Origin of the sequence: Lysinibacillus sp. JNUCC-52, from assembly GCF_015999545.1 — a bacterium.
GTDB lineage: Bacteria > Bacillota > Bacilli > Bacillales_A > Planococcaceae > Lysinibacillus.
In genome coordinates, this window is the sequence record NZ_CP065546.1 from 459,060 (window position 1) to 516,730 (window position 57,671).

A 57,671-nucleotide genomic window follows, 5' to 3' on the forward strand; every position below is an offset into this window, starting at 1 on the left:
TTGATCTATTCCCCCGCCTGCAATGATTGTCCCAATTAGTAAAATAACCGTACCAATTACCATTATCGAACCTTGTACTGTATCTGTTAAAGCGACCGCACGGAAGCCCCCAATAATGACATAAATTAATACCGATGCAGCAAAAATAAAGAGTGCCGCTGTATAATTTAAACCCGTTAAAGATTCAATTAAGCGTGCTCCACCAACCCACTGTGCCATCATTGCAGAAAATAAAAAGACAATAATACTAATTGCAGATAAAATTACAATGACATGGCTTTTATAGCGTTCCCGTAAAAAATCAATTAATGTTATTGCCTGATAACGGCGAGCAATAATTGCAAATTTCTTTCCTAATATCATTAATACAAAATAACCAGCTGGTAGTTGTGCCATCGCTAGGAGTACCCATCCAAGTCCTTTATTATAAGCGACCCCTGGTCCACCAATAAAGCTGCTTGCGCTTCCGTACGTGGCAATCATAGTCATTGCTAGGATAAAGCCACCCATTTCACGACCACCAAGAAAATATTCCTGTAAAAACGAGTTCGATGAACGGACATGTTTATTGGCCCATATACCAATACCAAAAATAATAATTAAAAAGATGAAGAGTGGAAAAATAACTTGCCAGTGCACTATTTATCCACCTCCCCATCTTCAAAAGGTACTTCTTTGAAAAAGAATTTTAAGACGAGCCAGATTAACACAATCATAAAAGCTGTTCCAGCGATACAACTATAGAAAAACCATGCTGGGAAACCCCAAACATATGTATATTTTGTTGGATCCCCCGAGCCTAGGCCATATGCAAAGCCGTACCAAATAGCAAAGTTGACAAGTACAAGTCCTATGCCGATGAGCGCCTCACGATGTGCAATTTTAAAGCGTTGATCTTTCAATATAGAATCCCCCTAACCTACTCTATTTTACTGGTATGTAGGTATTATGGGAAGCATTGTGAACGATTTCGGTGGTTTTATCGGCGATTTTACACATCCTATCGGCGATACCTCATATTTCATCCATCTTTAAGAGCTTTTCAATTGCATGTGAAGTGCCTTTTTGTCGATTTTCCCGACGATTGTTTTTGGTAACTCATCGATAATAATAATTTTTTTCGGAATTTTATAGTGTCCTAACTCATTTCGACAAAGAGCCTTCACTTCAGCGATTAGCGTATCAGATTGCTGTTGGCAAACAACAAATGCCGTTACAATTTCACCCCAATAATTGTCTGGCACACCGATGACAGCTGCTTCTTTTACAAGCGGATGACGTAATAAACATTGCTCCACCTCTTGTGGGTAAATATTTTCACCGCCACTAATAATCATTTCTTTCCGACGACCGACAATATAAAAATAACCATCCTCATCCATTGTGGCTAAATCACCTGTTTTTAACCAGCCATCACAAATGGTATTGTCCGTTTCCTGCTGATTATTCCAATAAAATCTAAACATATGCCTACCTCTGACAAAGAGCTCACCTACTTCATGTGCAGTGCAATTCTTCCCATCTTTATTAATAATTTTTGCCTCAATAAATTGCATGCTTTTACCTACTGCCCCTTTTTTCGCATAGGCTTCTTCGCGTGAGATATAAAAATTATTTGGTCCAGCCTCTGTTAGTCCATAGCCTTCTTTAAAATATAGTCCCTTTTTAAAAAAAGCATCGTATATAGGGAGTGGACACGGTGCCCCGCCAGATAAGAACACTTTTACAGATGGAAAACTACTTTTCTGAAAATAATCTGTTGTAATCATCGCCTGATACATTGTTGGCACAAATAAAGAAATGGTTGTTTTATAGTGATTAATTGCTCTAAGTGCTGTTTCCGCTTCGAACTTATCTCCAATAACAACCGTTCCTCCTGCCATCAGCAACGGGATAGATAGCGCATTTAGCCCACCTGTATGGAACATCGGCATATAGTTTAACGTACAGTCTTCTTCACTTAACCCCCAACTAATAATTGTATTAATTGCATTCCAATTAACAGAATTAAAGGATAGAACTACTCCCTTTGCTTTACCAGTAGTGCCTCCAGTATAAATCATTAGCCATGGATCATTTACATCCATTTCTATCTTGCTAGGAACAGACGCTGATTGCGGTACTTGTTGGATGGGATACATATTTTTTAGTTGGATAGGACAACGAACATCCTGATCATAAAGAAGCATGGAAGGTGTAGCATCCGCAACGATTTCGCTAAGTTCATTCGTATTGAGGCGCCAATTTAAAGGGACATAGATGAGTCCCCGTAAACCACAAGCAAATAATATGGCAAATAGCTGTATGTTATTTCTAGCAAAAATCGCTACACGACTACCTGTCTGTAATCCTTGCTTTTCAAAAAAACTGCTCCATTTTGCAATTTCATATGTTAACTGCTGATATGTCCATTGTTCCTTTGTTTCAAGGTTTACTAATGCTAAACGATGCGGTGTTAAAGATGCACGGTTTAAAATCCAAGCTTGCTCTGCAAACATCTTAACGCCTCCTTTATTACATCATAATAGCGCCATCCACATGGAGCGTATGGCCATGGACATAGGAAGCCTCTTCAGATGCTAAAAACAAATAAGCATTCGCGATATCTCTCGGTGTTCCTAATCTTTGTAGTGGCACAATCGACCGCATTTTTTCAAGCACTGTTTCAGGCATCTTTTTAACCATATCTGTCTCCGTAAAGCCTGGTGCGACAGCATTTACGTTAATCCCTTTACGCCCAAGCTCTTTTGCCCAAGTTTTTGTCATCCCTACAATCGCAGCCTTTGTTGCCGCATAATTTGTTTGACCTACATTTCCATATACTCCGCTTACAGAGGAAGTATTAATAATTTTGCCATATCCAGCAGCAATCATATGGGGACTAACTTCTTGCGTGCAGTGGAAGACACCCGACAAATTTACATCAAGTACTTGCTGAAATTGATCTTCTGTCATTTTTGTCAACATTGCATCCCGTGTTATACCTGCGTTATTGACTAAAATGTCAATACGACCAGCGTGCACAATTACCGTTTCCACAAGTTTTTTCACACTGTCTCGATTAGCGACATCAACCTGTACAAACGTGGCATTTTCACCTAGTTGATTGGCTGCAGTATTCCCTGCATTATCATCAAAATCAGCAATAAAAACAATAGCTCCTTCTTCAATAAACCGTTCTGCAGCGGCATATCCGATGCCATTAGCAGCACCCGTAATGATTGCTACTTTATTGTGTAAGCGCATTATGTTTCCCTCCAGTTTGTAAAAATGTTTCAATTTCAAATGTAAGTTGCTGCAAATCATCAATTAGCGGAGAATGACCACAATTTTTCAAGCGAACAAATTGTGCATGTTTAGGTAAATCGAGCATTGTTTCATCATTCATTTGCTCTGTTATAACTAAATCTCGTTCTCCTCTTAACACTAAAATAGGAATGTTAATTTGTTGTACTTCATTCGTTCCTTTTGCTACTTCATTATCGATAGCACTCACATTAAATATATTTAATGAGTGGTATACTTCAGCTAAATTTCTTTGCGTCAACATGTCTTCTATATATTCATCATAGTGATCTGCTTCTGGCTTGTTCTCTGTATAAATCAATGCATCCCAAATTGTTTTTAAGCCTTGCGCATTTTTGCTATCATAGAAACCTTGTACTGTCTTAGTTTTAGATGTATCTACGAGCACTTCTTCATACGTGGCGGCCCTTTTGAATGAAGCATGATTTCCCGTTCCTAAATCACTGTAAAATGGATAGCCTCTAGTCGAAGCGGAAGCTAGTAAAATCAGCCGTTGACAATAACCAGGATAGTTCGCGACAAACTGCATACATACTGCGCCACCTGTAGACCAACCAATCATATCAAAGTGCTTTAAGGAAATCGCATCAACAAATAGCTTAATATCATCACTAAAATCTTTAATGGCAGTGATTGATTGATGATAAGATGAACCTCCAAAACCGCGTAAATCTAGGGCGTAAATCGTGTATTTTGCATCTAAATTTTCCAACAGCATATCCCAATGCTTAGAGGAGGTCATATTGCCATGAATCAATAATAAAATACGGTTACCCCCGTCGCGTTTACGATAAGCTATTGTTTCCCCATTTAATAGTTGAACTGTTTGTAACATTGCGCATCCTCCCTATCCCCAACGAATTGTTATTGCTCCCCAGACATAGCCTATACCAGCGCTAACAAGTGTTACAATGTCTCCATCTTCTATACGTTTTTCTTCTAATGCTAGCTGTAAAGATAAAATTTGATCGATTTGTCCAATGTGACCGTAGTTTTCTAAATAGATGGATTGTTCCTCTTGTAAGCCAAGTTCTGACAATATATACATGTGTGCAGACTTCTTCATATGAAGCATTGCTAGGTAGCGAATATTTTCTTCTCCTAATCCACTTTTCGCTAAAGATGATCGAATGACCTTTAAAAAATTATTTAATGATTTTTGTTCTAGTCTTTCCTTCATACCAACTGGATCTAATACGTCTAATTGATATAGGTTGTTTGCTAAATGCTCAGCAGTAATTGGCTTTTTTGTTCCACCAACAGGGACTACCACATCCTCTGAAAAAGAACCATCCGTTATAATATCTGCCTCTAACAGATGGTTTCTGTCATAATTCTTTTGTAAAACAATCGCACCACCACCCGCTCCCAAATTATACATAAAGCGTGTTCTTGGATTGCTGTAGTCTATAAAATCAACATTACGATAGCCCCCTGCTAGCAACACAGTCTGAATGGCGTCATCCGATTCCATTAAGCTTTTTGCTATTTTAAGTGCCATAATCGTCGTACCACATCGTAATTGCACGTCAAATGCCCAAGCATTGACTGCGCCAAGTTCCTCTTGCATTTTGATGGATGCTGTCCATAGCGGATATTCTTTATGTTCCTCCCCTATATAAATCACAACATCAATTGTTTTCGGCTCAATACCAGCCTTTTGGATGGCTTCCTGAGCAGCCCATATACCCATTTGCACAGTATGATCCTGTTCAGCAGGAATTGGCTTTTCCTGAATGCCCAACTTGTGGCGGATAATGTGCTCGGGAATTGACGATAGTTTGGCTATTTCATTTGCTGTCATTTTCGTTTGTGGGATATAGATACCTGTACTGACAATGCCTACAGTCATTCAAATCGCTCCTTCTCATGCGATAGTGCCGATGGTGTTTTACGTTTTTCTTTATGTTTTCCTCTCCATTTCCATACAATAAGCCGAATCGATCCGATAATTCCCTTTGGAAAGAACAATACAGCTAAAATATAGAGAATCCCAAAGAATATTATCCATCGTTCAAATATCGGATAATCCCTCGCTAACCCCGAAAGTGCATGTTGTGCATACTCAATGACCGCTGCCCCAAGCAGTGGTCCGACTAATGTGCCTACTCCGCCAATAATCGTCATTAACAATGCATCCAATGTTATGTCCATCGTCATCACACTTGTATTCACAAAGCGGAGAGACAGTGCATAAAGAGACCCCGCTAAACTTGCTACAGTCCCTGCCACAATGGATGCGATGACTTTATAATGTAAAGTGTGAAAACCTAATGATTTTGTTCGTTGCTCATTTTCTCGCACTGCAATTAATATACGTCCTGTTGGCGACTGAACAAATCGATAAAGTGCAATAAAAATGACAACCAAACATGCTAATACAAAAAAATAAAATGTAATTCGATCTTTAAAAATTTCTGGTGCTCTAAACGTAAATCCGTCATTGCCATATGTAATGGAACGCCATTTTTCAGCAACAACTAAAAACAGTCCAGAAAAAGCGAGTGTAAGCATAGCAAAAAAGTGACTTTTTAAACGCAATGTTAGCAATCCAACTAGGAAGCTTACAATTCCCGCTAAAAACATTCCGATCACAATCGACAATAAAAAGATGGAAAGCGTCGTATCGACTTGTTTTAGCATAACGGCTGTTGTATAAGCACCAATTCCAAAGAACATCGCATGCCCAAATGACACGATGCCCGTATAGCCGAGCAAAATATCGTAGCTCATTGCTAAAATACCAAAGATAAAAATTTGAGTTAATAAAATAATGAGCGTCCTCGAGTCATTAACGAAAGGAAGAAGAACGAGAATAGCTAGCATCAACACAAAACTTAGGTGTTTCCACGTCAGTTTCTTCATCATGTCGATCTCTCCTTTCCGATTGTAAATAAGCCTTGAGGTCGGAAAATTAACACGATTGCCATTAAAATCATATTGACAGCAAGCGATAACACAGGCACATAATACGCCATAAAGCTACCCGCAAGACCTACTAGAATAGCAGCAAGCAGTGAACCAGAAAAGCTTCCCATTCCCCCAATGACAACAACGATAAAGCCTAAAATTGCATATTCCATCCCCATCTCTGCATAAATAACACCTGAATAGGGGGCCATTAACATACCACTTAATGCTGCCAAAGCTGCACCTACCATAAAGACGTATAAAAATACTTGTTTAATATGAATACCAAGCGCCTGGACCATTTCTTTATCCTGTACTCCTGCTCGTACAATCAATCCGATCTTTGTACGTTTTAGCATGTATTGGAATATGCCGAAAATAACAAAACCAACTAAAATGATAAATAATCGATATTTTATTATGATGACGTCACCTATCTCCCAGCTCCCCGCTAAATAGCTAGGCGTTTTCACCGACACACCATTTGGTCCAAAAACGACTTTAATCATCTCTTGTAAAACAAGCATTAGTCCTAAAGTTATTAAAATTTGTTGAATATGATTGCCGTATACTGGTGTAATAATAAACTTCTCCGTCAGCAAGCCTAAAATAGCACCTGCGGCGATTGCTCCTATAATGCCAATGAAAAAGCTTTCTGTGTACATATACGTAAATATTCCAGCATACGCACCCCACACAAACAATCCACCGTGAGCAAAATTTAACACATCCATCAGCCCAAAAATTAACGTCAATCCTGCTGCAAGCAAAAAGATTAACATGCCTGTAGCCAACCCGTTAATGACTAAATTTACGATTAGCTCCAATGAAACACACCTCCTTTATCCGATTCCTAGATACTTACGTTTTAATTCTTCATTGTGGATAAGATCTTTCATGTTTCCTGAATGAACTGTTCGACCATCGTCTATTAATGTGTACGTATCACCAATACGACTCGCCATAATAAAGTTTTGCTCCACAAGGACAATAGACGTTTGCTTTTTCATTTCCACGATTGCCTCCATTACTTTCTCTACAACAATCGGCGCAAGTCCTTTTGACGGCTCATCAATTAAAATTAATTTACTGTCATTAAGAAATGCCCTTGCCATTGACAGCATTTGTTTTTGACCACCTGAAAGATGACCACCAGCCTTTTTCCAAAATTTCTTTAAATCTGGAAATAGCTCGAGTACATATTGCTGCCGCTCCATTGCTGCATTGTCCTCCTTGCGCATCGCCACTTTCATATTTTCCTCTACCGTTAAATCTGCGAAAATCCCTTGATTTTCTGGTACATAGCCAATACCTAATTTAGCCACTTTGTAAGTGGGACTTTTTTTTATCGACTTCATGCGAAAATTGACTTCGCCTTTAGAAGCGGGTGTTAACCCCATAATTGTTTTTAAAGTAGTTGTTTTCCCTGCACCATTTCTCCCTAGTAGGACACTGACCTGTCCTTCAACAGCCTCAAAATTGACACCTTGCAAAATGTGGTATTGACCGATATGTGTATGAACGTCATTTAATTTCAGTAAGGTGTTCATCGTACAACCCTCCTAAATAGGCATTTTGAACAGTTTCATTTTGCATAATGGCTTCAGGTGTTCCATCTGCGAGAAGCTGCCCATTAAATAACACCATAATGGAGTCTGACAAATCTAAAATCATATCCATCTTGTGTTCAATAAGCAAAATCGTTTTATCACCTTTATTTTTTATCGTTCGGATTACTTCTAAAATGGCTGGTACCTCTTCTAACGACATACCAGCAGTAGGTTCATCCAGCAGTAAAATTTCAGTGTCTAGAGCAAGTAACATGGCAATTTCTAACTTTCTTTTTTCACCATGTGACAGCATTGTCGTCAGTGCATCTCTTTTATTTTCAAGCAAAACAAGCGACAATAGTTCATCCGCTTTTTCTAAAATAGCTTTGTAACTTTTATAATGACGAAACAGTTGATAGCGTATTTTTTCTTTTGATTGCACTGCTAGACGAACGTTCTCTAAAACAGTTAAATTCGGAAAAACATTTGTAATTTGAAATGAGCGTCCTAGCCCCATACGCGTCCTTTCCACCGATGATTTTTGCGCAAGTGATTGCCCTTTGAAAAACACATCACCTGTAGTGGGCTTTAACTCACCGCTTATTAAATTAAAGAATGTTGTTTTTCCTGCACCATTTGGTCCAATAATTGACTTCAAATGTTTTTCAGGCATCGTAAAGTTCACTTGATCGACTGCGGTATGGCCACCAAAACGGATTGTTAAGTTTTCTGTTCGTAAAATAGGCTCCATTTCAATCTCCTTTCTAGTGCTTCTATCACTCTTCATCTATTCTCAACAGAAATGAGATGAAGAGAGACAGAACGACGTATACTTCTGTCTCTCAATTGTTTGGAAAAGTCTAGTTCATAACAGGTGGTGCAGTTTCCTCAGGGCTTAGTTCACGAATGAGTACTGGCACTGGGTAATCGATACCCTCTTGTTGTTCTAAACGAATAGAATACATTGACTGTAAAGCTTGGTGATCTTCTTCCCGAAAAGTCATCTTCCCTTTTGGTGTTTCAAATGACATACCTTCCATAATGCCAATTAGTTTCTTTGCATCTACGTCCCCTTGTGATTTTTTCAATGCTTCTACAATTGAAATAGCAGCAGACATCCCACCTGGAGTAAATAAATCAGGTACTTCATTAAATCGTTTTTGATGCTCATCAACTAACCATTTATTCACTTCATTTTGCGGTAACGTATGATAGTAAACCGAGAATCCTTCCATGCCTATTAGCGGGTTCATAAACTTCAGGGCAATAATATCAGGCGCTCCTGTAGAAATTTTTATGCCTTTTTCTTGAATTTTAAGATCGGCAATTTGATTCCAAGGAGAGTTTGCCCCAGCCCATACGACAAATAAGTAATCTGGCTTTGCATCAATTACCTTTTGTAAATTAGAGGTAAAGTCAGTAGCAGCAGGGTCTGCATACTCCTCTAACACGATTTCTGCACCTAGTTCCTCTGCAGCTGTTTTAAATGCTTTCACACCATCCCAACCGAATGAATAATCTGGCGCAAACGTCGCAATTTTCACACCTTTGCCTGCGATGGCAGCTGCTGCTGCGTATGCATCCTGTGATGAGTTACGCCCTGTGCGGAATATATAGTCATTAAATTCCGAACCTGTAATACTATCTGCTACCGCTGGTTCAACGACCATAATTTTTTCGTATTCTTCCGCGAGTGGTAATACAGCGAGCGTATCACCTGAGCTAGATGAGCCAACTAAGAAATCTACCTTATCATCCTCCAAAAGCTTTGTAGCCTTCTGTACGGCTACCTCAGGTTTTGTTTCTGTATCTTCATATACAATTTCAATTTTTTTACCGTTTACCTCCATGCTACCGTTTGTTGCATATTCGATGCCTAAATCAAATCCACGTTGTGTTTGCTTCCCATAGGATTCGAGGGCACCTGTCAGGGATGCAAGAACACCGATTTTAATTGTACCCCCCCCAGCATCCCCCTCAGAGCCTTTGCCCTCATCATTTGAAGCAGGATCATCTGCTGAAATATCTTTTGCCCCTTCTCCATTACAAGCCACCATCATCAATGATAAAACGGCTAACAGTAACAATAACCAAACCTTTTTCATCCCAAAACCCCTTTCAAAATGAGTTGTAAAGAAAGCGCTTTCGTTGCTATGCACTTACTATATAAAAGTCCAGTTACAAATCAGTTACAAATTTTCTTTTGCATAAGTAAGGAAATACAAAAAGAGTTCGGTACAAGACCGAACTCAAGTGAAAAGTTTTTTACTCCTACAAGAAAAAAGAGCGATTTGATTCGTTTACTCGATCTAGCCACTCGCTCATAAGTGTAAGAAAAATATTGGATTGTTCAATTTGTAGGTTATGACCTGCTCGATCTAAAATCGAGAAGGTCGCTCTTGGGAATAAATCTAACACATCAAAAGCATCTTTATAGCCTACAACGACATCTTGTTTGCCTAATAAAAAGAGACTTGGTTGATGAAACATAATATTTTCTAGATGAAAAGAAAAGCCATAGCTTTGTTGAATCTTTTCTAGAAAATGTACATCTGCTATTTGGCAACCAGCTAATACTTCATTTGAATAGCGTTGCCAGTTATATTCATCAAGAACAACTTGGTTTGAACTAAAATCGTCTACTTCTTGTTTCGTTAATGTTGCTAGAAATTGCTGGTCTGCCGCTATAATCGAATGTGCAGGTACTGTGCGTTCTTGCTTTTCAGGTACAATCATCGGACAAATAAAGGCAGCACCTAAAATACGATCCCTCTGATTTTGCATAACACCTCTTGTTAAATAACCACCATACGATTCCCCAACTATGACATACGGTTGATTGGGCAGCAATGTATTGATAAACGCTAGTACAGTCTCCAACATATCATCTGAATTACTTATGTTTTCATAGTTTTTTGTCTTGCCCATGCCTGGAAGGTCCATATATATACGACTCCAGCCATCTCTTTCTTTAAAGATCGGCTCCATACATCCTTTCATAAGCCGATGATCTGGAGAAAATCCATGTAACATAATAATGGGTATTCCTTCCCCAATCACTTCATAATAAATATTCGCATGCGTACCTTTGCAAAATGGCATATTTGCTCCTCCAATATTTCAACATATCTGTGTGCTAATTCATTATTAAATCGAATACAGCCATTGTCGGCTCCATAGGTGATGTATTGAGTTCTTTTTGTAAATTGTGCACACATTTTTCATACCATTTTAATGCAAGTGATCTGTTCCCTAATTGATAATAACTATACATTAAAAGACGGTATCCTTCCTCCCAAAGTACATCTTCTTGAACAATCTTTTCTGCATAAAAAATAGCTTGTTTAAACTGCTGTAGTCGTGTTGCATTTTGAGCTAATCGTTCAAGTACTTCAATATATAAAGTTTGCAACTTGTCACGATCTTGCGTCAGCCAATCAATTTGCTTTTTTTCAGCATACAAAACATCTTTGTAACTATCGGCAGCAATTTGCAACCACTCATTTGATAATAGTGGATCAAATTCTTCCATTCCTAATGCATAATAGTAATGAAAACGTTCGACATCGATATGCAAAAATTGAATATGCTGTAGTTGATACATATTGTTTTTACGATGAATAAAAAAGCTATCTTGACGAGCATTGCGCTTCGGTTCTAGCACTTTTAATAACGTGTTTAATACTACTTTAAAGTCACGATCTAATGTTTCTACTGAACGGTCAGGCCATAGTGCCTGTGCAATTTCCTCTTTAGGCATATACCTTTGGCGATGGCAATATAAATATACAAAAAGTTCCTTCGATTTTTCTCTCTGCCATTCTTTATCTCCTAGTTTGCGATAGTTTCTTATTAAATTTAAACTACCAAATAAATTAATTTGAATTTCTTCTGTATGATAAACAACGTTCCCTTCCATTTGGAAATAATTTCGCAACGCTTGAATCGCTGGATTATCTTCCTTCCAGCTCTTGCTATACTGTAATAGCTCGTAAAAAATCGTTAAATTCGTTGGACCGAGAATCGTTTTTCTTTGAAAAAAATATTCGTAGCCATTATCAATACAATGACTAGCAAAAAGTTTAAAATAATGTGTAAATGCGACAGCATTATTCTCTTTGAAGGCGATGACAGATTGGTAGAAAAAAACATGCATCTCCCCATATCGATCGCCACAATCGAGAAATAGCTTATGTGCTTTTAATAATATTTGGCTTGCCTCTTGCCATTCATTACATGAAATCATTACCTTCACTTCAGCAAGTAAAATAAGTGCTGTCATCCAAGCGTCTTGTACTTGTTCAGTTTCTTGTAGACCTAGTGCTAAGTATTTTCGAGCAGATACATAATCCCCAAGTGCATGTTTGGCAATCGCCAGTCCCATATACGGTTCAGCCTTTACACGTGAAATATTAATGGTATTCATTAGTGCAATGGCTTTCTCATAAGCAACACAAGCGACTTCATAATTAGGATAATCTAATAACAGCAAAGCATGAGCCTTTCGATTATAGCCAACAGCCTCGATAAAAATGGACTTTTCACGCATACCCCTCCGAATACCGTGCTGTGCCGTATACCAAGCTTCTACGCCTTGACCTAATAAAGCAAAAACGAAAGATGCTAAGAGCTCACTTTCCCTATGAGTGGCAACCAATTGCGGAGGCATTTCCAATCTTTTAATCAATAGATTTTTTGCCTCCACTAATTGCCCTGTCCTTAACATAATCCGCACATCAACATTTGCTCTATATAAAACCGCTTCATTTAAATTAACTTCTTCTATAAATTGTTTTGCCTTATGCGCTTTCCCTAAATTCACTAAATTTTCAGTATACTGTCGTTGTAATTCTATATGTTCTTCCTTGCTTAATGCCGCATTTGGCGCTAATTGTAATGCTTGTTTTAAATAGGGTTCTGCTAAAGCAGGCTGAATTGTATCAAGATAAATGTGGGCTAACCCAGCCTGTGCCTTTGTCATAAAGAGTGCATCGTTGTTCCTCTTAGCAAGCTGCTCACTCATTTCGTATGCATTTTTTGCCTTTTCATAATAGGCACGATAACGGTGGCACTCCCCCTCAAAAAAATACAAACGATAAAATTTTATTTTTACATCAGCTGAAAAACGGTGAATTTTCTCTAACAGCCATTCAAACTGACCAGCTTTTACTATACTCTCCGCATGATTTTGTAGAAGCTCACCACTGAAATGTGCGTCATTTGATTTAAATGCATGGTGTAAAATGGCATGAATGTTGTTGTTATTGACATAATATAAAGCTGCCTTTTTATGTAAATTTACATAGTTTGTAGGGAATTGCTGCCACTTCATTTCTAAAAATCGGCTAAATAAAGCATGAAAACGAAAAGAGCCATTTTCAGCAACTGGTTGAATAAACAGATGCTTTTGCAATAACAGTTTTAACGTTTCTGCCGTTTCTCTATTATAAAAGTCAGTAATTAATTCTACAGAGAAAGTTGGAAAAATGGCCAATTTGAGTAGTACATCTTGCTCGTAGTTACTCATCTTTAAAAATACTTCTTCTGATAAGTAGGTAAAAAGATCATTTGAATGGATCGTTAACCAGTAATCTAATGCTTCATTGTTCCATTGCTCAGCTAGCAATGCAATGCTAATTGCCCATCCTTCTGTAATATTTAATACTTTTGATATTTCATCTTCCGTAAGATGGATTGCAGCATAATCTTCAAAGAAAACAGCAATTTCTTCATCTGTAAATGCTAAATCGGCCTCTGTAATAAAATGCGCTTTCATATGCATTTTTAGTTTTCTAATTATATCCCAATTCGGTAATGTTCTAGAGGCAAAGATAAAATGGATATTTGGAGGTGAAAATTCAATGATTCTTTCCATTACATAGTTAATATGAAACTCATGGTCTACTAAATGATAATCATCAATAACAACCAAAAAGGAATCTTGAATCTCACATAAACTATTAACAAATAGCTTATACCACCGATTTAGTTCTTCGATTTTTGGAAAGCGTGATAGCTGATGCCATTTGTTAAATTGTTCACCAAACTGTGGTACTATTCGCTTTATACTATGAAGTAAATGTCTTAGAAAGGGTAATATATTATCGTCCTCATCTGAAACACTATACCAAGAAAATTTACTAGATTCCGCATGTAAAAATTGTGCAAGAATTGTAGTCTTTCCGTATCCAGCACCACTATGAATAAATGTACAAGTATGTCCAAGACCTTTCTTTAGTTTTTTCATTAGTGACGCTCTACGTATACAATGATTAGACGGACTAGGTGGAATACACTTTGAATGAATAATTATATCTGCTGTCATTACTTACACTTACCTCCCCCTAATTACGGTTATACGGGTAGTGACATAAATTTTATGCCATTGTTTTCGAAAGTTAAATTATTGACAGTTTACCATATACTATATGTAGTTTTACATTATTCCAATGAATTATGTGGGACAAAAGAAAAAAGAGTTAGATTGACTGCACAATGGGCAATCCCTCAATAATACCAATTATATCCTTACATCTTATTCTGTATATAGTTAGTATTCTATCGAACAAAAATAATCCCGATTATCATGATCGATAATCGGGATTTTAGCTTTAATTATAGTAAATCCTTACGTAATTGCGCAGCTGATTTTGGAGATAACAGACCGAATGGAATATCGAGTACTGTTTTTGCCCCTTTGTCGCCTGCTTGGCTTAATCGGTGTGCTGCACGAGCATACGCTACAAGGACACTTGAAGTGAAGTTTGGATTACTTTCAAGTTTTAAGGAGAATTCTAGAATTTGTTTATCGTCAGCGCCACTTTCTCCACTGCGAATAACGAAACCACCATGTGGCATACCTGTATGATTAGCATTAAATTCTTCTTCAGAAATAAAGTTTACAGTTGTGTTATACTCATCGAAATAATTTGGCATTGTCACAATTTCTTGTTCCACTTTTGCCGAATCTGCACCATCTTCAAGCACTACCCAACATTCACGTGCATGTTTTTCACGTGTAGTAAGTTCTGGATTTTCGCCATTTCGAACACGTTCCACTGCATCTTTGATTGGTAATGTATATTGAACAGCATTTTTAACCCCTTCAATACGACGTACTGCATCTGAGTGGCCTTGACTTAAGCCATCGCCCCAGAATGTGTACGTTGTGCCTACTGGTAATACAGCCTCTCCTAACACACGATTTAAAGAAAATAAACCTGGATCCCAACCTACTGAAATTACAGATACTTTACGAGATTTTTGTGCTGCAGCGTTTACCGCTTCGTAAAACTCTGGAATTTTCGCATGAGTATCAAAACTGTCAATTGTATTAAACCATTGCGCAAAATGTGGTCCTTGTTCAGGTAAATCAGTTGCAGAACCACCACATAAAATCATTACATCAATGTCATCTTGGAATTTTTCAGCATCATCTACTAAATATACGTTTGCGTTACTTGCAACGCTCACTGTTGAAGGATCACGACGTGTGAAAACTGCTACTAATTCCATATCTGGATTTTGCGAAATAGCGAATTCTACACCGCGCCCTAAATTTCCATAACCGACAATACCTACTCGAATTGCACTCATTAAAATTCCTCCTCACGTTAACGTGACAATGTGAAAACATTCACGTTAAATCTAATTACAATAATACTTTGAGTTAGAAAAATTCACAATAGTTTGAGTACGTGTTTTTGTCTTGAAATTATACAAATTTTCTATGATTTCTATACATTAATGGCATGAATACGGTTACAAAATATTAAAAAATATGACGAACCTTTAAGCTTTCGTAAAAGGCTTGTAAATTAAGACTTTTTGCAATAAAGGTCTTGTACAATATAAATAACAATAAAGGGGGCATGTTGAATGAAAGGTAATGGTTATTCACTATGTAAAACAGTGGTTTTTTTAAATCCCAAAGATAACGCAATTTTCGTTTCACCATTGAGGGTTTTAGATGCAAGGTTTTCTACAAGTAAGCACCTCAGCAATGAACGAGCAATGCAAAAAAACCCTTGTCCTGTCAATATGCCTCTATCAATTCCAATAAATGCGCGTGATATTAGCGAAACACATAGTAATTACCATAGTGAGAAGCAAATAGCACGCTGGTTTATTAAAAAAAGTGAGTACAATGAAAGCACCTTTTAATGAATTTCTTGCGCTAATCGAGAAAGCCGTTTTTCATCGACTATATGATAGCCATTTTTTTGCTTTTCCAAAATATGATCCTCACAAAATTGAGCAAGTACATATAATAAATGACGATATGATACCCCCAAATACTCACATATTTCCGTATGTTTTTCTTTATAAATTCCATTGTCAGATGATAGCTTGATAAAAGCCGCTAATCGATTTTCAAGTGGATAAGCCTGATTTTGCGTGTATTTTGATGTCATATTGGAAGCCTTCTCCCCGAGAAATACACATAATCGACGTAAAAATGGCGCATCTGCCAGCAACAAATCTTTACATCCCTGTGTTGCAATCGATAAACAAATGGTTTCTGTAACAGTTTGAATCCCTTTTGTATATCTCGCCTCATTTAGCAATTCAATTTCCCCCATAAAGCATGGTGCTTGAATATATTCAATCAAAGAAACCTTACCATTTTTATGCGTCACATATAGTTTTGCTTTGCCTTCCATCATATAGTACATCGTATCTGGAAAGCATCCTTCTTTGAAAATCCATTCTCCCTTTTCAAATTTACATATTTCAATAAATGGATGATAGTCAAAAGAGAAAAAATCATCAATATTAAATTTTTTTATATAGTAAGAACGTTCTTCACCTGTAAGTTTTTGCATTTTTTCTGAACTCCTATTCAAAAATATGAGATATCTCACATTATTGTAGCGAGGAACATGCTATTATTCAACATAGTTAAATGGAGGTACCAAATTTTATGAACAATCAACGTTGGCTTTCTCAAAGTTTCTTTACATTCTTTTTTACATGGGGCATTTTTTTACCATATTGGACAGGGTGGTTAGTCGATGCAAAACACATTACCGTATCTCAAGCTAGTGTCGTTATGGGCTGTGGTCTTTTAGCTCGAGCAACGTCCAATCTATTTTTCTTTCCCACCCTTGCAAAATACGTACACAATAAGCGCTTAACGACAATTTTAGCAATTGGCGCATTGCTAACGGCTTTACTTTACATTCCAAGTACTAGCTTTTCCTCACTTCTTTTTGTAACGATCTTATTTAGTATTTTTTATCCTGCTCTATTACCTGCCGTAGAAAGCAGTGCGGCAACACTTGTGCAACATGGCAACGTCCATTACGGTAAAAGTCGCTCTTACGGTTCATTCGGCTTCGTAATTGCTGTACTTATTATTAGTATGTTAACGGGTGTTTTTGGTAAACAAGTTATTTTCTGGAGTATGATTCTAGGCATAATTGGTATGTTATTAATGCAACAATTGGCCACACCAAAAGAATTACTCATTGTTCCAACGAAGGAACAACGAGCGCAATCACTTTCAATGAAAACATTATGGACTCTTAAAGGTTTCCCTATTGTGTTATTTATCGTGATTTTATTACAAGGTGCACATGCTTCCTACTATAGCTATGGCTATATTTATTTAGAAGATTTACACGTGGATCCATTCTATATGGGGATGATTATTAACATCGCAGTTATTTGTGAAATTTTATATTTTATGAAGGCTGATACGCTGTTTAAAAAATGGCGCTCTTCTTCTTTATTATTGCTAGCGGCTAGTGGCTCATCATTACGTTGGTTACTTATCTTCCTATTTCCAAACGTTTGGGTATTTATCGGCTCGCAAATATTACATTCTCTATCATTTGCGCTTGCGCACTATGCCTTTATCGGTTATTTAACGAAAAACTTACCGAAAGAGCAAATTCCAAATGCACAAGGTATCTATTCAGCACTGGCAATGGGTTTAAGTACCGCCATTCTTACATTTTTAGGTGGCTATTTATACGAAATTTCCCCTGGTCTTGCCTTTGCCGCGATGTTGATTTGTACTGTGCCAGCAATCGGGATATTGCTAGCTACTCGAAATAAATTCCATTATTAAAAAGCAAGCAGGTGATGAAAGACTATGTATCTTTCTCCACCTGCTTTTCTATATGCTTATCTTGGATAATAAGAAAATCCAGGATATTTGACTACTGGCCATTTTTCCTTTCGTAATGCATTGAGAAGTTCAGGACCAACCTGTAAATTGCTTTTTACTAATTCAGATGGTGTAAGCGCCATCCATTGATTTAATGAAACATCCTGGAATCGATCACTTTTAAATATTTCAAGGAACCATAACGTTTCAGTCCCCGTATTCTCAATATAGTGACCATTTGCAAACGGCACGTAGCCGACATCTCCCGCTCGATAATCAAAGGTTCTAGCTGTACCGTTTCCTGCAAACACGGTCATACGCCCTGTTCCTTGAAGGTAATATTGCCATTCATCATTATTCGGATGCCAATGTAGCTCCCTCATCGCACCAGGCTCAATCTCGACGAGTGCCGCGGCAATAGCTTTGGAAATCGGAAAATTCGTGGAATCGACAATTCTCACACTGCCACCAGGTGTTTTAATTGGCGTTTGAGCAAGCAGACGATGTTTAAATGATAGAGGAACCTTACCATAGGGAGATTGTACTTGCTGGGTTTCAATAGGTCCAGGGACTATATCTTGATAAATGTAAACTTGTTCTTTTGGTATATGATTAAAAGCACTCATCGGAACACCAAAATTAGACGACAACACATCTTTCGGCGTATGCGCAAACCAGTCAGATATAGATAATGTGTTTAGATCTGAAAAATGCCCATCGTCAAACACTAGTAGAAATTCACAGCCATCTTCAAGCCCTTGAATGGAATGAGGTATACCTGGCGGGAAATACCATAAATCGCCTGGTCCAACATCGGCAATAAAATTATGCCCATTTTGATCGACGGCAGTAATGCGAGCATGACCAAGAAGCATGTAGGACCATTCCGCCTGTTGATGCCAATGAAGTTCACGCACGCCACCAGGTGTCAAACTCATATTGACGCCTTCCAATGTAGTGGCGATTGGCAAATCTCGCACAGTAATTTCTCTAGACCATCCACCATTATTTAACGTCATATGTGTATCAGAAAAGGAAAATTTCAAGTTCGGTAAAAGACCTGCATCTGTTATTGGTGGAACTAGCATATCTGGATTTTCTAAATCCCGCATAATATCTCGCGGCCCTTTATCCACCCCGCCCGCACCATCATTGCGAATAGGCTGCGGAACATAATAATAGCCCTCTGGCTTGTTATCCAACTATTCACCTCTTCATCAAGTAGTCGTTATATAAAATGTATGATGCATCATTTGTTTTATTCTTTTAATGTAAGGTTCAGCACTTGTAATGAGTCCATCATTAAAATAGCCCCACTTTCACCTAAGCTGGTAAAAGTGGAGCTGCAAAAGTTCTTTCTTTTGTGATGATATTTGACCCTATATGTATTTGCATTTTAATAGATTACTCATTCATTCTATGATGAGAAAAGCCTCTAACCAAGAAAAGAATACCTACGATAAAGAAAATTAAACTGAAAAGAAATAACACGTAGCCCGAATCAAAAAATGAATGATAGAAAGATTCCTTACTTGCATACGATAAATTTGAGACTAGGATAGCCGTCACAATATATTGTGTTGAAATGAAAATTGCTGCGATAAGTAAAAACAGTGAACCTACAATTTTGTCTTCCATAATACACTCCCCTTTAATTTATAAAAAAGTTAATATTATCCTTATTAAATACGATATAAACGGAATTTTCAATAAAAGTTGAAATTTCTCTGATTTTTCTTAAAATTAATTATATAACAACCATTAAACGGGAGGAATATATATGAAATTTCAGCTTTTAACCGCTTAATAGTTTTAAATTTTTATCATCGCTTTCCTTATCGCCTCAGCTATTCAATTAACTAAAAGGCATCATAATGCCAACACCACTATTCCATATGGAAGTAAATTAATGAAAGGAGAAGAGAAATAGGATGTTTTCGAAAAAAAAGTCGATTGTAACGATTGTTTCAATGTCTTTAATTTCAAATTTAGTTATTTTGCCATTTAACCTTAGTGAAGCTAAAGCTGTGGAAAATAAAACTATAGAAGATGCTACTGACAATGTCATATTTTCTGAACAACAGCTTGAAGAAGCTCAGATTATAACAGATCATGTATCTTTCGAAAGAAAAAATGGTGTTGGTGTTTTTACACTTTCTAATATCGCAGAGATGGAGATAAAATTACAAAACATTAATTCTATTATTACTGCTGAGGAGATTAATTTAGCAATTGCTGACATAAATACTAAATTAGCTGAAGAAAACGGAAATGGTGAAACGACAGAATTACTAGTTAAATCTAGAAATCTTATTCAATATGGAACTGCGAATGCACCACGTATCGTAAAAAGATCATGTAGTAAATGGTTAGGAGGCTTAGGTCTTGCCCATGCTGCAGCTGTTTCAGGAGCTGGTGTATTATTAGGTATTTCAGGACCAGTAGGTTGGACAGTTGGGACTGGTATTGCTGCGGCTTACTATTTGGGGTCACTTGCATGTCCAAACTAAAAATTTTTTTGAAAACATACCTACTTTCTGTTAATTTTTCAACTATCTTTCTATTTACGTGTCTAACCATGTATCATATCACACAAACCATCTACCCTACTGTCATACTTTTTATTCTAATGGTGTTAAACATATTTACCTTTGAATATTTTTTGAGTCGTAAATACCATACTCCACAAAAAAGAGCTATTCCAGCGACATTCTATTTTATAGTAACTGGCATTCTATCCTACTTAGGTTTTTTGCACATAATGGATAAGTAATTGTAGATACTGGCCAATTAATATATCAGAAAAAAGCGTTTTGCTTCTTTTTTACAAGATACAAAACGCTTTTTTATATCCCTCAATATACATGTGAGATTTTTTAGTACAATTTTTTCACATGAGACTTTGCCACTTGAACCATCATTTCTATCCCATATTGCAATTCTTCTCGTGATGCATAAGCATATGAAAGTCGGATATGCTGGTTATCTTGCGCATCATAAATATAGCCAGGATTGATAAGAACATTCAACTGCAATAACTTCATAAAAAATGCTTTATCTACAAGCGGAGCATTAAATTTTAGCCATATATAAAAACCTCCTTTTGGTTGTTGCCAACTCGCAATGTCCTTCAATTTTTCATGTAATAAGTTCTCAACAAAATTTGCCCGCTGCAAAAGCTCATGGCGTAAGCCTTCAATATGGCGTTCATATTTACCTGATTGCAGCCAGTGCAACACAATTTCCTGTGAAATGGCACTAGAACCATAGTCAGTTTGCATTTTTATATCTGCTAATCGTTCAATTACTGTTGTTGGTCCGATTAACCAGCCAATGCGTAGTCCTGGGCTGAGTGTTTTTGAAACACTGCCAATGTATAAAACTTGTCCACTATCATCCATTGATTTAATCGCTGAAGATTCCTCTTGAAAAAGTAATTCATGATAGACATCATCCTCAATAATAGGGATACGCGATTGTTTGCATGCCTCGTAGAGTTGCCTTTTTTCTTGCGAAGTCCACACTTCTCCAGTTGGATTATTTAATGTAGGTACCGCATAAAAAACAGCCTGTCTTTTTCTTTTCTTGTGCATTAATGATTGGGCGAGTTGTTCATCACGATCGATTGCCATCATTTGCATGCCGACAGATTGGAATGGATGAACTGAATTTAAATAGGACGTTTTTTCTTGAAATACAATGGAACCTTGCTCTAGTAGACCGACCGCAATGAGCTGCAATGCTTGTAATGCACCTGAAACGATACAAACATTTTCAGGTTCAGCCTGTATGCCTCTTTTTTGTACATATTGGCAAATGGCTTCCCGCAATTGCATGTTACCTTGCGGAGATGAATACCCTAAAGCTTTCGGCTGTAGCGATAGTTCCTTCATCGATGCCTCCATTTCACTCGTTGGCAAAAGGCTTGGTGCAAGCTCCCCTGTACCTAAGCGAATAATATCATCTCGTTGCTCGTATTCATTGATCAATTGAATCGTATGGTAATTTGGTTTGTGAAGACTCGATTCAATGAATATTTGCCAATTTGGTTGTCTTTGCTTAACTAATGAATGCCAGGAAGCATTTGCAACATAAATACCTGAACCTACCGTCGTTTCAAGTATGCCTATAGCTTTTAGTTCCTCTAATGCCTGCTGAACAGTACTTCTGTTAACCCCTAATTGCATTGCAAGTTGTCTTTGCGTTGGTAGCTTCGTTCCTGCAACCCAATCCCCTCGCTCAATGCGCTCTGTTGCCCATGCTACAATTTGTTGCTGTAAAGTCCTATCCCCATGTCTGGTTGGTTGCCAATTCATATTTTCACCTCATAAATTGGGTGGGTGAAATACCATCCAATTGGTCGTTTTCTTATAGTTATATCATAGGTAGAATGTGTATTGGAAGGAGGGATTGTCATTGGAGGCATTTCTACATGGGATGCTATTAGCATTCGGACTTATTTTACCTCTAGGTGTGCAAAACGTCTTCGTTTTTACACAAGGAGCTACACAACAACGTTTAATGCTTGCCTTACCAGCTGCTATTACGGCAGCTCTTTGCGATACTTTATTGATTTTGCTTGCTGTTTTTGGGTTATCCGTTATTGTTTTGCAATTTGAATGGCTACGTATCGCTTTAATGTGCGTTGGTATCGTGTTTCTGTTATACATCGGCTATAGTATTTGGCGCTCGACAGCAACCACTAGCGAAAAGAGCGAAGCAATGCCCGTCAAAAAACAAATTGTATTTGCGCTGTCTGTTTCGTTATTAAATCCACATGCTATTTTAGATACAATCGGCGTGATTGGCACAAGCGCATTAAAATATAATGGCACAGAACAAATACTCTTTACTACTGCATGTGTGCTCATTTCGTGGTTATGGTTTTTCGGTCTTACACTAGCTGGTGCTTCTTTTAAAAAGCTCGATAGCTCTGGCAAGCTGATGAACATCTTCAATAAATGCTCAGCAATCTTTATTTGGGCAACCGCTATTTATTTACTGAGTGCTTTACTTTAATTGAGTTACATAATTTAGATTACATTGATAAATCAACGTTTTGGGTTTTATGTATTATATTTTAATAAGCTTATCTTTAAATATCGTTATTCATATTTGCAATGATGGTTGCTCCAAGTCGCTTTTTATAATTTTTTAATTTTCATTAAGACCACCCGATATGGAGTGGTCTTAATGTTTCAAAATCATTAATTTATAGTAATCTTTCTATATTTTTTAAATTTTTAAGTTCCAATCTAAGTAATTAAGATTTTAGTATTGGTTCGATTTTAGTACTTACTTCTACTTTACTTTTTTATACTTACAGACACTCTTAATTTGTGCTAAAGATTATAATGTCATTCGATATTTCTTTTAACTGAATACTTATTATAAATTTTTAAAATAATCACCATCTATCAACTCTGTTACTTTTGGTAATCTTTGAATTCTAGCGTTTATTAAATAGTAAATGCTTAATAAAATGAGACCCATGCCAAATGTCGAAATAACATAACTAGTTGGAAGATAAGTTGCTAAAATCCCCCCCACTAATGATCCAATTGGCATAGAAATACTAACAAAACTTTCAACTGCCGTATTCACTCTACCCAACATATTTTCAGAAGGAAGGCTTTGAAATAAAGTTGTAAATAAAACATTGATAGCTCCTATAAATGAATAAGATAGGATTAATAAAAAATACATCAATGTAATGTTTCCTTGTGATGAAAAAACCATTACTATCCATGCTACCCCAGAAGCGAAAAAGCCAACAGACATTACTTTTCCTAATGTGAAAATTTCTTGTACTTTTTCTATAAAAAACGCCCCAATAACTGATCCAACACCTAACGAAGCAATAATAAGTCCATAAGTTGAACTTCCTCCTAGAGAAGCTGCGAAAGATGGTAAAGATACTAAAATAATAGAAAATAAGAAATTGATTAATATCAATGGTAACAATAAATCAAATATTAAAGGCAACTTAATAAAATGAATACCACCAACAAAATCTTTTTTGTACTGTAGCCATTCATCATTTATAGATGATTTTTCTTTCTTTCTATACGTTATTTTTAAAAAAAGTATGCATATTATCGGAATTGTAAAGGCTATTAAATTAATCCCATACAAAATGATGATTGTAAATAATGATATAAGAATCCCTGCAATACCACTAAAAAGTAAATCGAGTCCTTGATATGCTATCGACATAATCGAATTTGCTTTAATAAGTTTATGCTTAGGTACAACTCTAGGGATAATAACACTTTCTAAAGGATACGTGATTTCTGAAAAGACAGTGGTTGTAAAGATTATTAACAAAAATATCCATATACTAAATGAATCTGTAATTAACATAGCAAGTAAAACGAGTATTAATAAAGCTTGCATTAAACTGGAAAATATATATAACTTTTTAGGGTTATTATTATCAATAATTGGACCCAAAAATAGATTTAAAATAGAAGGTATAGTAAACATGAAGCCTGCAATACCAACATAAATGGACGATTTTGTAACTTCAAATACTAGCCACATAGATAATATGTAAAAAATGCTATCTCCGATATTCGTAAATATTCTTCCTAAAAATAAGCTGATAAAATTCTTATTTTTAAGCACTTTACTTCACCTCAGATTTTATCCTTTCTTACTATTTAATAGATCAAAGTTATTAAAATTCACTAATTTATTAATGCATTCTATTAAAAGAAAATGTTTGACTCCTCTTAATTTCCCTGGAGCTACTTTAATGATTAGCTTTTGATGATCTTCTACTGATTTAATAAACTGTAAACAAATGTTTCTAAACCCAAAGCTATTTCTTAATGGAATAGTAAGTTTGTAATCCTCTACGAAATTTCTTATATATTCTAGAAAATTCAAATAATCTTCTTCTTTTTCAGTTTTAAGTTTTATAAAAATGAAAGGACATTTATGCAAAGAACACACTTTTTTGTCTATATTAGGATAGATTATCTCCGAAATAATTGAACCATTACATTTTAAATTTAAATTACGAAAAAAATGATCGGTATTTTCATGAATTTAATTTGTATAGTTGATGCTATTAATAAAAAAATCATTATCTATCAAACAATATTCGTATAAAGATAGATTTGTACCAGTTATTCCTCTCTGAGCTTGCATAAAAGTAAATAATTTTTCACGAATATGGTCCAATTTTTTCGGAAAATAAAATGAAACAAGTCCTACATTGGTAAATTCAAAGCCCTCCTGATGCAGTTTTAAACAAGATTTTATATTTACTACAATTAAACTTTCGATTGACTTACCCAAGTTCAATAGATCATTTATTGGAAATGCTTCTCCCATCAAGGTAGTATCTAAAATTAAAAAAATAACTTTTTTTGGGGGCTTATTAGTTTTAATATACTCAAATATATAAAATACATCGGTTTTTTCAAGATTAAAATTATATCTAACGGGTTCTACAAATAATGCATCAATTTTAGTCAAATCTAATTGAGATATTTTATTTTCATTTTGAAGATAAGATATATGAAAATAGCTATTACTCATATCGTGTGTTAAATAAATACTTTCAAAATATCCACCAATGAATCCACTAAAAATTTTTCTTTTGTTTTTAAAAATTTTTGATAATGTATTTAATATGCATAGGTAACCAGCCATAGCACTAGAGTAAATTAAACTAAAACCAGTGTAATAAGGGAAATTTCTATGCAATTGATTCTCAAAAGATGGAACTTGAATAGTTCTCTCATAACCGTATTCTATTTTTCTATTTGAATTAGTTTGAATTTTTTCATCTTCTGGAGGAGATTTAAATATATCCTTAGATTTTAAAAATGATTTTTCTTGCCAACTACTCCTTAACTTTAACTGAAGCTTTTCAATTTCAATTTCATTTAGTGCCAAATCTTTCAAGTTGTTTTTTGACGAAATCACATTTGTTACTGATAAACCCATTTTTCTAGCAAGTAACTTTAAATCGTTTTGCTCTTTTAGTAGCTGAAAGTCAATCTCTTGAATATTCATAATGATCACCAATTAATGTTAGTTTATTATTTTTATAGCTATATTCATTTGGATACGGAATTCTATGCAAATTTTTATGATTATTCTTTGAATAAGCTCCTACAGGATAAAAGATAACTTTATCATTTATTTTTAATTCTGGAAAAAATAATCTACTTGCAAAATAATCATTCTCAAAGCAGGTATTTCCCCATAAATTTTGTATTATTTTTGCGCGTTTTGAATTAGTACTTATTGGACGTGGCAAAAACCATGGGAATAAATTATAAGCAGAACAATCTAGAATAATTTCATTTTTTGTATTTGAATTATCCGCTGCGATTACTGATGTTATTAAAAATCCACACAAACTAGTAATAGCTCTCCCAGGTTCTAAAATTATTTCAAACCTATTTGTATATTTATTTTCAATCAATTTATTTATAAAATTTTTTATCTCTCCTTTTAATAGTAAATTTGTTATCCCACCCCCCATATTAATAGTTGTTACTTCACTTAAAATTTCATGTTGCATTATCTCATTTAGTTGCTCTAAAATTGCGAATAAATCTAATGGATTTTTTTCGCCAAAATGTATATGAATATTTTTTATAGATATATTGTTCTCTACAATGAATTTTTGAAATTGCTTGTTATGAATATCTATTCCAAATCTGCTGTATCGTGTATTTTTTACTGGAACTCTTATGCCTACTTCTTTATTTTTAACAAACTCATTACAGTTGGTAAGTTGAGAAATGGAATTAAAATCGAATAAACCATTATTTTCATAAATGTATTGAATTTCTGTAGATTTAAAGCTTGGACCAGTAGCTGAAATATTTTTATATCCTGCTTCTATACCTGCTTTAAATTCATAAATGGAAGCAACATCTATTCCATCAATACGATTTTTCAAAAAAACTAATAAATCTTTATTTGAATTTGCTTTTATAGAGTAAAATAACTTTATATTTTTGGGAATTTGCGCTCTTAAACAGGTTATAACTGTATCAAGTAAATTGTAATTATAAACAATGGCAGGAGTATTAAGTTCGTATAATGCTTTAATAAATAATCTATCATTTATTAATTGAGACTTAATATTATTTAACATGAATTCACCTCAAAAAAATTATATATTCATCTAATTTCTGATTATTATAAATATATTTTTTCGAGAAATTGCTACTCTAAATAAACACAATTTAAACTATTAAGCTAACATTCATTAAAACAATATGTATATAGTATGAAGTGGAGGGCATTTAAACCTCCACTTCATTTACAAACAGAAGAAATCAAAATATTAGCACACTTTATCAGGAATCAACATAAATGGAGCTAATTCTTCATCTTCCCCTTCAAGAGTCAGAGAACTCTCAATTAAAGATAAATCTAAAGAAAACTCCTTTTCTTCTACTTGTTGTAAATTCTCTTTACATTTCTCCATAAACATCACATCCTTTTCGAAATATTTTGAAACAATTTTATTTTAGCCTGTTCGCTTAAATTTTTCAATTCTAAATTCTAATTTTTCTAATAATTTATAATTGTACATATCATCAGTTTTATAGTTATTATCACACTAAAAAGATATAAATTTAATAATTAAATTATTACAAACCTATTGATTTTTATATAATGACATTCTATATTTTTAATAATAAAATTTTTCAGTTTATTATTACTTTTATGGAGGACGCTATGAAGAAGGTTACTTTAGGTATCACAGGGACAATTGGAGCTAATGATATTATTAATCACATATTATATTTAAAAAAATACTTTCATGTTGATATAATCCTAACCCAAGAAGCAAAAAAATTTGTACCTGAGCAAAGCCTAATTTTCTACGCTGATAACGTTTATTCGGAAATGTATGACCAAAAAGGCTCTATTCCTCATGTTAACCTTGGGAAAGAGGCAGATATTTTCATCATTCTACCTGCATCTGCAAACACAATTTCAAAAATTTCTTCTGGTATTGCTGATAACCTTTTAACTGCCTCTATACTTAATTTTACAGGGCCATTACTTATTGCACCTAACATGAATCAAAATATGTGGAAAAACCCTATCATTCAAGACAACGTAAACTATCTAAAAGAAAAAGGACACATTTTTATTAATCAATCTCACGAGGCATATATAGCTTGTGAAAGAATTTACGAAACCGTTGAAGTTGCTCTTCCTAAGCCGCATGAATTAATAAAAATTATTAAGTCCTTATATGAAAACAAAATCTTAGAATAAATATTTTTTCCCGAGTGATTAATATCTTTTTTCTTAATCTAGTTTCTGAGCCTTACTATATGAATAATCTTTGAAAATTAATTTTTTGCCGTGGTTCAAAGGACATTTATCAAATTGTCCCTTTAAAATTATAGGTTAAAACTTTGATTTCATGGGTTTTGTTATAAGCGAAGGAGATAAACAGAGGGTATTAGGGAAAGTTATATAGTTACCATTTTTTCACTAGTAAAAATTTACGAAAACTCCTGCTCCGAATAGCACAATTTGTAAGACGCAACAAACTGCGCGACAGCGAAGGTTGCGGCTTACATTGTGCTCGTGAAAAGCAAAGTGGATTTTTACGATAAAGAATGGGTTACGAAACAGCCTTATATAATTAGAAAATAAAAGTAATCTCCATTTCCCTATCAAACAATTTCGCCTGAATCACAATTCTCTCCAGCTTGCACTACTCCAAACATAATGTCAGTTAGCAGGACATTTGCTTTTAATAGCGATGCATATTAATGAATAATAGCATTCGCTTAGCTAGAAATAAGAGACACCACTGCAAAGTAAAGACATATACTTGCAAGTATGCTCTATCCCCAAGAAGCGTCCATTTCAAGCGTTAAGATTGTTAGGTTTAGCTAAGTGGTGAGTAGTATACAAAGTAAAGATGACAAGCCAGTAATCATTCGCCTAGGGGGGCTAATATGTTTAAAAATCATAATTTTGTTTTACTGTTTTTCTCTCGTTTTTTTAGTGTATTTGCGGATGCTATGTTATTTATAATTCTATTATCTTTATTAGGTAGCTTTGGTATTAACGCTATCGGACTTTCAATTTTCTTTATATTTTCTACACTCCCAGCAATTATATTTTCTTTGCCAGCTGGGGCAATTATTGAAAGAAAATATCTTCAAAAGGTCATGAGTTTTACTGATATAATACGATTTGTTTTAGTTGGATGTCTAGCAATAATTAACGCGATTCATTTAACACCTACTATAATTTATATATTTATCTTTGCCATTGTCCTGTGTAATGTATTTTACATCCCGGCCAATTCGTCTCTATTGCCCAAAATTGTTAAGACGGAATATTTAGCGAATGCAAATAGCTATATCCAAATCACAATGCTCTTTGCAAAAATAGGTTCTTATAGCGTCGGGGCCTGGTTGATTAAAAGTGGATTGAGTTATTCTAGTTTGCTACTTATCATAGGCTCATTTTACATTATTTCGATGACTATGATTTTAGCAGTAAAGCCATATCACAAAAATTTATCAAACAACGAACCGAAAACTATCATACAAGACGTAAAAGCTGGATTAGCTTATATTAAAGTAAATAAATTATATAGTAAGCTGTTTCAAATATTTGGTGCTGCATGGTTAGTTGGTTCATCAGTGGATCTTTATTTAATATCGTATTTAGTGGAAATATTGGAACGACCACATGAAGATTTATATATAATTACCACATATAGTTTGATTGGAATTGGTTTAGGATCTTTAATATCACCTTACTTATACAAACGAATTAATCCTAAAATAGGGCTTTATGCTTCAAGTCTATTCTTTGGTATTATTATCGCTTTATTTTCATTGAAATTACCACTATCGGTATTGTTAATAGGATTACTTATCGGTGGATTTGCACAAGGTTTATTTTTAATTTTTTTAAATACGTATTTACAAAGCAATGTAGAAGAGAAATATCTTTCACGAGTATACAGCTTATACCATTTCGTTTACACTGGAGTAAGCTTGCCAGGATATCTACTTTTCGGATACTTTATTGATCGTATCGGCATAATTAATACAGGTTTTATTATTGCAGCCTATTTAATACTAATTGCTTTAGTAACGATTTTCTACTTACCCTCTTTACGAGATAAAAAGGAAATCTTAGAAGAAAGACATTCTTAAAAAATCCAGCTATCTGTTTTTTATTGATAGCTGGATTTATATTTTTATTCGTTAATAAGCTTTTTTACATATGAATGTAAGTATTCTTCATAATTTAGAGCATGATTCAAAGATTCAACCTTATGTAATATATCTATTGATTCTTGAGCAAGTTCAAGACCTTGTTTATATTTTGTATGCATTTTGAATAAACCGAAGTAAAAATTTAGAATTGTTTTTTCTAAAATAAAGATTTCAGGTATATTTTGATTCTTTAATTCATATAAATAGGCTTCTGTTTCTTTCAACTTATTATGCTCAAGACATGTTCTAATAGTATTAAAATAGACATCAAATAAATTACGCTTGTAACTTAACATGTTTTTGAAATACATACTCTTTTTTATGACTTCTGAGGATAGCATAATTACAGTATCTATAGCTAATAAATGTAATGTATTACCATAAAGAATTATTTCATATTCTCCCCAGACTTCTACTTGCCATAAATAATCAACGAGTATTTCTAAATTTTCTTGTTTAACTTTGTTGTTAGTAAGGTCCGAAATAATTGCTTCGATCATGATACTGTTTAATTTATATGACAATACATTAGTTAATTCGAATTTAAAAATTTCATCATTTCTTAACTTATTTAAAAACTTTAAATCTCCACGTAAATAAGCTTCCTTCATGTTTATAATTAATTCTTCAAAATGCCCTACTTTAAATTCATTATGGATATAGATAAATTCTTCAAAACTTACATTAATTCGATTAAGTAACAATAATAACTTAGAAACAGTTATGCCCGTTTCATCTCTTTCAAATTTAGATAAATGAGAAACAGACATTATATCTTTTGCTGTATTATTAAGACTATAACCTTTGTGTAACCGTAACTTGCGAAAAGTATGACCTAAGTTATCCATAAAAATCACCTTTATCATATTTTAAAATAGAAATTATTGTTCAAATTGCCTCCCATTTTGTTCTTTATAAATTTCATCTTATATTGCTAGAATAAGTTCTGATTTTGCGTTTCAATATATCCCTTAATTAAAATTTTCAGAAAAAAGATGATATTATTTTTATAACCTTTATTTTCTTTTTTTCGTTAACTACATTTAGGGTAAGGTGGTGTTATCTTGAAAAAAGACATAATAAAAGTGGTATTAGTTTTTAGTATTGGTTCGATTTTAGTACTATTAGTTCCTTTTCTATTTTAGTATTTCTGTTTGACAAAGACGAAAAAACAAGAAGCATATTATTTCATGCTTCTAAGTAAACTTGACAGGCAAAATGCCACTTCTAGAGCAAAATTATAAACAATCCCAAACAATTTAACATTTGAGAAATTCTATCTTAAATTATAATTCTAAAATGCCATCAACCATTTTAAGTAAACGATCATTTATTCTATGCGTCACCATTATAATTGTTAAATCACTTCTGCTAAATAGAAAATATTCTATTTTTGCGGCAGTTTCAGTGTCCAGATTGGCCGTAATTTCGTCTAAAAGTAGTATGTTATTATTTCTCAATAAAGCCCTAGACAATGCAATTCTCTGAATTTGACCTCCAGATATTTTTTTTCCTTTTTCACCAAGGTTAGTGTCTAATCCATCTTTCGTCTCTTTTATCCAATTTATTAATTCCATATTTTCTAATACTTCTAATAACTCTTTATCCGTAAATTCATCATCTAATAATAGATTTTCACGTACTGAAGCATTAAATATATATGGTTTTTGATCAACAATCATAAGGATATCTTGAATTTGTCTACTTGTTAAATCAGAAACTTCTTCACCAAATATTTTTATTGAACCTTGATAATTTTTCAATTTTCCACTAATTATATCTAATAGAGTCGATTTTCCAGTACCACTGCCACCTATAATTAAATATTTTTTTCCATTTTCAAAAGTATAGGTGATATTTTTAATAATTTGTTTATTCATATAGTTAAATGAAAGGTTAGAGAGTTCAATAACTTTTTCTGTTTCGTATGTAAAATTTGTCTTTAATATTGGATCCTGGGTTATTTCGATTTGATTAAATTTTTCTAGGATTGGTTTAGAGCTTTTAATATTTGCAATCCAAGGACTAATATTTGCAACTGAATTAAATAAAGATGTAGAAATAGCACTAATAGCCGCGATTGAACCAATTGATATTTCTTGAATATAAGCTAAGTATCCTGCTAAAGCATACATAGAAACATTACATAGTATATTTCCTATTCCACTAACCAACGAAACTTTAGCTATTGATTTGCTGTAATTATAGTTAGCTATGCTTAAAATATATGATTGGTTCATAAATTTTTTCAAGAGTAAGTGTAATTTTTGAAAAATATACATTGTATCATATCCCGATAAATAATCTGATATATATTTTACAAACTTCTCGTTTTTTATTGTAATTGTCTTACTTTCATAATCAATTTTCTTTTTAAATATTCTAGGTATTTGCAACAATATTGCTACTTCAAAAAAAATAGCTAGGGCAATTGACCAATGAATGAAAAATAAAGAAATGCCTGCCACTAAAGCGCTAATGGAAGAAGTTAGTAATTTATAAAAAGGTTCTGTCGCTAATTTTTCAAATTGGTTGATATCATTTACTAGCCACGAAGTGTATGTCCCAATATCCCTTTTGTGGAACTCATCGTAATCAGCAGAGACCAATTTACTCATTATTTGCTGACGTAATTCTAAATTTATTTTTTGCTTAATCTCATTAACTTTAATAGATTGAAGAAAAGAAAATAATAAAAAACATGTATATGCAATTAATAACCCGAAAATTCCTACAGAAAAGTTATGAAAATCAAAAATAATTAATGAATCAATAATTCGAGCTTGAATAAAACTGGAAATGGATAAACTTATTGATATTAAAAATAATAAAGTTATTACAAATAAGTTTTGTTTTAGAAATAATTTAAAAAATTTTATACATATTTTTTCTCCTTTTAAATAATGTTTGGTTTATGTTTAAAATCTAACCTTTTGTCTAATTTTATCTTTCTAGTGAACATAACGAAATATATAGAAAATGAATATTTGAAATATAAAAAGCTATTTTCTCAGTGGTAAGTCACGAGAAAATAGCTTTTTATAAATCTAAGTACTATGTTCCTGTATACTCAGGATATGGACTTACCATATGCTCTTCTGAAAAGCTTGATAGTTCTTCTAATAACTCTACATAAGTTTTAAAAACATCAGCTTTTTTCATATGATTTCACCCACTTTCATTTAGATATATAATTATTTTATATTTCAAAAAAATTCTTTTGTCAATATAAATATCCTAAAAAATCAACACTATCTTGATTCCATTTTTTCTTTCCCGTCTGTTTTACCATAATTCTATCAATATCACGGGTACGAGTGCCTAAGGATTTAAGCTTCCTATCATGAATTGCATGCCAAGTAAAAGTATTACTAACTTTTATGAAGCCTATTTTTTCATACCATTCTTCAATTTCAGTTCCTAATAAAACAAAATCAACAGAATTGGTTTCAGCAAACTTAAGAACTTTTCTTACTAACTTTGTTCCTAATCCTTTATTTCTATATATTTTATTAACACATAAATCAATAATACCTAATACATTAATAACTTCATCACCTAGTTTCATTGCTCTATAATCTAGTCCAACTTGAGCTAGTACTTTTTCATTATCATTACATATAATAAATCTAAAATGAGGGATTTGCTTAAAATAAATCCTATTTTCAGGATATATTTCGAATGATTCTATTAGTAATTTGTGTAATTGTTCATATGTTGATTGATCTAAATTATAATCATATACATGTTTAATAATCATTAGTCCTCCAAATTTATATATGTCCTATGGGCTAACATGCTGATTTTTTCATTAAATAATTTATCAGCGTAGATTAGCGGTTCTCTCATTTCTGCGACAATAAACTTTACTTTATCAGTTTGAATAGAATTAATATTATCATATAAATTTTTTAAGGCTTCTTGGGAATCATCACTTATGCTAATTACATTTTTAAGATCTGATAATTTTGTTTTATTAGTTGTTTGTTCTCTAACTAGCCAAATGTAGTCTTCATTTGTATAGTGGTATTTGTTTTCTTCTAATTGGCTTGTAGTAGTCAGTAAAAATTTAACATTTTCTGCTAATGAATAATTTATTTCTGATTGTTCATCACTTATAGTTTTCTTTAGAATGGATTCAATATTATCTTTAGATATGATTCCATGCCTGATAATTTTATAGTTTTCACAAGATGACATATCTAAAATAGTTGATTCGATTCCGATACTTGGTTTTCCTCCATCCAAAAAGAATATGTCTGTTTGCGGAAAATAACGCTTAGTTTTCTCAATATTGGTGGAAGCTAATAGACCTGAAATATTTGCAGAAGTACCTGATATAGGGGCACCAAAATTTTCAATAACTTTCAAAGTCAAACTGTTATCAGGCATTCTAAACCCTATGTTCTTTTCCTCACTAATTGATTTTAAAATAAATGTTATTGGACCTGGCCAAAAATATTCCATTAGAAGCCTAGTATCTTCTGAAATATAAGCTAATTTACTTACCATATCAATACTAGAGACATTTAAAACAAGAGGCTTATGTATAGGTCTATTTTTGATTTTATAAAGTTTTTTTAACCCTTCAATATTTTGAGAATCCACTCCAATTCCGTAAACTGTTTCTGTAGGATAAATTAATAAATCTCCTTTTTTCAACGCAGATACAGATTTTTCAATAAGGGCTTCCTCGTTCATCCTATATTCACCCCGTATATATAATCTTGATTTACATTTAGTTTTGTAAGGTAATCTCGAACAAGATTTAAAGAACTTTTATGAGGTTTAAAATGTCCGGATTTATTATTAATTAAAGCACCTGCTATTTTATTATGCTTATCTTTAATTATTCCAATCTCCCCTGCTGCCTTTACCCTATCAGTCTTAAATTCTAATAATAAAGGATGTATCAATAATGTTTTTTTATGTGAAGTATTTATATAAGATCTCTTTACAATTAATTCTGCTGTCGATACAGGAACATCCATAATTCTAAATCTATCATATTGGTCAATGATATAAATATACCATTTATTTGAAGATAAGCTATTTAACTTATTCTTTGAATCTATGTTAATAATTAATTTTTTTATAGATTCATTTGATTCTTCAAAATCAAATTCGGATATGTAAAACCCGTCTACACTCGGTAATCTATCTCTTAATGATTCTGGCAAAGTTCTAGCATAATGAAGGCTCACTTCATTAATTAAATCATTAATTAATTCTTTGTTCTCATAATGACTTATTAAGGATCGAATTAGATGTAATTTTGTAATTAAAACAGCATTACTATGGGGGCCATATTCAATACTTACTTTATCGATAATTGACAGCAGGTCATTTTTCACTTCTAAATTCATAACCAATTCCTCCTAATCAATTTTTTATAATGTTTATATTTAGTATATGATTAAGAAGCTATATCAAGATTAAAGATATATTTTATTGTGTTGTGCACCGTCCATCTTTGGGCTGTCCCACATCAGAGGCAGAGTGAAATATACATGGAAATTGTGAGCAAATAATCCGGTGGGTAGATTTCACTGGATATTTTACCTTACATACTACTTTTCACTCTATTTTAAAACATTTTTAGATGATGTCATCTAGAATAACATTCTCTTTATATTCCTTACTTATATTTTCTACTCTTATTAATTTTAAAGACATTCTACTCACCCTCTTTGAAAATAAATCTTATTTTTACAATTAGTATAAAATGCCTTTTGCAATATGAAAAGTGTATATTTTTTGAATATTTCGTGAACGGAAATGATATTAGTTGTAGGAGGAGACATCTTGAAAACGATTAATTATTAAAATCCTAAAGTGGCAAGCTATCTATGTATGGGTGGAATATTTATAGTCTTAGGTTTTTCTCAAGGTTTAATCTTCTTTCTAATAGGGCAATTTTATGCGTTATTATTTCGAATAAAAATAATAAGAAAAGCCGATTAAAAGATTTTAGTGCATCCTTTAATTGACTTTTCTTAAACTATATATAATTAGAAAATAAACGTAATCTCCATTTCCCTATCAAAAAATTCATCTGAATCACATTTTCACCTGATTGCACTTCCCGAATAAAATGTCATGTAACAATACACTTGCTTTTAATAAAGCCATATACTGTTGGATGATTTTCTTCGTTTCGGCATCTGCGGAAATTGAAATCGAAATATCTTGTTCAACAGGTAATTGCCATTTCTTTCGAGTATCTTGAATTGTACGTATTAACTCTCTTATTTGCCCTTCCTGAAGTAAGTCGTCCGTTAAATGTGTATCAAGTAAAACACGGCAACCATTCTCTTCTGCCAATACATAATGATCCTTAACGACAGATTCTTTTACAACATGTGCTCTTAACAAAGTACTTTTTTGATTATCTAAGACTATTTCAATCTCACCTTTTAACTGTAGTGTATTTTTCTCAGCTTCACTTAATTGCATGACATAATCCTTTACTTTGTGTACATGTGGACCAAATGCTGCACCTGCTGTTTTAAAGTTGAGTTTATAATGAATTGTTTCATAAGATGAAAAATCATGTGTCCAAATACACGCTTTAATATTTAATTCATCTTGAATTATGTCGTTATACTGCTTATAGTTCTCCACTGCACCAGCTACTGATATCACCATTTCCTTTAATGGCTGTTTTACTTTGATGCCTTCTCCATTACGAATACTTCGGCCGAGTTCAACGACAGCAAGGACATTTGCCATCTCTTGTTCCAGTTGAAGGTCAAGTAATGATGCATCGGACTTTGGATAGTTTTGTAAATGTACACTTTCCCCACATAAACGTCTATACACATCATCCGCAATAAAGGGCGTAAATGGCGCTAGCAATTTACTAACAGTTGTCAATACCTCATACAGTGTGCTGAAGGCACCAGGCATACAAAAAAACCCGTCCCTTACTTGGGACGGGGTTAACCGCGAATACCACCCTAATTCTATTGAAAACCGCTCAATAGCACTCAGCAACGTACAATCATACGTGTTCTTTTTAACGGTAGACACCCGAATTAGCTTACTCATTTCAGCTAATCTTCTCAGAGAGGATCTTCATGAAACATTTGCACACCGACTTCCACCAAAATGTCGGCTCTCTGTAGAACAAAATGTAACACTACTCTTTCTCATCAACGAATTTGTATGCTTTTATTGTCACTCATCTTAACAAACTGCCATTTACTTGTCAATATTCAGACATTCTACGACGCTTTGATGAAGTGCCGTATATTGAGGACTATCAGCAGTTTGAATATAAAAACTTTTTAATAATGTTTTCCAGTTAAATCGTACTATTCGATAGTGCTGTACATCAAGCTGTTCCTTTTGAGCAGCTAACGTTGCCATCGTTTCATTTAATAATGCGATAACTTCTTGCTGCTGCAAACCTTGTTTTAGCATTGTAAAAATAGGTACTAATAGCCTTTCATCCTCATCATGAATGAATGCATAATTTGTTTGCAACATCATATTCCATAAAGGACGTAAAATATCCATAAAAGAAGATTTCTTGAATTTCGGGCTTTTCACTAATTCATCTACTGCGTCTGACGCATGTGCCACACTATGAGCCCACCCTTTTACAGGTATATAACCTCTTACATCTTTTTCAGTCAATAAATAAGTGCTGAACCTATTTGTAAGTTCATCGATTTTGTGCACTTCTATAAAATCAGCTTCATTATCTTTTGCTAATATTAGTGCGATTAGTAACAAAGTAAACGTTCTAGTAAAAACTGAATCTGAATTATCTTCTCCAATGCCTTCACATAATAAAACAGTTAAACAGTAGCCCAACATATCGCTTAATATGGCATAATCTAATAAATTTTGTTCTAAAATCATTGTATAAAAGGAACCATAGATTAATCCGTCTCGCAGTTCGCTATCTACTGAACCAATATGTGCAAGCATTGACTGAATGAGTATTTGTTGATCTGCTTGTTGCCAGGCATTACTGTCATTTAGGAATGCTTGAAGTTCACGTTTCAAATCAACTTCACTTAATAATTTTTCATGTAATATCATATGTAGTCATTTCTCCTTTTGTTTTCAACTACTTTAATCTTGATTTAAATGCCATAATTTTTCCAATGAGATGTCCGCTAATTGATAGCCATACTTGTCAACTAGCAAACGATCAATAGCGTGCCAACTCCGCTAATGGTTCAATATGCCCGTCTTGTACATCGCTTTCTGAATAAACGCTAACGGATACAAAATTTGTTCGTTGCTCGTCTTCATCCATGATAAAATCAGCTATCTCCAATTCTTCAACTGTGGCTTTTCTTCTTTCATCCACGATAACCAAGCTGTAATGGACTCGTTGAATACGTATTGTCCAGACTTCCAAATCTGTTAACCTTAATGTCCGTTCGAAATAATCAATCAATGATATAGCTCCTTTTTCATTTTTATACAGTAACTTACAATAAGTGTACCTTAATCCAAATAAAAAAACAGCTTATACTTGTAAGCTGTTTTTAAGGGGTGCAATTCTATTTCAATTTTCAACTATATAGAATGCTAACTTCTTATTGATATTCCTCCACTATTTTTATCCCTAAAATATCTTTATAATCTATAAAAGATTTAGAACCATCATTCCCTAATGCCTGACTATATTCCACTTCCACTTTATCTCCAATTGTTAGAGTTTTAGGAACATCTACTAGAGGGAACCATGTACCATTTTTATGTTTTTGTACAAGTTCGTCTACTGATAATTGACCGATATCATTTTTAATGACGCCTGAGACCACTAAAAATTCATTTTCTTTGATTGCTAAGACTCTTCCACTTCTTACTGGAGTCATTTGACTTTCCTTCTTAGGGATTTTATATTTCTCTCGTAAGATGGTAATGTCTTTATCATAATGCTGCTTTAAAAAATCCATTGCTTCTTGCTCGACAAGCCATCCCCTTACTTGGTCACTAGTATCTTTATAATCGGTATTACTTACTTCCATTAGTAAATTGACTGTGGCCATTTTATAAGCAATTGGCTTGGCATATATAGCAATAAACTCTTCTACTGAGATTTGCAGTTTTTGTAGCCGTTCATCCATTGTTGGCATTGTATCATAATTAAATTCATTCATAATCAATTCTAGTTCTTGATGTACTTGCTCTTGTGAAGGTACTATCTTCTTTGATTTCGCATAGGCAAAGTTCGATTCAAGATATAAAAAATTATCAAAACTTGCTCGATAGAGACGCTCTTTCCCATTCATATAAGAATCCTTTTGTAGCTGTAGTTCAAGAATTTTTTCATCTAATACTGGAGGAATAATTGAAGCTTGTTGTTGATAATCTTTGTATTGATTAAATATAAAAAGTCCTAAACATATGCTCAAAATCATTGTCAGCACACCATATTGCCAACTCTTTGAAGCTTGTTTTTCATTACGTTGTTCTATGTGCTGAACAACGTTGGTCATTACACGTTTTTTACTTTCTGTTAAATCCCTTACTACCCGAATATCGACTTTACTCATGCAAAAGCACCTCCCATTCAACCTGTTGTAGTATCGGTTTTAGTAACTCTCGCCCACGTCGTAGCCTCGTTTTAATAGTACTTTCAGGAATATTTAACAGCTTCGCTATCTCCAGCACAGACATTTCTTCAAAATAAAAATGGATGATAACCTCACGTTGCTTTAATGGTAGAGTTAGGATAGCATTTTCAATTAACGTTTTTTCATCTTGCTGAACAAGCATATCTCTTCTCTTGATTGTCTGTTGATTAAAAATCTTTTGTTGCACCTGAATTTTCCGATATGTCCAACTCCTTAAATAATCTTTACTCCTGTTAATGACAAGTGTCGATAAAAAAGCCTTTAACTCACCACGTTCATCGTATTTTTGTTGGTTATTATAAAACTTTATAAAAACATCCTGTACGATATCTTCGGCACTTTGTAGATCTCTTACATAATAATAAGCAAGACGAATAAGTCGTTCTGTATGTAGCTCCATTATTTCTTCCAGTTCGTTTACTAGCAACGTATCGCCTCCCTTCTCTACCCTATAAACGGTGCTCAAGATACAAAGGTTTGTTTTTTGGGAATTTATTATAGTTTTTCATCAAAAAATGGAAGAATCATTGTTTTTTCATGTGAAGAGAGCACAATATTTGTTGATGGCGTACCGTAAGGCATTGCGTCATCAATAAACTGTTCTAACGTTTCAACTGAGTATGTGGCAAGTTTGACAATATAGCTAATTTCGCCAGCTACCCGATAGCATTCAAGGACATCAGGATGTGTATTGCAAAAATTGGAAAGACTTTTGCAATCGATTGACTTAAACAAAATAATAGCCTGAATAGAGCGATCCATTTTTTTTAAGTTCACCTTCGTTGTATAGCCTTCAATACTCCCTTGCTCTTCTAGTTTTTTCACTCGTTCTATTACAGCTGGCGACGATAAATGAACGATTGTCGCTAACTCTTTCATTGAAATTTTTGCATTCATCTGTAATTGACGTAAAATTTCAGTATCAATTGTATCCATGCGAATCCACCTTTTTTTATAAATTGATTTCTTCATAATTCCTTTGAATATTAGGAAAACACTATTAATTACATTATATAGCGTATGTAATTAAATCACTTCCTTTATTACAATTAAAAATATAAAGGAGGCTAGCTAAGATGAAAAAAATATTATTACTTTTAGCAAATGGCTTTGAGGCTGTAGAAGCGAGTGTCTTTACAGATGTGCTAGGCTGGAATAAATGGGAGGGCGATGGCACAACGGAAGTCGTAACAGTAGGTTTACATAAACAGCTCCAATGCACATGGAATTTTTTGGTCACACCAGAAAAGTTGCTACATGAAATTGAACTAGAAGACTTTGATGCATTAGCAATTCCAGGAGGCTTTGAGGAAGCGGGATTTTATGAGGATGCTTTTAGTGATGAATTTCAGCAAGTCATTTCACACTTTAACGAACATCAAAAGCCAATCGCCACTATATGTGTAGCTTCACTAGCATTAGGGCATTGTGGCATTTTACAAAATAAACAGGCGACAACTTACAATCATCCAACTAGTAAACGATTAGAGCAGCTCCGTTCGTATAAAGTAGATATTGTCAATGAACGGATAGTGCAAACAGATTACATTATTACATCATCGAATCCAGGGACTGCTTTTGATGTGGCATTTGGCTTACTTGAAATGCTAACAACTTCTGAGAATACACTGAGAGTAAAAGATTTAATGGGATTTAACTAATAGTAGTATTTATAAAATAGGGTCATCTTTTTTTTCGTCCGTTCATTCTACGAAAAAAATTGGAGATGATCCTATTTTTTAAATTCAATAGTAATATCGAAAGGTATCTAAACATAATTTATTTTAAAACGTAACGATTATCATTTATCAATTTATCGTCGATATTGTTAAGTCAAATTTTCAGGAGGCAAATGTGAATCGTCAACTTAGCAAATATTTTTTTAATGCTCGTTTTTTCCTATTGCTGATGATTGGTCTATTTCTAACCCCTACTATCTTTCCAAGCATTTCATTTTTAGTTTCTGTCGGTCCCGCACTATTAAATCTAAATACTATATTTTTGAGTATCTTAATCGAAGCATTACCGTTTGTGCTAATTGGGGTTCTGATTGCTGGGTTTATTCAAATTTTTATTACTGAACAACATATCCAAAAGTGCATACCAAAAAATAAATTTTTAGCCATTGTTATGAGCTGTGTAATTGGAGCTCTTTTCCCTGCTTGTGAATGCGGAATAGTTCCGATTGTTAAAAGACTTGTTTCCAAAGGGGTACCTATTCATGCGGCAATGGGTTTTATGCTAACGGGACCCCTTATTAATCCTATTGTCATTATTTCTACATATATGGCTTTTGGTAATGATTTAAAAATCGCTGGGTTGCGCATGTTATTAGGCTTTGTCATAGCCATTATAGTCGCTTTCATTATTAGTCTAATTTTTATCGGAACACAGTTTAAAAATGATATACGAATCGATCATCCACAGCATCGTGCAGAAAAAATATCATTCATCAAAAAGTGTACAAACATGGTTAACCATTCTATTGATGAGTTTTTTGATATGGGCAAATATTTAATAATTGGGGCATTTTTAGCAGCTTTTGTTCAAACCTTTGTATCTACTAAAACGCTTGTGGAAATTGGTAATAATATTACATCTTCTATGTTAGTAATGATGCTGTTAGCGTATATTCTTTCTTTATGTTCCGAAGCGGATGCATTTATAGGAGCCTCCTTCAGCTCTATTTTTCCAACTCCATCTGTACTTGCCTTCTTAATTTTTGGACCTATGATTGATTTTAAAAACACGATTATGATGTTGGGAGTATTTCGATTTAAATTTGTACTATCAGTATTAACTATTGTGTTTTTTGTAGTCTTTATAATAATATGGCTTATCGCACCTTATATTTAGGAGGTCAATAATGAAATTTCACTTCCAACAAGCGGTAAAAGCCGCTATTTTGCTCGCCTTTTCTGTTATGATTATCAAATTGCTTGCAACTGGGGAAATTACGAAATTAATCAATCCGAAATATGAAAACTTAAGTAAAATTGTAGCTATTATCTTTTTCGTTTTATTTATAGTTCAAATAAAAAGGATTTTTACTTCTACAAATAATAGCCATCACAAAGATTCGTTATGCGAGTGTTGTTCACATCATACGGCTGATCCGCCTTTTAATTGGAAAAGAATAATATCTTATCTAGTTTTAGTTACTCCATTGCTAACTGGATTTATTTTGCCAACGAAATTTTTGGATGCATCCATAGCCCAGAAAAAAGGTGCTACTATTATGATGGCAAAACAATCTCAGACAGCAAGAAATGAAGAGGAAGGCACGCTAAATCAATCAAATAGTAATATGTTGTTAGAAGATCATCCAATTGATCCAAAACTATTAGAAGAAAAACAAGAAATGTCAAAAAAGGACTATGACAAATTAAAACAACAACTTGTACAGAATCCAATAGTCGACATGACAAATTATATATTTTCTGTTTATTACGAGGATATTAATATTAACTTATTAAAATATCAAGGTAAAACGATAAAACTAAGTGGCTTTGTGTTAAAGGAAAAAGATTTTCTAGAGAATCAGTTAGTCATTTCGAGATTCTTCATTACACATTGTGTTGCCGATGCCAGCATTATCGGGTTTTTAACAGAAATGCCCGAAGCTGCAAATTTAGAAGAAGATACATGGATTGAAGCAGAAGGTAAGATCGATATTGGGGAGTATAATGGCGTTGAGCTTCCTATTATTAAAGTTGAAAAGTGGGAAAAAATACAGGAACCTGTTGAGCCTTATATATATCCAATTGACATTCTCATTAGCAAATAACAAAAAAACCGACCTCCTAAGAGATCGGTTTTCATGAAATAATTATTCAGCAGCTTTCGCGCGAAGAACCATTTGTAGGATACCACCGTGACGGTAGTAGTCTACTTCTACTTCTGAGTCGAAACGAGCTAAAGCTTGGAAAGTTTTAACTGTACCGTCTTCAGATTTAGCAGTAACTGTTAAGATATCACGTGGTTTTACGTTGTCAGTAATGTTTACAGAGATTTCTTCTTTACCAGTTAAACCTAGAGAATCAGCAGATTCACCGTTTAAGTATTGTAAAGGAAGAACACCCATCATTACTAAGTTAGAACGGTGGATACGCTCGTAAGATTGTGCGATAACAGTTTTCACGCCAAGAAGGAATGTACCTTTCGCAGCCCAGTCACGAGAAGAACCCATACCGTAGTCGTTACCAGCAAGTACTACTAAGCCAGTACCTTGTTCTTGGTATTTCATACATGCGTCATAGATGTACTCTACATCGCCTGTTGGCCAGTAAGTAGTGAATCCACCTTCTGTACCAGGAGCAACTTGGTTACGGATACGAATGTTTGCAAATGTACCACGCATCATAACTTCGTGGTTACCACGACGAGAACCGTATGAGTTGAAGTCACGGATTGCAACACCGTTTTCGATTAAATATTTACCTGCAGGTGTATCTTTACCGATTGCACCAGCTGGAGAAATATGGTCAGTTGTAATTGAGTCACCGAACTTCGCCATAATGCGTAAGCCGTCTAAGCCTTTAATAGCTTCTGGCTCTTTTGCAAGACCTTGGAAGAATGGTGGGTTTTGAATGTAAGTTGATTTGTCATCAAATGTGTATAGAGACTCAGTTGATGTTTCAATTGCATTCCATTTTTCGTTAGCTGTGAATACAGTTTCGTATTCTTTTTGGAATAATTCACGGTTAACTACAGTACCTAATACTGCGTTAACTTCTTCAGTTGAAGGCCAGATATCAGCGAAGAATACTTCGTTACCATCTTTGTCTTTACCGAATGAATCTTTTTGTAGGTCGATATCCACAGTACCAGCAAGTGCATAAGCAACAACAAGTGGTGGTGAAGCTAAGTAGTTAGCTTTTACAAGTGGGTGTACACGGCCTTCGAAGTTACGGTTACCAGAAAGAACAGACGTTACGAATAAGTCGTTGTCTTTGATAGCGTCTTCGATTTCAGGAAGTAATGGACCTGAGTTACCGATACATGTTGTACAGCCGTAACCTACAGTGTTGAAACCGATTTGGTCAAGGTATGTTTGTAAACCTGAATCTTCAAGGTAACCAGTTACAACTTTAGAACCTGGTGCTAAAGAAGTTTTAACCCATTTAGGTACAGTTAAGCCTTTTTCTACAGCTTTTTTCGCAACTAAACCAGCAGCGATTAATACGTATGGGTTAGATGTATTTGTACAAGAAGTGATAGCAGCGATTGCTACAGCACCTGTTGGGATTTCTACATCACCTTCAGCAAATTTAGCTACAGAAGTTTTTTCGAATTCAGCTTCTGATAAACCGAAACCTTGAGTACCTTGTGGAGCCACTACTGCTTCTTTGTAACGAGAACGCATTTGAGAAAGTGGAATTAAGTCTTGTGGACGTTTAGGACCAGAAAGGTTTGGTTCGATTTCAGCTAAGTTTACTTCTAATACGTCAGTGTAAACTGGCTCTAATGTTGGATCAAAGAACATATGGTTAGCTTTTAAGTAAGCTTCTACAACCGCGATGTGCTCTTCGTCACGACCAGTTAAACGCATGTAGTTTAATGATTCTTCGTCAATTGCGAAGTAACCACATGTAGCACCATATTCAGGAGCCATGTTAGAAATTGTTGCACGGTCAGCTAGTGGTAATTTAGATACGCCAGGTCCGAAGAACTCAACGAATTTACCAACTACGCCACGTTGACGTAAAACTTGTGTTACTTTTAATGCTAAGTCAGTAGCAGTAGTTCCGTTTGGAAGATCGCCAACTAATTTAACACCGATAACTTCTGGAATTGGGAAGTATGAAGGTTGACCAAGCATACCTGCTTCAGCCTCGATACCACCAACACCCCATCCAAGAACGCCGATACCGTTGATCATTGTTGTATGTGAGTCAGTACCTACTACTGAGTCTGGGAATGTTTCGAATGTACCGTCAGCATTTTCGTTTACGTGTACAACTGGAGCTAAATACTCTAAGTTTACTTGGTGAACGATACCAGTTGCTGGTGGTACAGCACGGAAATTATTATAAGCTGTTTGAGCCCATTTTAAGAAGTTATAACGCTCAGCGTTACGTTCGAATTCAAGGTCCATGTTAGCTTGTAATGCAGATGCATTACCGTATTTGTCAACTTGTACTGAGTGGTCAATTACAAGGTCAACTGGAATAGCAGGGTTGATTTTGCTTGGGTCGCCGCCCATTTCTTTCATTGCTGAACGAAGAGATGCAAGGTCAACTACTACTGGTACACCAGTAAAGTCTTGTAATACAACGCGAGAAGGTTTGAATGGTACTTCTGCTTCTGGATCAGCACCGTTACCCCATTTTGCTAATTCGTTTACGTGTTCTTCTTTGATAACATATGCATCATATTGACGTAATACAGATTCTAATAATACTTTAATTGAGTAAGGAAGGTTTGAAACTTTTGCAACGCCAGCTTTTTCAATCGCAGCTAAGTTGTAGTAATTGTAAGTTTTACCATTAACTTCGAATGATGCGCGGCTGTTGTGTAAATTACCTTGTGCCATTTGCGGATCCCCCTAAATATCTTTTTGAAAAGGCCTAATGTAAAGCATCTTTTCTCCAACACCCATAATAGCGTATTTATATTCATAAGTAAATTACATTAATATTATCTTTTTCAATAAGTATTTCTTATGACATAAAAATTATTTCGTTTATTTAACATGAATGAGCGATTTTGTGACGAAAATGACATATTTCAGCCTAATTTATTGTGAACATTTTTCAAAAAAATATTCATCTATAGTTTTGAACAATAGTAAAATTAGTTGTTTACTATAAAAATACAAGTAATAAATTGTTATTGAACCAAATAATAGAAAAACAAATGAAGCAAGCGCGTAGTTAACCGTTCATTAGTAACGAGCGATTTCAACCTAATATGGAACTTCTACTTTTGAACGGTTGTAGTCATCGTTATTTCTGCAATTTCCATACACTCCCTACTGAGAGTAAAATCTCATCTGTCAAAGCAGTATCTCCTTCAGTCAACTCACTTACATTCTAGTTTGCTGTAAAATTTTTTCTAACTGCTAAATAGTACTTAATACATTAATGATAAAACTGTTAGTCGCCATATAAGTTTCTTTTATACAACAACATTCTCTATACTGTAATACTATTCCCCTTTACCTTTACTCGAACGTGAACGTTATAAACTTTACTGTTCAATAGCCTAGATTCTTCTTTATTTCTCCTTTATCTTTCAAAAATGAATAGACATTCAATTTGCAATTCCATTATTATATAGTATAAATACTCTTTTTGTAGATAAAAAAGGTGTTTTAGAGAAAAAATAGTTTTTTTCAAATAAGGAGGAGATTTATTTAATGGAGCGAATACAAAAAATAGCACCAAACTTCTTTTGCATTGATACACATGATTTAAATAGGAAGGAACGTACAAGCGCATATTTACTTATTGATGAAAAAATCGCATTAGTCGAGACATCTGCCAGTCCTTCAGTTCCCTATATAATAGAAGGTTTAAATGAATTGCAAATTACACTAGAAGATATTGATTATGTTATCGTTACACATATTCACTTAGATCATGCAGGTGGTGCAGGACTTTTTCTTCAAAGTTGCCCTAATGCAAAGTTGGTCGTACACCCGCGTGGTGTTACACATATGGTTGATCCAAGTCGTCTAATTGCTAGTGCAAAGGCTGTATATGGTAATGAATTCGAGCGTCTTTTTGACCCCATCGTCCCTATTGCTCCAGAACGAATTATTGAAGCAGGACATGGAGATATATTGTCATTAGGTAATCATCAGCTTACGTTTTATCATACGGAGGGACATGCAAAGCACCACGTATCGATGCATTATTCTGCTACAAATGGATTGTTTGTAGGCGATACTACTGGTGTCAGATATCCAGAGATGGCGGATGAAGCAATTGATTTAATCATCCCGTCAACCTCTCCAAATCAGTATGACCCTGAAACAATGGAAAAATCTATTCAGTTATACGAGGAGCTCAATGTACAAGAATTATATTTCGGTCATTATGGAGCATATCAAAACCCAACTGAAGCTTATCGCCAAGTTCGCTATTGGACTCCATTGTTTTTAGCTGAAGGTGAAAAGGCACGAGCAGCATCTGATATAGTCGAAGAACAAGTAAAGTTGCTAGATAAAGGATTACAAACATTATTGCATCATTTTCTACAAGAAAATGGTATATCAAAAAACCATCCAGTCTATCAAACAATTCCTTTTGATACAATCGTGTCCGCAATGGGCATTCTTGATTACTTAGCAAAAAAAGAAAAGCATCTCGTAAAATAAGCAATTATAATCTGCAATGTTTCTCCAGGCTAATTGGAGAAATTTTGTAGATTTTTTTACGACTGTCATTGATTAGTTAAATGCTGGAGCACAGCTTGAAAATCCTGTTCCTCCCCTATTGCTTCAAAATTTCTAAAAGGATTACCAACCCGTTTAATTCGCTCAATGACAGTAGGTATTGTAAAAAGTTCTGGTCGAAGCTGTTCATTTACTTCATCCCAATATAACGGTGTCGCTACTAAGCCCATTGGATTACCGCGAGTGGAAAATGGTGAAATAATCGTCTTTCCTTCCGCATGTTGTACATAGTCTAAATACAATCGGTCATTTCTATTTTTCTTTAACCGCTCAATTGTATATAATCCCGTTTTTTGCTCGCATAAAAAACGACATACAAACTCTGTAAATTGCCGAACTTGCTCATATGAAAAAGTATTATACGGTAAAGGTATATAAACTTGTAGGCCTTTGCCCCCTGAAGTTTTAACAAATGATTGTAACTTAAAATAATCAAATATTTCTTTTAGGTGGCGTGCAGCACTTATGGCAAGTGAAAATGCTTCTACATTAGGTGGATCTAAATCGAAAACAATTTCTGTCGGCTTATCAGTATCAATTGTTTGAAAGGGAATGTGAATTTCTAACGCAAGCTGATTTCCTAGCCACAATAATGTCTCAAGATTGTTGCATAAAATCCCATGATGTTCACTAACTTTCTCTGTTGCAACAAACTCTGGGAGATTATCAGGACTGCTTTTTTGATAAAAGCTCTCTCCTGACACGCCATGAGGAAAGCGGATTAATGTAACTGGTCGTTGACGCAAAAAAGGCAATATTAACGGTGATATGAATTGTAAATAGTGCAAATAGCTATCTTTTGTAATACCGATTTCTGGCCATACAGGCTTGTTTGGATGTGTTACTTGTACACTTTCAGGTATCGGCATAAGTTGTCGATGCATTTGTTGCCAATTACATTCCTGTGGATCCATCTCTAATCGAAAAGCATGAAATCGTGGCTCTCTTAACTTTTTGCCATCAAAATCTATACAGGCAATATCAACACAGATAGATGGCTCTAATTCCCATGTTTCATTTTGTTTAATACCATTTGCTTTAAAAAATGCTATTAGTGTGTTTAATTCGTCATTTTTCATGCCATGTCTAAAAACAACCACTACTGTTAATTCACCCTGTCGATAAACACAACCTTGAAAATAACCATTTCCTTTATCATATTTCGTGACAATGACCGTAACCATTCTCCAATTTTTTATCTTCATCCATTGATTCGTGCGTACATTTTCCTGCCACTTACTTGTTTTTTTCTTTGCAATAAGACCTTCGCCATTATAGGTAGTTATCAAATGCCATATCGCTGAGGTGTCCTCAAAAACATCGATTGCTTGCAGGCGTCGATTATCTTCATAATTAATAGTAGTCGGCAACTTCAATTTCGTAAAAAGTGTCGTTAGTTGCTGTTTACGTGTTTTTAAATATCGATTCGCTTGACTTTCACCTTTAAATTGCAGTAAATCAAATACAACATAATGACATGGAAATGATTTTGCATGTGCAGCAATCACTTCTTTATTTTGCATTCTCCCTCTTTGTTGGACAATTGAGAATTCACTTTTATAGTTGTTCATTAAAAATACTAGCTCACCATCAAATGTTAAGGGTAAATATGCTTTTATTTTTTTGTAAAGATCTTTGCAATACGCAATAATCTCTGGGAATAACTGATTAAGTACATTCCCATTTCTACTGATTAAAATAGGTTCTTCTTCGGTCCACTGTATAATACAACGAAAACCATCGTACTTTGCTTCATAAAACCATTCTTCTCCTTTTGGCGGTTCGATTGCTTCTGTTAATAACATTGGTTTCATAATGCACACCTACTTTCTTTTCGTTCTGATTGACGATTTGTATTTAGCATACATAAAAATCATCAAAATATAACATAGTAAGAAAAACGAGGTGACAACATGCATACAGTTTGGAAAGGCAGTATATCGTTTGGACTTGTCAACATTCCTGTAAAATTACATGCAGCAACAGAAAATAAAGACATCAAATTACGACAGCTTCATAAAGAATGCCATACACCTATTAGCTATAAAAAAGTATGTGAGGGCTGCAACCAAGAGGTTACAGATGAAAATATAGTGAAAGCATATGAATATGCAAAAAATAAATTTGTCGTTCTTGATGAAGAGGAAATAGAAAACTTACGTAAAGAAAATGAAGATAAGGCAGTTGAAATTATTGATTTTGTTAAATTAGGTGAAATTGATCCTATTTATTTTGAACGTACTTATTTTTTATCACCTGATACAACGGGCAGTAAGGCATATGCTCTATTGCGACAAACATTAGAGGAATCAGGTAAAATCGGTGTAGCTAAAATTATCATTCGTTCAAAGGAACAGCTTGCAATTGTTCGGGTCTATCAAAATGCGCTCGTGATGGAAACAATCCATTTTCCTGATGAAGTACGCAGTGTGCAAGACGTTCCCAATATTCCGAGCGAGCCAACTATTGTTCAAAAGGAATTGGACGCTGCACTCATGCTAGTCGACCAATTAACAACTGTCTTTAATCCAGAAAAATATACAGATGAATATCGTAATGCTTTAATGGAACTTATAGAGGAAAAGAAAGCAACAAGTTCAGTTTCTGCAAGCGATAAACGTCCTTTACCCGATAATGTCACCGATTTAATGTCAGCACTCCAAGCTTCTTTAGATAAAACAAAAAAACCAGCAACAAGAAAAAGAGCAACCAAAGCGAAGAAAAACGCGTAATGGCGTTTTGAAAAGGCATCGAAAATTACTCTCGATGCCTTTCTTATGCGTCTATCTATACGTAAATAATGTTATAAAATTACAATTAATAAAACATACGTTTGCTATTCGTGATATACTAACATGGAAGAAAGGAGTGCAGAAATGTCCAACATACATATTGAAGAACGAATGAAACATTACCATGTCCAAGGGTTAAGTTATTTGCTAATTGAAAATGGCCAAATCAGTAAATTGGCACATCACGGCACACTAGAAGCAGGAACCAATCATCAAGTAAATGCCCGTTCCGTATTTAATGCATGCTCAATAAGTAAATTTTTAACTAGCATGTTAGTAATGAAATTAGTAGAACAACGTTATTTGAATTTAGATGAGGATGTTAATAAGAAACTAACTTCGTGGAAAGTACCTGAGAGTGCATTCACAAAGCATAAAAAAGTGACATTACGTAACTTACTTTGCCACCAATCAGGGATTATTGACCCTATTGATAGTTTCCCACCTTTACATGCTCCTCGAGAAAGCTTTTCAATGGTTGACTTGTTAAATGGGAAAACGCCTTATTGTCCAAGTGCAATTGAGGTGTCAAATGAGCCTTGGCATGAATTTCATTACTCTGATGCTGGTTTTTGTATTATTCAGCTGTTAATTGAAGACGTTATGCAACAATCATTCGATGCTATTATAGATGAACTTATTTTTAAAGCGTTAAACATGGAAAATAGCTCTTTTCTATCGTCTATTAGAAAATCTTCCGAAAACACATTCGCTTGTGGTCATCATCAAAATGGCGAATTAGTGGCAGGCAACTATCCAATATATCCTTATCCTGCTGCTTGTGGCTTATGGACCTCCCCCACTGACTTAGCGAAATTACTGCTAGAATTTATAAATGCTATAAAGGGGTCTAGTAAAGTTGGTATCTCTGCAAAGCTGGCCCAACAGTTTCTTCAACCACAAGGCGGCAAGGCATGGACTGGTTTAGGTATATTTCTTGATGAAACAGAACATGAAGTTGAAATTTCCTCACTTGGTTGGGGAGTTGGATTTCAATGCATGCTCGTTGCCTATCCGTATTTAGAAAAGGGATTTATTGTTATGACGAATACCGATTTAGGTGTTCATCAAATGAAAGGAATTATTGGTGAACTATATCAATCGTTCATGACTTCTACATGAAAGAGCATGTTAGCCAATTCTTGCTCTTTCATTTTCTATCATTAGTCAAATTGCAGTTCTTCTATATTAACCGTTAATTTATTGCGCAAAACATATAAAACGCTTATGCCAATTAAGAAAGTAAGGAAATCCCCTATAAAAATGGACCAAATAATTCCATGGAATCCTGCGATACTACTCATAATAAATAAAATTGGTATCATGATGAGACCCTGTGTAAGGGACATAATCATCGCTGCTTTTCCTTGCCCAGTCGCTTGGAAAATTCCAATGATAAGGAAGGTAAAACCAGTGACGAATAATGAAAGGAAAATTACTTTAATAACATAACTTCCTAATTCAATTAACTGTGGATCTGTCGTAAAAATACCAACTAAGTGATTACCTGTTAAAAATACAAGAATCGCAAACATTGCTGCTAGTATCGCTACTGTCATACTCGTAAATTTTATCGTTGATTTCATACGTTTTCTATTTGATGTAAAATTGTAGGCAATCAGTGGGACAACACCTTCACAAAGTCCCATAATAATGAGTTCTGGAAATTGCAAAATACGTTGTGAAATACCGTAAGAAGCAACTGCCGCATCTCCATAACTAGCAGCAAAATTGTTGAACACCAATGCTGTTAATCCCATTAAAGCACTCATTAGCGCAATTGGAATACCAATTTTCAACACTTCAAATACGACTGATTTTTCAATTTTAAAATATTTCATTGATAAAGTTAAATACTCACTTTTACGGATTATATGCCAGCTATAATAAATAACAGCTCCGATATTACCAATAAGTGTCGCTAATGCAACACCTGGAACACCCCAATGGCAAGCGAAAATAAAAATGGGATCTAAAATTAAATTAATACCTACACTTATAAACATTCCGACCATGGATACAATTGCTGAACCTTCAGCACGTACAATTTGCTCCAATGAAAAGTTTAATATAATAAATGGCGAACCTATTAGCATCACTAAAATATATTGCTTTGTATAGTCAAAAGCCGCTGCACTGGCACCTAGCCCTGTTGTAATGCTATTAGTAGCTAAAATTCCTACTAGCATGGCGATAATTCCTAAAGCAATAGAGGCATAAAATGAAAAAGAAGATACTTCTTTTATTTGTTCTCGCTTTTTTTCTCCGAGCAATCGTGAAATAAATGTACCGCCCCCTACGCCAATTAAATTCCCAAGGGCCATTAACACTGCAAGGATAGGAATTGTCAGTGTGATGGCAGTCATCATAACCGAGTCGTGAAGTAAGCCGATAAAATAGGCATTTAATATTGTATAAATGACGCTAACAGACATACCGAGCATCATTGGTAATGAGAAATGCGCCACAGCCTTAGCTATAGGTGCTTTCTCAAAATAATATGTGTTCTCCATATAAAATTCTCCTTTTTAATAAAACGTTAGATATCTAACTAAATAAGTAGAAGAACTGAATCAATCAGCCTTCTTAATCTAAGTTTTTAATTATGCGGTTTAACAAAACTATAAGCTGTTCTTTTTCTTCTTTTGAGAAGCCTTTTGTCATTTCGTCATCTAATTCTTCAAAAAACAATTGAAAATCCTTAACAATCGCGATGCCCTTTGGAAGCGGTCGAATTATTTTACGACGCTCATCTGTTAAATCTGTTTTACGTTCAACTAAACCTTTTTTCTCCAGGTTCGTTACGATGCTTGAAATAGAAGAGCCTCTACGTTGGAAGACGTTCTCCATATGTTTTTGCGTTATGCCCTCTTCCATATGGGAGACTAAGTAATCTAGAGCATGCCCCTGTTCAATCGTAATGTCATAAGATTCGAGCTTTTTGTCACCGCGCTGCTTCATTTGATGACCAATCATACGAATTTGAAATTGATAATTGACTTCTTTCATCGTCTCACCTTCCACAATTAGAATTTCTTTTTAGTTAGATTTCTAACTAATAATAAAATATCGATCTTTAGAAGTCAATCATTTTAGTTAGAAGTCTAACTATTTTTCCGAGGATCATTTTCCGAAATTTATCAGCGATTTCTAACGTTCTTCCAGCGATTCACACGAAGTTATCGGCGTTTTTGTAGGTTTTATCGGCGTTTTTAAGTACAATCAAAACAACTTCACGCAAATATCTTCCTTTGGATATTAAACCATTTTATGATAACATTTACAAAAACACATATAAGAGGAGTACAATTATGGCGACCATTGAAGACTTTATTGCTCTTGATATTCGAATTGGTACAGTTCTTCAAGCAGAAGAACTACCGAAAGCACGTGTTCCAGCGATAAAAATGAACATTGATTTTGGTGAAATAGGAATTAAGCAATCCTCCGCACAAATTACAAAACGATATACACCAAATGAAATCGTTGGTAAACAAGTAGTAGCAATTGTCAATTTTCCACCCCGTCGAGTAGCAGGCTTTAAATCAGAGGTTCTAGTTATCGGCGGTGTGCCTGTAGAGGGAGATGTTATTTTATTAACACCTGATCAAGCAGTACCAAATGGCACTAAAATTAGTTAAGTAACTTATCTAGTTTTACTCTAACGATTACAAAGGATTTATTTTAATCTATCTCACAGGCAAATGGCTATTTCTTTATAGCTTCATCTGCATATTAATAGTAATGTAAAGCTTAGATAGCCTTACAAAAACTCTCCTGTTTTGGGGTCACTTTCTATATGGAAGTGACTCTTTTTTCTATTTTTGTCTCACGTTTTGCAACTATTATTATGGTGGAAAAAATCGGTCAAAATTTAGACAGCATAACCTACTTTCTTCCTAAGAATTCAATTATTACTGAAACTATGTTAGACTTAAAATTTAGTGCACATTAAGGATTTAGAGCAATAGTAATTAGAAAAGGATGAATTAATTGCGTAACATACAAAGTGAGAGTAAATATATATACACATATGTACATCACGTAGACGAGTACGATCTATGTAGAATGGAGATGCGTTCATTTTTTAGTGTTGATTCCCAATCAAATTTTCTTATAAGCAATATTGAGGTCAACCCTAGCCGTAGTCCTTTTATACAAGATCGACTTGAAGTGCTGTATGAAGATAACAGCATAGATAACATCAAAAAATTAGTGACCAATCTAATAGTAAATGCAAAAACCTATAAAGTGGTTTGTTTAAATAATTTTGATATAGGTGAAACAAAAAAAATCCCTCAATCAGAGCGTCGATTGATGGAACGTGAAATAGGATTATGTATAGAGGGAGAACCAGACCTTGATTTCCCTGAGGTTGTCTTTGGTCTTTTATTTATAGATGAAAGATGGTACTTTGGCATACATAGCAAAAGTGAATCCATTTGGCGTAAGCATTTACACAAGCCACATAGCTATTCAACTGCGCTGAGCACAAGAGTCGCTCGAGCTGTTGCGAACATTGCAGTTCCTCAGCCTCAAAACATTCGTGCGATTGATCCATGTTGTGGTATAGGGACGGTAATAATCGAGGCCCTTTCTATGGGAATTGATATAGAAGGAAGAGATATGAATCCCCTTGTATGTAATGGTTCACGCGAAAACATAGCCTATTTTGGATTACAGGGAACAATAACATTAGGTCCCATCTCAGAAGTAACGGAACACTATGATGTAGCGATAATTGATTTACCATATAACTTATTTACGCATTCAACACGCGAAGATCAATTTGATATTATAAAACATGCTCGTCGAATTGCTGATAAAGTAGTTATCGTTACTATTGAAACAATTGATGACTTAGTAGCAGATGCTGGATTGGTTATAGTAGACAGAAGCATTGCGAAAAAGCAGTCATTTTTACGACAGATTTTATTATGTGAACAAAACTAAAATCGTACTATTGCATAAGGCTGATTGCATAATGATTTCCAAAATCGCTTGCATCAGCCAATTGGCAATCTTGTACATGCCCTCTAACTATAAATAAACGATACAGCCTTTTTCTTGTAAATCTCCTAACCAAGATGGAACTTGTAAATCGTGATTCCATCTAAGATCCAGACGTTCTAGTCCTTCGATATCCAATAATGATTTTGGTAGCTCTGTTAGAAGATTGCTTCTTAAATCAATTTCCAATAAATTTTTTAAGCGTCCAATCTCTTCAGGCAATGTTGTCAATTGATTATGTCTTAAATTTAATCGTCTTAAGCTTAAACACTTATATATCGATTGAGGAATCGCCTTTAATTGATTTTCTTCCACATCTATAACCCGTAATAATGATAACTGTCCTACATTTGCTGGAAGTATTGTAAGTTGATTATTTTTTACATGCAATTCTTTTAAATTGCTTAAACATCCAATAGTTGTCGGCAACTCTGTCAATTGATTATTCATAACACGCAGTTCTATTAGTTTGTTTAATTGTCCTAGTTCATTTGGTAACTGTAATAATTGATTATCACTAAGATTTAAATATTTTACTTTGACTAGCTTGGCAATTTCAGGTGGAATGGATTGTAATTTATTATTATGAAGATATAAATAATCCTCGATGTTGTGCAGATTGCCAATTTCAGGTGGGATTACATCAATATCATTATGCCCTGCGTCCAGCATTGTAAGTTCTGTTAAATTCCCTATATCAGCAGGCATATGACGGATTTTATTAACGGATATATTTAATGTTTTTATATTTTTCATGTTGTAAATTTCAACAGGGATTGTCGTGAATGCATTATCGAATAAGCTTAAATGTGTGATTGCTGCTATCGGTACTTCTATTTTGGGTAAAGCCTCTAAATTCATATGGTGAAAATTTAATTTCATTTGTCTTACTCCTCGTGTTAGTTTAGTATAAATTAATTAAAGTTTAAATGTAAATAATCTCCGTGAACACGACTTAGTTCAATATCATCTTTTGATGAAATCCAAAAATAATTGAATATTAATACTGCCTCATCTCCACCGCCTGCTGGATTGTAATCCCATTCATCTAGCGTATCGCTTACATTTATTTTGTAAAAAAATCTATTATGTAAAACACCATCATCATTTTCCCATAAATCCTTCGCAAGTAGCTTTTCTACATTGAAATCTTTCAATCCCGTTTCTTCTTTCATTTCCCTTATAACAGCATCATAGGTGGTTTCATTAGTGTTTACAGTACCTTTAGGAATCTGAATCCCTGCTTCAGTCACCGAATGACGGAAAACTAATACTTGGGTTGTATCTTCTTTAACGCGGTTTACATAGCCATAAGCTTTTTTAATCGGCAAAATAAACCTCCCCTTTTATTTACATCTTATTACTTCATTTATAGCCCAGCTTTGATGTTCATGAAATAAAATCTCTTTTGCCTGATTTGGTTCCATCCATTTAAGGAAGTGATCTTCCTCTATAGGACTAGCAATTTGTCTACCTGTATTACATAAGTAAAAAAAACCATCATTTAGATAATATTTTAATTCAATTGTAGAATAAAAATATCTTTGTGCGCGTCCTATAAAAGGACCTACTGTAACATCCATTCCCATTTCCTCAAGCGCTTCTCTTTTCAAACATTACGCATGTGTCTCATTATTTTCTAAGCCCCCACCTGGAAGAAAAAACTTACCATTACTTGTTTGAATAATTGCTATTTTATCTTTCTGACTATTGAACATTACACAATAGACTGCAGGTCGTAATATGT

General features: G+C 34.2%; 55 protein-coding genes and 1 other annotated feature (2 of these 56 cut by a window edge). Of the genes, 14 read left to right on the forward strand and 41 right to left on the reverse strand.

Annotated features, from left to right (window positions below; translation table 11 throughout):
- The 14 genes from panF to JNUCC52_RS02520 form a co-directional block, all read right to left on the reverse strand.
- Positions 1–639 carry the start of a sodium/pantothenate symporter gene (panF, locus tag JNUCC52_RS02455; protein ID WP_337981259.1) on the reverse strand. It extends 807 nt beyond the left edge of the window, so only the first 639 of its 1,446 coding nucleotides appear in the window; its start codon is at positions 637–639; the stop codon falls past the left edge of the window.
- A complete protein-coding gene (locus JNUCC52_RS02460; RefSeq protein WP_172771427.1) occupies positions 639–902 on the reverse strand; it encodes a YhdT family protein in 264 nt (87 codons plus the stop codon). Before JNUCC52_RS02460 ends, panF begins: the two co-directional genes overlap by 1 nt.
- Positions 903–1,031: 129 nt before the next feature.
- Positions 1,032–2,498 carry a class I adenylate-forming enzyme family protein gene (locus JNUCC52_RS02465; RefSeq protein ID WP_337981260.1) on the reverse strand — a complete coding sequence of 489 codons (1,467 nt, stop codon included), beginning with the start codon at positions 2,496–2,498 and terminating at the stop codon, positions 1,032–1,034.
- Positions 2,499–2,514: 16 nt separating this feature from the next.
- Positions 2,515–3,246 carry a 3-oxoacyl-ACP reductase FabG gene (gene fabG, locus JNUCC52_RS02470; protein ID WP_172771425.1) on the reverse strand — a complete coding sequence of 244 codons (732 nt, stop codon included), beginning with the start codon at positions 3,244–3,246 and terminating at the stop codon, positions 2,515–2,517.
- Positions 3,230–4,141, reverse strand: coding sequence for an intracellular short-chain-length polyhydroxyalkanoate depolymerase (gene phaZ, locus JNUCC52_RS02475; RefSeq protein ID WP_337981261.1), 912 nt, complete (start codon positions 4,139–4,141; stop codon positions 3,230–3,232). The genes fabG and phaZ overlap by 17 nt, the downstream gene beginning before the upstream one ends.
- 12 nt (positions 4,142–4,153) lie before the next feature.
- A complete protein-coding gene (locus tag JNUCC52_RS02480) occupies positions 4,154–5,158 on the reverse strand; it encodes a 3-oxoacyl-ACP synthase (protein WP_172771423.1) in 1,005 nt (334 codons plus the stop codon).
- Positions 5,155–6,174 (reverse strand): branched-chain amino acid ABC transporter permease, encoded by a 1,020-nt coding sequence (locus tag JNUCC52_RS02485; RefSeq protein ID WP_337981262.1) that lies wholly within the window; start codon positions 6,172–6,174, stop codon positions 5,155–5,157. Before JNUCC52_RS02485 ends, JNUCC52_RS02480 begins: the two co-directional genes overlap by 4 nt.
- A complete protein-coding gene (locus JNUCC52_RS02490) occupies positions 6,171–7,043 on the reverse strand; it encodes a branched-chain amino acid ABC transporter permease (RefSeq protein ID WP_337981263.1) in 873 nt (290 codons plus the stop codon). The genes JNUCC52_RS02485 and JNUCC52_RS02490 overlap by 4 nt, the downstream gene beginning before the upstream one ends.
- A 15-nt stretch (positions 7,044–7,058) precedes the next feature.
- On the reverse strand, positions 7,059–7,766 hold the full coding sequence (locus tag JNUCC52_RS02495; protein ID WP_337981264.1) for an ABC transporter ATP-binding protein: 708 nt from the start codon (positions 7,764–7,766) through the stop codon (positions 7,059–7,061).
- Positions 7,741–8,517, reverse strand: a complete 777-nt coding sequence (locus tag JNUCC52_RS02500; protein ID WP_172771419.1) for an ABC transporter ATP-binding protein — start codon at positions 8,515–8,517, stop codon at positions 7,741–7,743. Before JNUCC52_RS02500 ends, JNUCC52_RS02495 begins: the two co-directional genes overlap by 26 nt.
- A 109-nt stretch (positions 8,518–8,626) precedes the next feature.
- Positions 8,627–9,871, reverse strand: coding sequence for a substrate-binding domain-containing protein (locus tag JNUCC52_RS02505; RefSeq protein WP_337981265.1), 1,245 nt, complete (start codon positions 9,869–9,871; stop codon positions 8,627–8,629).
- 166 nt (positions 9,872–10,037) lie between these two features.
- The gene (locus JNUCC52_RS02510) at positions 10,038–10,868 is read right to left on the reverse strand and encodes an alpha/beta fold hydrolase (protein WP_337981266.1); all 831 of its coding nucleotides are present in this window, start codon (positions 10,866–10,868) and stop codon (positions 10,038–10,040) included.
- A gap of 34 nt (positions 10,869–10,902) precedes the next feature.
- On the reverse strand, positions 10,903–14,013 hold the full coding sequence (locus JNUCC52_RS02515; RefSeq protein ID WP_337981267.1) for an AfsR/SARP family transcriptional regulator: 3,111 nt from the start codon (positions 14,011–14,013) through the stop codon (positions 10,903–10,905).
- A 368-nt stretch (positions 14,014–14,381) separates the two neighbouring features.
- Positions 14,382–15,362: a diaminopimelate dehydrogenase gene (locus JNUCC52_RS02520; RefSeq protein ID WP_337981268.1), complete on the reverse strand. Its 981-nt coding sequence runs from the start codon at positions 15,360–15,362 to the stop codon at positions 14,382–14,384.
- Between the two features lie 282 nt (positions 15,363–15,644).
- Between JNUCC52_RS02520 and JNUCC52_RS02525 the strand changes: the two genes are divergently transcribed.
- Entirely contained in the window at positions 15,645–15,929 is a 285-nt protein-coding gene (locus JNUCC52_RS02525) for a hypothetical protein (protein ID WP_337981269.1), read from the forward strand.
- Here JNUCC52_RS02525 and yeiL read toward each other — a convergent pair.
- A complete protein-coding gene (gene yeiL / locus JNUCC52_RS02530) occupies positions 15,926–16,591 on the reverse strand; it encodes a transcriptional regulator YeiL (protein ID WP_172771414.1) in 666 nt (221 codons plus the stop codon). The two genes, JNUCC52_RS02525 and yeiL, sit on opposite strands and share 4 nt — an antisense overlap.
- A gap of 98 nt (positions 16,592–16,689) precedes the next feature.
- Between yeiL and JNUCC52_RS02535 the strand changes: the two genes are divergently transcribed.
- Complete coding sequence (locus JNUCC52_RS02535) at positions 16,690–17,841, forward strand: MFS transporter (RefSeq protein ID WP_172771413.1); 1,152 nt, start codon at positions 16,690–16,692, stop codon at positions 17,839–17,841.
- A 56-nt stretch (positions 17,842–17,897) separates the two neighbouring features.
- Here the strand turns inward: JNUCC52_RS02535 and JNUCC52_RS02540 are convergent, their stop codons facing one another.
- The gene (locus JNUCC52_RS02540; protein ID WP_337981270.1) at positions 17,898–19,082 is read right to left on the reverse strand and encodes an oxalate decarboxylase family bicupin; all 1,185 of its coding nucleotides are present in this window, start codon (positions 19,080–19,082) and stop codon (positions 17,898–17,900) included.
- A gap of 202 nt (positions 19,083–19,284) precedes the next feature.
- Positions 19,285–19,518 carry a hypothetical protein gene (locus JNUCC52_RS02545; protein WP_172771411.1) on the reverse strand — a complete coding sequence of 78 codons (234 nt, stop codon included), beginning with the start codon at positions 19,516–19,518 and terminating at the stop codon, positions 19,285–19,287.
- Positions 19,519–19,811: 293 nt separating this feature from the next.
- Between JNUCC52_RS02545 and JNUCC52_RS02550 the strand changes: the two genes are divergently transcribed.
- Entirely contained in the window at positions 19,812–20,390 is a 579-nt protein-coding gene (locus JNUCC52_RS02550; protein ID WP_172771410.1) for a hypothetical protein, read from the forward strand.
- 366 nt (positions 20,391–20,756) lie between these two features.
- Here the strand turns inward: JNUCC52_RS02550 and JNUCC52_RS02555 are convergent, their stop codons facing one another.
- Positions 20,757–22,196, reverse strand: a complete 1,440-nt coding sequence (locus JNUCC52_RS02555; RefSeq protein ID WP_337981271.1) for an aminotransferase-like domain-containing protein — start codon at positions 22,194–22,196, stop codon at positions 20,757–20,759.
- 100 nt (positions 22,197–22,296) lie between these two features.
- On the opposite strand from JNUCC52_RS02555, the gene JNUCC52_RS02560 reads away from it, so the two are divergent.
- Complete coding sequence (locus JNUCC52_RS02560) at positions 22,297–22,899, forward strand: LysE/ArgO family amino acid transporter (RefSeq protein WP_337981272.1); 603 nt, start codon at positions 22,297–22,299, stop codon at positions 22,897–22,899.
- Between the two features lie 369 nt (positions 22,900–23,268).
- Here JNUCC52_RS02560 and JNUCC52_RS02565 read toward each other — a convergent pair whose 3' ends face one another.
- The 4 genes from JNUCC52_RS02565 to JNUCC52_RS02580 all read right to left on the reverse strand — a co-directional run bounded on the left by JNUCC52_RS02565 (position 23,269) and on the right by JNUCC52_RS02580 (position 27,340).
- The gene (locus tag JNUCC52_RS02565) at positions 23,269–24,507 is read right to left on the reverse strand and encodes an MFS transporter (protein WP_337981273.1); all 1,239 of its coding nucleotides are present in this window, start codon (positions 24,505–24,507) and stop codon (positions 23,269–23,271) included.
- Positions 24,508–24,933: 426 nt separating this feature from the next.
- Positions 24,934–25,908 (reverse strand): hypothetical protein, encoded by a 975-nt coding sequence (locus JNUCC52_RS02570; RefSeq protein WP_337981274.1) that lies wholly within the window; start codon positions 25,906–25,908, stop codon positions 24,934–24,936.
- Positions 25,889–27,004 carry a hypothetical protein gene (locus JNUCC52_RS02575; RefSeq protein WP_337981275.1) on the reverse strand — a complete coding sequence of 372 codons (1,116 nt, stop codon included), beginning with the start codon at positions 27,002–27,004 and terminating at the stop codon, positions 25,889–25,891. The genes JNUCC52_RS02570 and JNUCC52_RS02575 overlap by 20 nt, the downstream gene beginning before the upstream one ends.
- Positions 27,005–27,196: 192 nt before the next feature.
- Positions 27,197–27,340 carry a hypothetical protein gene (locus tag JNUCC52_RS02580; RefSeq protein ID WP_337981276.1) on the reverse strand — a complete coding sequence of 48 codons (144 nt, stop codon included), beginning with the start codon at positions 27,338–27,340 and terminating at the stop codon, positions 27,197–27,199.
- 254 nt (positions 27,341–27,594) lie between these two features.
- On the opposite strand from JNUCC52_RS02580, the gene JNUCC52_RS02585 reads away from it, so the two are divergent.
- Both JNUCC52_RS02585 and JNUCC52_RS02590 read left to right on the forward strand, forming a co-directional pair.
- Positions 27,595–28,143, forward strand: coding sequence for a flavoprotein (locus JNUCC52_RS02585; RefSeq protein WP_337981277.1), 549 nt, complete (start codon positions 27,595–27,597; stop codon positions 28,141–28,143).
- Positions 28,144–28,838: 695 nt separating this feature from the next.
- On the forward strand, positions 28,839–30,056 hold the full coding sequence (locus JNUCC52_RS02590) for an MFS transporter (protein ID WP_337981278.1): 1,218 nt from the start codon (positions 28,839–28,841) through the stop codon (positions 30,054–30,056).
- A 44-nt stretch (positions 30,057–30,100) separates the two neighbouring features.
- Here the strand turns inward: JNUCC52_RS02590 and JNUCC52_RS02595 are convergent, their stop codons facing one another.
- From JNUCC52_RS02595 to JNUCC52_RS02645, 11 genes are all read right to left on the reverse strand, one after another.
- Positions 30,101–30,967 carry a helix-turn-helix domain-containing protein gene (locus tag JNUCC52_RS02595; RefSeq protein ID WP_337981279.1) on the reverse strand — a complete coding sequence of 289 codons (867 nt, stop codon included), beginning with the start codon at positions 30,965–30,967 and terminating at the stop codon, positions 30,101–30,103.
- 438 nt (positions 30,968–31,405) lie between these two features.
- Positions 31,406–33,004 carry an ATP-binding cassette domain-containing protein gene (locus tag JNUCC52_RS02600; RefSeq protein WP_337982171.1) on the reverse strand — a complete coding sequence of 533 codons (1,599 nt, stop codon included), beginning with the start codon at positions 33,002–33,004 and terminating at the stop codon, positions 31,406–31,408.
- A 338-nt stretch (positions 33,005–33,342) separates the two neighbouring features.
- Positions 33,343–33,879 (reverse strand): GNAT family N-acetyltransferase, encoded by a 537-nt coding sequence (locus JNUCC52_RS02605; protein WP_337981280.1) that lies wholly within the window; start codon positions 33,877–33,879, stop codon positions 33,343–33,345.
- Positions 33,879–34,820 (reverse strand): L-threonylcarbamoyladenylate synthase, encoded by a 942-nt coding sequence (locus JNUCC52_RS02610; RefSeq protein ID WP_337981281.1) that lies wholly within the window; start codon positions 34,818–34,820, stop codon positions 33,879–33,881. Before JNUCC52_RS02610 ends, JNUCC52_RS02605 begins: the two co-directional genes overlap by 1 nt.
- Positions 34,817–35,485, reverse strand: coding sequence for a hypothetical protein (locus JNUCC52_RS02615; protein WP_337981282.1), 669 nt, complete (start codon positions 35,483–35,485; stop codon positions 34,817–34,819). Before JNUCC52_RS02615 ends, JNUCC52_RS02610 begins: the two co-directional genes overlap by 4 nt.
- Positions 35,486–36,179: 694 nt before the next feature.
- The gene (locus JNUCC52_RS02620; RefSeq protein WP_337982172.1) at positions 36,180–37,088 is read right to left on the reverse strand and encodes a class I tRNA ligase family protein; all 909 of its coding nucleotides are present in this window, start codon (positions 37,086–37,088) and stop codon (positions 36,180–36,182) included.
- Positions 37,048–37,286, reverse strand: a binding site (T-box leader). Its footprint overlaps the gene before it by 41 nt.
- 36 nt (positions 37,287–37,322) lie before the next feature.
- Entirely contained in the window at positions 37,323–38,171 is an 849-nt protein-coding gene (locus JNUCC52_RS02625; protein WP_337981283.1) for a DUF2785 domain-containing protein, read from the reverse strand.
- A 112-nt stretch (positions 38,172–38,283) separates the two neighbouring features.
- Entirely contained in the window at positions 38,284–38,535 is a 252-nt protein-coding gene (locus tag JNUCC52_RS02630) for a hypothetical protein (RefSeq protein ID WP_337981284.1), read from the reverse strand.
- Between the two features lie 142 nt (positions 38,536–38,677).
- Entirely contained in the window at positions 38,678–39,640 is a 963-nt protein-coding gene (locus tag JNUCC52_RS02635) for a DUF3221 domain-containing protein (RefSeq protein WP_337981285.1), read from the reverse strand.
- Positions 39,633–40,148 (reverse strand): sigma-70 family RNA polymerase sigma factor, encoded by a 516-nt coding sequence (locus tag JNUCC52_RS02640; RefSeq protein WP_337981286.1) that lies wholly within the window; start codon positions 40,146–40,148, stop codon positions 39,633–39,635. Before JNUCC52_RS02640 ends, JNUCC52_RS02635 begins: the two co-directional genes overlap by 8 nt.
- 68 nt (positions 40,149–40,216) lie before the next feature.
- Positions 40,217–40,657, reverse strand: coding sequence for an Lrp/AsnC family transcriptional regulator (locus JNUCC52_RS02645; protein WP_337981287.1), 441 nt, complete (start codon positions 40,655–40,657; stop codon positions 40,217–40,219).
- Between the two features lie 140 nt (positions 40,658–40,797).
- On the opposite strand from JNUCC52_RS02645, the gene JNUCC52_RS02650 reads away from it, so the two are divergent.
- The 3 genes from JNUCC52_RS02650 to JNUCC52_RS02660 all read left to right on the forward strand — a co-directional run bounded on the left by JNUCC52_RS02650 (position 40,798) and on the right by JNUCC52_RS02660 (position 43,508).
- Positions 40,798–41,382 (forward strand): DJ-1/PfpI family protein, encoded by a 585-nt coding sequence (locus JNUCC52_RS02650; RefSeq protein WP_337981288.1) that lies wholly within the window; start codon positions 40,798–40,800, stop codon positions 41,380–41,382.
- 193 nt (positions 41,383–41,575) lie between these two features.
- Positions 41,576–42,577: a permease gene (locus JNUCC52_RS02655; protein ID WP_337981289.1), complete on the forward strand. Its 1,002-nt coding sequence runs from the start codon at positions 41,576–41,578 to the stop codon at positions 42,575–42,577.
- 10 nt (positions 42,578–42,587) lie between these two features.
- On the forward strand, positions 42,588–43,508 hold the full coding sequence (locus JNUCC52_RS02660; RefSeq protein WP_337981290.1) for a TIGR03943 family putative permease subunit: 921 nt from the start codon (positions 42,588–42,590) through the stop codon (positions 43,506–43,508).
- Between the two features lie 42 nt (positions 43,509–43,550).
- Here the strand turns inward: JNUCC52_RS02660 and acnA are convergent, their stop codons facing one another.
- Complete coding sequence (gene acnA / locus JNUCC52_RS02665; RefSeq protein ID WP_172771396.1) at positions 43,551–46,256, reverse strand: aconitate hydratase AcnA; 2,706 nt, start codon at positions 46,254–46,256, stop codon at positions 43,551–43,553.
- An 825-nt stretch (positions 46,257–47,081) separates the two neighbouring features.
- Between acnA and JNUCC52_RS02670 the strand changes: the two genes are divergently transcribed.
- Complete coding sequence (locus JNUCC52_RS02670) at positions 47,082–48,044, forward strand: MBL fold metallo-hydrolase (protein ID WP_337981291.1); 963 nt, start codon at positions 47,082–47,084, stop codon at positions 48,042–48,044.
- 65 nt (positions 48,045–48,109) lie between these two features.
- Here JNUCC52_RS02670 and JNUCC52_RS02675 read toward each other — a convergent pair whose 3' ends face one another.
- Positions 48,110–49,936 (reverse strand): DNA ligase D, encoded by a 1,827-nt coding sequence (locus JNUCC52_RS02675; RefSeq protein ID WP_337981292.1) that lies wholly within the window; start codon positions 49,934–49,936, stop codon positions 48,110–48,112.
- Between the two features lie 99 nt (positions 49,937–50,035).
- On the opposite strand from JNUCC52_RS02675, the gene ku reads away from it, so the two are divergent.
- Entirely contained in the window at positions 50,036–50,854 is an 819-nt protein-coding gene (ku, locus tag JNUCC52_RS02680) for a non-homologous end joining protein Ku (protein WP_337981293.1), read from the forward strand.
- A gap of 144 nt (positions 50,855–50,998) precedes the next feature.
- Positions 50,999–52,036, forward strand: coding sequence for a serine hydrolase domain-containing protein (locus JNUCC52_RS02685; protein WP_337981294.1), 1,038 nt, complete (start codon positions 50,999–51,001; stop codon positions 52,034–52,036).
- A gap of 41 nt (positions 52,037–52,077) precedes the next feature.
- Here the strand turns inward: JNUCC52_RS02685 and JNUCC52_RS02690 are convergent, their stop codons facing one another.
- Both JNUCC52_RS02690 and JNUCC52_RS02695 read right to left on the reverse strand, forming a co-directional pair.
- The gene (locus JNUCC52_RS02690; protein ID WP_172771392.1) at positions 52,078–53,427 is read right to left on the reverse strand and encodes an MATE family efflux transporter; all 1,350 of its coding nucleotides are present in this window, start codon (positions 53,425–53,427) and stop codon (positions 52,078–52,080) included.
- Between the two features lie 73 nt (positions 53,428–53,500).
- Positions 53,501–53,923 carry a MarR family winged helix-turn-helix transcriptional regulator gene (locus tag JNUCC52_RS02695; RefSeq protein ID WP_172771391.1) on the reverse strand — a complete coding sequence of 141 codons (423 nt, stop codon included), beginning with the start codon at positions 53,921–53,923 and terminating at the stop codon, positions 53,501–53,503.
- A 302-nt stretch (positions 53,924–54,225) separates the two neighbouring features.
- Between JNUCC52_RS02695 and csaA the strand changes: the two genes are divergently transcribed.
- Both csaA and JNUCC52_RS02705 read left to right on the forward strand, forming a co-directional pair.
- A complete protein-coding gene (gene csaA / locus JNUCC52_RS02700; RefSeq protein WP_172771390.1) occupies positions 54,226–54,555 on the forward strand; it encodes a chaperone CsaA in 330 nt (109 codons plus the stop codon).
- A 352-nt stretch (positions 54,556–54,907) separates the two neighbouring features.
- The gene (locus JNUCC52_RS02705; RefSeq protein WP_337981295.1) at positions 54,908–55,867 is read left to right on the forward strand and encodes a TRM11 family SAM-dependent methyltransferase; all 960 of its coding nucleotides are present in this window, start codon (positions 54,908–54,910) and stop codon (positions 55,865–55,867) included.
- Positions 55,868–55,954: 87 nt separating this feature from the next.
- On the opposite strand, the gene JNUCC52_RS02710 is transcribed toward JNUCC52_RS02705, so the two are convergent.
- The 4 genes in view from JNUCC52_RS02710 to JNUCC52_RS02725 are tightly spaced (at most 33 nt apart) and all read right to left on the reverse strand, a layout consistent with a single transcriptional unit that may run on beyond the window.
- The gene (locus tag JNUCC52_RS02710) at positions 55,955–56,806 is read right to left on the reverse strand and encodes a leucine-rich repeat domain-containing protein (protein WP_337981296.1); all 852 of its coding nucleotides are present in this window, start codon (positions 56,804–56,806) and stop codon (positions 55,955–55,957) included.
- Positions 56,807–56,838: 32 nt separating this feature from the next.
- Positions 56,839–57,255: an NUDIX hydrolase gene (locus JNUCC52_RS02715; RefSeq protein ID WP_337981297.1), complete on the reverse strand. Its 417-nt coding sequence runs from the start codon at positions 57,253–57,255 to the stop codon at positions 56,839–56,841.
- A gap of 15 nt (positions 57,256–57,270) precedes the next feature.
- A complete protein-coding gene (locus tag JNUCC52_RS02720; protein ID WP_337981298.1) occupies positions 57,271–57,507 on the reverse strand; it encodes an NUDIX hydrolase in 237 nt (78 codons plus the stop codon).
- A 33-nt stretch (positions 57,508–57,540) separates the two neighbouring features.
- On the reverse strand, positions 57,541–57,671 hold the 3' portion of the coding sequence (locus tag JNUCC52_RS02725; RefSeq protein ID WP_337981299.1) for an NUDIX hydrolase. The gene runs 43 nt beyond the window's last position; the window shows 131 of its 174 coding nt (coding positions 44–174); its start codon lies off the right edge, out of view; it ends in the stop codon at positions 57,541–57,543.

Coding starts and splice junctions, on each gene's coding strand:
- JNUCC52_RS02465 (WP_337981260.1), bottom strand. CDS start 2,498: ATGTTTGCAGAGCAAGCTTGGATTTTAAACCGTGCATCTTTAACACCG.
- fabG (WP_172771425.1), bottom strand. CDS start 3,246: ATGCGCTTACACAATAAAGTAGCAATCATTACGGGTGCTGCTAATGGC.
- phaZ (WP_337981261.1), bottom strand. CDS start 4,141: ATGTTACAAACAGTTCAACTATTAAATGGGGAAACAATAGCTTATCGT.
- JNUCC52_RS02480 (WP_172771423.1), bottom strand. CDS start 5,158: ATGACTGTAGGCATTGTCAGTACAGGTATCTATATCCCACAAACGAAA.
- JNUCC52_RS02485 (WP_337981262.1), bottom strand. CDS start 6,174: ATGATGAAGAAACTGACGTGGAAACACCTAAGTTTTGTGTTGATGCTA.
- JNUCC52_RS02495 (WP_337981264.1), bottom strand. CDS start 7,766: ATGAACACCTTACTGAAATTAAATGACGTTCATACACATATCGGTCAA.
- JNUCC52_RS02500 (WP_172771419.1), bottom strand. CDS start 8,517: ATGGAGCCTATTTTACGAACAGAAAACTTAACAATCCGTTTTGGTGGC.
- JNUCC52_RS02505 (WP_337981265.1), bottom strand. CDS start 9,871: ATGAAAAAGGTTTGGTTATTGTTACTGTTAGCCGTTTTATCATTGATG.
- JNUCC52_RS02510 (WP_337981266.1), bottom strand. CDS start 10,868: ATGCCATTTTGCAAAGGTACGCATGCGAATATTTATTATGAAGTGATT.
- JNUCC52_RS02515 (WP_337981267.1), bottom strand. CDS start 14,013: ATGAAAAAACTAAAGAAAGGTCTTGGACATACTTGTACATTTATTCAT.
- JNUCC52_RS02520 (WP_337981268.1), bottom strand. CDS start 15,362: ATGAGTGCAATTCGAGTAGGTATTGTCGGTTATGGAAATTTAGGGCGC.
- JNUCC52_RS02525 (WP_337981269.1), top strand. CDS start 15,645: ATGAAAGGTAATGGTTATTCACTATGTAAAACAGTGGTTTTTTTAAAT.
- yeiL (WP_172771414.1), bottom strand. CDS start 16,591: ATGCAAAAACTTACAGGTGAAGAACGTTCTTACTATATAAAAAAATTT.
- JNUCC52_RS02535 (WP_172771413.1), top strand. CDS start 16,690: ATGAACAATCAACGTTGGCTTTCTCAAAGTTTCTTTACATTCTTTTTT.
- JNUCC52_RS02545 (WP_172771411.1), bottom strand. CDS start 19,518: ATGGAAGACAAAATTGTAGGTTCACTGTTTTTACTTATCGCAGCAATT.
- JNUCC52_RS02550 (WP_172771410.1), top strand. CDS start 19,812: ATGTTTTCGAAAAAAAAGTCGATTGTAACGATTGTTTCAATGTCTTTA.
- JNUCC52_RS02555 (WP_337981271.1), bottom strand. CDS start 22,196: ATGAATTGGCAACCAACCAGACATGGGGATAGGACTTTACAGCAACAA.
- JNUCC52_RS02570 (WP_337981274.1), bottom strand. CDS start 25,908: ATGAATATTCAAGAGATTGACTTTCAGCTACTAAAAGAGCAAAACGAT.
- JNUCC52_RS02575 (WP_337981275.1), bottom strand. CDS start 27,004: ATGTTAAATAATATTAAGTCTCAATTAATAAATGATAGATTATTTATT.
- JNUCC52_RS02580 (WP_337981276.1), bottom strand. CDS start 27,340: ATGGAGAAATGTAAAGAGAATTTACAACAAGTAGAAGAAAAGGAGTTT.
- JNUCC52_RS02585 (WP_337981277.1), top strand. CDS start 27,595: ATGAAGAAGGTTACTTTAGGTATCACAGGGACAATTGGAGCTAATGAT.
- JNUCC52_RS02590 (WP_337981278.1), top strand. CDS start 28,839: ATGTTTAAAAATCATAATTTTGTTTTACTGTTTTTCTCTCGTTTTTTT.
- JNUCC52_RS02595 (WP_337981279.1), bottom strand. CDS start 30,967: ATGGATAACTTAGGTCATACTTTTCGCAAGTTACGGTTACACAAAGGT.
- JNUCC52_RS02605 (WP_337981280.1), bottom strand. CDS start 33,879: ATGATTATTAAACATGTATATGATTATAATTTAGATCAATCAACATAT.
- JNUCC52_RS02610 (WP_337981281.1), bottom strand. CDS start 34,820: ATGAACGAGGAAGCCCTTATTGAAAAATCTGTATCTGCGTTGAAAAAA.
- JNUCC52_RS02615 (WP_337981282.1), bottom strand. CDS start 35,485: ATGAATTTAGAAGTGAAAAATGACCTGCTGTCAATTATCGATAAAGTA.
- JNUCC52_RS02625 (WP_337981283.1), bottom strand. CDS start 38,171: ATGATATTACATGAAAAATTATTAAGTGAAGTTGATTTGAAACGTGAA.
- JNUCC52_RS02635 (WP_337981285.1), bottom strand. CDS start 39,640: ATGAGTAAAGTCGATATTCGGGTAGTAAGGGATTTAACAGAAAGTAAA.
- JNUCC52_RS02645 (WP_337981287.1), bottom strand. CDS start 40,657: ATGGATACAATTGATACTGAAATTTTACGTCAATTACAGATGAATGCA.
- JNUCC52_RS02650 (WP_337981288.1), top strand. CDS start 40,798: ATGAAAAAAATATTATTACTTTTAGCAAATGGCTTTGAGGCTGTAGAA.
- JNUCC52_RS02660 (WP_337981290.1), top strand. CDS start 42,588: ATGAAATTTCACTTCCAACAAGCGGTAAAAGCCGCTATTTTGCTCGCC.
- acnA (WP_172771396.1), bottom strand. CDS start 46,256: ATGGCACAAGGTAATTTACACAACAGCCGCGCATCATTCGAAGTTAAT.
- JNUCC52_RS02670 (WP_337981291.1), top strand. CDS start 47,082: ATGGAGCGAATACAAAAAATAGCACCAAACTTCTTTTGCATTGATACA.
- JNUCC52_RS02675 (WP_337981292.1), bottom strand. CDS start 49,936: ATGAAACCAATGTTATTAACAGAAGCAATCGAACCGCCAAAAGGAGAA.
- ku (WP_337981293.1), top strand. CDS start 50,036: ATGCATACAGTTTGGAAAGGCAGTATATCGTTTGGACTTGTCAACATT.
- JNUCC52_RS02685 (WP_337981294.1), top strand. CDS start 50,999: ATGTCCAACATACATATTGAAGAACGAATGAAACATTACCATGTCCAA.
- JNUCC52_RS02690 (WP_172771392.1), bottom strand. CDS start 53,427: ATGGAGAACACATATTATTTTGAGAAAGCACCTATAGCTAAGGCTGTG.
- JNUCC52_RS02695 (WP_172771391.1), bottom strand. CDS start 53,923: ATGAAAGAAGTCAATTATCAATTTCAAATTCGTATGATTGGTCATCAA.
- csaA (WP_172771390.1), top strand. CDS start 54,226: ATGGCGACCATTGAAGACTTTATTGCTCTTGATATTCGAATTGGTACA.
- JNUCC52_RS02710 (WP_337981296.1), bottom strand. CDS start 56,806: ATGAAATTAAATTTTCACCATATGAATTTAGAGGCTTTACCCAAAATA.
- JNUCC52_RS02720 (WP_337981298.1), bottom strand. CDS start 57,507: ATGGATGTTACAGTAGGTCCTTTTATAGGACGCGCACAAAGATATTTT.